The sequence below is a fragment of the Camelimonas lactis genome, from assembly GCF_004342915.1.
GTDB lineage: Bacteria > Pseudomonadota > Alphaproteobacteria > Rhizobiales > Beijerinckiaceae > Camelimonas > Camelimonas lactis.
In genome coordinates, this window is sequence record NZ_SLWL01000015.1 from 1 (window position 1) to 57671 (window position 57671).

Sequence of the window (57671 nt, forward strand, 5' to 3'; positions counted from 1 at the left end):
TCAGGAGCGTCCGCAAGGACAACGCCGTCTGCGCTTCTCTTTCCGATGCAATTGTCAAAGAGCAGGGCCGTCCAGACTACCAGACAACCGCCAGATGAACAAACCCGAAACAGGCAAAACCCCGACCACTCGATCGGTCCGTTCCGCCTGACTTTCGGGAAGTCTCCGGGAAGCTTCAGGGCCGCGCCCCGTCGCTGATGAGCGGCTTATAGGACCCTCCCAGCCCCAATGTCAACGCCACAAATCCCAAAATGCGGAAATTTGGCGCGAATGGCTCGTTTTCGATGCATTCTGCTTCGCGCTGGATCACCGCATCACATTGATATGACGTGATTTTCCACGGAGCTTTCCACAAACGCCGGCGCAGGATGGATGTGGGATGTCAGCTGTGCGGCGCGTCAAGGACGATGGGCAGGACCCGGAGCGGCATCCGCGCTATCGGATCTGGCGCCTCGCCCAGGATCAGCCACGTTCGTCCTGCTTTTGGGCGCCTGGATATCTCCTGGACACATGGATGACTCCCGGCGACATGGATGAATGGCTGCGGAGGTAGCGCGCATCCTGCCCGCGGGTTATCTAAAGGCTGTCATGCGGGCGTCGGGTCTGGCGGCGTGACGGCTGGGACCAGTAGTGAATTCATCCCGTTTCCGGGCGCTTCAGGCCTTTCGCCGTGAGCGCCTTCAGGATCGGCGGCAAGGGCAGACTGACACAGGCATGGTGCGCGACAGGTCCGACAACGCAGCAATGGACGCGCCGCAGCGCCGGCAGGCGGAGCGCCTGCACATGGCGCCTGACATTGGCAATGAGCCGCCGCTCAATCCCGGCGGCATCTCCGCGCCGCGCGTCGACCGGCGCGCCGTCAGCCCACGCTGGTTCTCCGGCGCGGTTCTGACCGGGGTCAGCGGCATCGCCCTGATCGGCTCGGCCATTTATGTCTCGCTGGAAAGCGACGCCTCCGTCCTGCGCACGCCCGAAATGGTCAACGCCAGCTATCGCGCCAGCGGAACGCCGGGCGAGCCGCCCGTCGTATCGACCCGGCGGGCCGACCGGCTGGTCCGCTTCGAGATTACTCCCGGCGCCCGACAGAACTTCAAATCTCCCATGACCCTGCGGGTCGGGCAGATGGAAGTCATCAAGGTGCGGAATTTCGTTCGCGTCGCCAGTCCGCTGGCCATGTCGACGGGCCAGTACGCCACCGATATTCCGCAGTTCAATCCGCTGCAGATGTTCACCGACAACAGCGCCGAGCCTGAGCGGGAAGCGCAGCCGGAGCCAGACGTCTCTGACGCCGAGGTGTCCCTCGTCAAAACCAGTCTGACCGGCTCTGAAACCTTCGCGTCTTCCGGTCTTTCGGAGGCCGAGGCGGCCGCCCAGGTCCGGCAGCTGCGCACAATGGCGGCGAAGCAGCCCACCGTGAACGCCCCGAGCCTGCCGTTGCCGCCCCAGTTGCTGCTGTCGCGCAGCCTGCGGCAGTTTGACAGCGGCGGCGACGCTGGCGGCGAGGGGGGCGCTTTCGGCCAGCCTTCTGACGCGCCGTTCTCGCGCATCGAAGTGCACGTCGTTCCCGAAAACCTGACCGTGCTGCCCAAGGCGACGCCGGACGCCGCCCAGGCGGCGGACGAAGAGCTGGTGACGCTCAAAAAGGACGAAACGTTGGAAACGGCGTTACGGGCCAAGGGGGCGGATGACGAGCAGATCCGCGCCATCCTGCGGGCGATCGCGGCGAAGATGCGCATTGGCGCCATTGGCGAAGGCAACCGCCTGCGGATTCTGGTGGCGCCGGCCCCGGTTACGGCCGGACACACCTCGACCCGTCGCCAGATCGTGCGGGTAATGGTGATCGGCGCCAACAAGGTGGAGGCCATCGCCGCACTGGACGACCGGGGCGTGTTTGTCGCTATCGAACCTGAAAATGAAACCCCGGGTGCGCGCGCCTCCCAGCCGGATGAGGACGACGACGACAGCAGCGACAGCGGCGCCCCGCGCCTGTACGCCAGCCTCTACGAAACCGGCCTGAAGAACGGTCTGACCCGGGAAATGGTCGCCGATCTCATCCGGATCTTCGCCTATGACTTCGATCTGGAGCGCCATATCTCGCCAGGCGACCGGCTTGAGGTGTTCTTCGCCGAGGACGAAGATGGCAGCGCGCCGGAAATGCTGTTCGCCTCCCTCACGGTCAATGGCGAAACCCGCAGCGTTTACCGGTACCAGGGGCCGGACGGGACGGTGGAATACTTCGACCGCGACGGCAAATCCCTCAAGAAGTTTCTGCTGCGCAAACCAATTTCGGAAGGCATCCTGCGCTCTGGCTTCGGCATGCGGCACCACCCGATCCTCGGCTATTCGAAGATGCACACCGGCGTCGACTGGGCCAACAAGGTGGGCACGCCCATTCTCGCGGCGGGCGATGGCCTGGTCGCCCAGGCAGGCTGGCACTCCGGTTACGGCCGTCACACGGAAATCCAGCACACCAATGGCTACGTAACGACCTATTCGCACCAGTCAGCCTTCGCCAGGGGCATCAAACCTGGCGTGCGGGTGCGCCAGGGCCAGGTCATCGGCTATCTGGGCAGCTCGGGCCTGTCGACGGGTCCGCATCTGCACTACGAGGTGCTGATCAACGGCCGCTTCGTCAACCCGATGCGCATCAAGGTGCCGCGCGGCGGCGAACTTGACGGCGTCGCCCTGGCCGAATTCCGGCGCCGGCGCCAGCAGACTGACGAATTGATGGAGAAGGCCGACGGACCGCGCGTCGCCACCGCCGCGCCCACGTCGCAACCCCAGCAGCCCTGAGGCAATGGGCTCTGGCGTCTGACGTCCGGTGGGCTTTACCCCTGCTAGGGCGCCTTTAGCCAAAAGCCACGTTTGATCACGCGCGCATCTTCGCCGGCGTCCCCTGTCCGGTGAAGATGGCCGGCGGCGCGCACATGAAAAAGATCGCCAGCGTGGCCGGTCCGCTATTCCCTCACAGGCGCTCAAAAGCCGAGCGCGGCGCGCACGGCCTGTGGCGTCACGCCTTCCGCCCGTAACTGCCGCAGGGGCGTCGAGCCCAGGCTCTTCGCCAGCTTCTCCCCGGACGCATCGCGAATGAGATCATGATGCAAGTAGGCCGGCGCCGGAAATCCCCACAGGGTTTGCAGCAAGCGGTGGATGGCTGTCGCCGCCTCCAGATCGCGGCCGCGCGCCACATGGGTGACGCCCTGCTGGGCGTCGTCCACGGTGACGGAGACATGATAGCTGGTCGGCGTTTCCTTGCGGGCGACGACGATATCGCCCCAGGCCAGCGGATCGACGGCAAGCATTTCCACGTGCAGCGCGGCGTCCAGCGCCCGCATGGTCAGCGGCGCGCCGCCGGTGAGGGCCGCGGCCTGCCGCGTCGCTTTGGCCATGTGGAGCCGCACGGCGAACGGCCGGCCGGCCGGGTCATGCGCGTCCGACCGGCAACGGCAGGTTCCGGGATACAGGAGCGCGCCATCCGGATCGCGCCGCATCTCCCCCGTGGCTTTCGCGGTTGCGGCGATGTCGGAGCGGGAGCAGAAGCAGCGATAAGTCAGACCGGCGTCCGTCAGTCGGCCGATGTATGCGCCATAAATGCCAAAACGTTCGCTCTGGCGCAGCGGAGCGCCGTCGAAGCGCACGCCGAGCCAGTGCAGGTCCTCCAGCATGGCCGTTTCGAATTCCGGCCTGCAACGGGTGACGTCGATATCCTCGATGCGCAGCAGCAGGGCGCCATCCAGCCGGCGCGCCAGCCGCTCGTTGAGTAGCGCCGAATAGGCGTGTCCCAGATGCAGAAAACCGTTGGGGCTGGGCGCGAAGCGCAGCACCGGGCCTGCGCCCCCGAGCATTGGCGTCTCCCTGTCTTCCATCCCCAACCGGTCCCCGTTTTTACGCCAGATCGCCTGAACGCCGCCGCATCGGCCGCCCTGTCAGGGGCAATATCATGGCTGTCGCGCGCCGCCAGAGAAACCCGCGCATGGCCCGGCCCTGCCTGGTCCAGCGGGCCTGCCAGTAGGTATTGGCAGGCATTTTCCCTGATCGCGGACAGATGTAAGGGAGCCTCGCGCAAACGCCAACCGGCGCCCGTCGCACGGACGCGGTGGCTTCAACGCCGGACCGGCCATTCCGGCGCGCGGGGCCTGCTCCGGGCCGCCCCACTTCACCGCTCCTTCGCTTGAAAACGCCCGCGCGATGGTCCAGCCTGACGTGGAGCCACGAAATCCGGGGCAAGACATCCAGGACGGCGCATGCTGATCGATTCCGAAGCTGCCCTTCAGGCCAATCTGCGGGGCCTGCTGGCGCTGGATCCGGTGATGGCCGACATGCACGCGGCCGGCGTCATTCCGCCCCTGCGCAAGCGCGATGGCGGCTTCGGCGGCCTCATCGCCATCATCATGGCGCAGCAACTTTCCGTTGCCAGCGCCGCGGCCATCACGGCCAGGCTGCGGGCGGCCGTTGCGCCCTTCTCGCCGGAGAACCTGCTGGCGACTCCGGTGGAAACCCTCATCGCCGCCGGCCTGTCGCAGCCCAAGATCAGGGCCACGATTTCCGTCGCAGAAGCCGCCGCCAGCGGCCGGCTCGACTTCGAGGCGCTCGCCGGCATGAGTGGCGAGGCGGCGCACGCTGCGCTGGTCGATGTGAAGGGCATCGGCCCGTGGACCGCCGATATCTATCTGCTGTTCTGCCTCGGCCATCCGGATGTGTTTCCTGCCGGCGATCTGGCCCTTCAGGAAGCGGCCCGCCTCGCCCTGCATCTGGAGACGCGCCCCGATGAGACGCTGATGGCGACGCTGGCCGGGCGCTGGAGTCCGTATCGCGGGGTTGCGGCGTTGATGCTGTGGGCGTTCTACGCCGTTACCCGCGGACGCGAGGGCGTCATCAGCGCGCCGGCTGAACTGGCGGACACCGGCCGCCCCAGCCCAGGCCGGGCCTGGCGACCCGGGCGGCGCGCGGCTCTGGCGGCCCTGCTCCAGCCAGACGACAGCGCATCGCCGCCGGACATGCCCGGGTGGGCGGATATCCTTGAAGCCCTGCACGCCAGCGACGTGGACATGCGGCGCGCCGGAGCGGCAACCCTGGGCGGCCAGCTCACCGGCGCCTTTGACAGCCGCCATGCCGGCGCGCTGGCCGGGCGGATCGCCGCCGAGCCGGAGCCGGCCCTGCGCCGGGCGCTGATGCCGGCGGCGGCGCGGCTGGCCAGCGACGCGGCCAGCGCCAGCCGGCTGTTCGCGGCCCTGTCGCGCGTCGCCGCTAGTCAGGATGGCGGCCGGCCCGCCGACCGGCTGGCGGCGCTTGGCGCCCTGGATATCCTGACCCGCCGCCACCCGGAGCTGACGGCGCGCTGGCGACGCCTGCTCGCAAGCCTCGATGCAGGCGGCTCCCGCCGGCTGCAACAATTTCTGGCGAAGCGGCTCTGACGCGCCGCACGCGGGTGAGCCACGCCTTGAGCCCCCCGGGGTCCCTCGCACAAGGGGGGCAAAACTTTGCTCCAGCCTGAACGGACCTGGCCCTGCGCGCCGGGGGCGCCAGCGTTTTGCATGCGGTCTCACCCTGCTGCATCTTGCCGCGCCCCGCTACCGCAAGCGCGCCTGCGGGCCAATCTCAGCCCCTGGCTCAGACGGCGGCGCGCGGCCTGCTCGCGCCCCGCGCTGCGGCGACGAGCGGCGCGCCATCGGGGCATAGGCGCGACGGCCAGCCGGCAACGTCATGGAGGCGCCGTGACCCGGCGCCATTTTTGCCTTGTGAATCGGGCCTAACCCGCGGGGCGCGCAACTGGCGCGCCTGCGCCAACAGGGGAGATGGTTCATGGCTACACGGTTTGATGACGTTTCGGCGAACTGCCCCCGCCTGATGCCCGAGGGCAACCCGGTGCGCCGTCTGGTGGTTCTGCTGCACGGGGTCGCGTCCGACGCCAGCCAATTGTTCCGCCTGGCCCAGGACTGGCGCCGCCTGCTGCCTGACACCGCCTTTGTCGCCCCTAACGGCCCGCAGCCATGCCCGGACGCCGATGGGTCGCGGCAATGGTTCCCCCTGCCCTCGTTTGAGCCCGCCGTCCGGCGCGCGGGCGTTGCCGCCGCCGCGCCGGCGCTGGACGCCTGGCTGAACCAGGAACGCGACCGACACCAGTTGCGCGACAGCGACATCGCCCTGGTGGGGTTCAGCCAGGGCGCGCTGATGGCGCTCGCCGTCGGTCTGCGCCGCTCCCGGCCCATCGCCGCCATTGTCAGCTTCTCCGGCATTCTGGTGGACGCCGACCAGCCGGAGGCCGGGGGGCTGCCCAGGGACATCGCCAGCCGCCCGCCCGTGCTGCTGGTGCACGGCGCCGACGACACCGTGATTCCGCCCCAGGCGCTGGAACTGACCGCCCGCGTGCTGACAGCCGCCGGCGTGCCGCATCAGGGGCAGGTGCTGAAGGGCGTCGGCCACGCCCCTGGGGCGCGCGGCGTCATTTCCGCCGGCCGTTTCCTGGCCCGGGCTTTCGGCTTGCCAGAGCGGCCGCCAAGCCGCCGGCAGGTTATATAAAAGCCGCCGGCAGGCTGTATAAAGGTCGCCGGCAGGCTGTATAAAGGCCGCCGGCAGGCTGTGTAAGTCGCCGGCTGGCCAAACAAGTCCGGGCCGTTACTGGCCGCGCGCCGTTTTCACGGCGCTGTCGGCGGCGGCGCGCAACAGCGCCCCGTCGCCGGAGACAGCAACGAAGGCAAAACCCGCCTGCGCCAGGGCGCGGGCCCGCTCCGGCGTCACCGCGTAGACGCAGGGCGTCTTGCCCGCCGCCCGGCAGCGGGCGACCACATGCGCCAGCGCCTGTTCCACCTCCGCCGATTGCGGGTCCATCAGCGCGCCGCCCGAGAGGGCGATCGACAGATCCGCCGGCCCGACGAACACGCCGTCGATGCCGTCAACCGCCAGGATGCCGTCGAGCGCCGCCAGCGCCTCTCGCGTCTCCACCATGGCGAACACCGGCAACAGGCTGTTGGCCCGGGCCAGGTAGCCGGCGTTGTCGAGACCGCTGAAGAAACGCGATTCGCCCGGCCCCCAGCTCCGCCCGCCAACCGGCGGAAACTTGCAAAACGCCGCCAGCGCCCGCGCGTCGGCGACGCTGTTGATCATCGGCGCGATGATGGCGGACAGGCCGGCGTCGAGCAGCCGCGACGCCGTGGCGAAGTCGCCGACCGGAATGCGCGCCACGGCCGGTTTGCCTGCGGCCAGCACCAGCGGCGCCGCCCGCGTCACCGCGGCGAAGTCGATGGCGCCGTGCTGCATGTCAAAGGTCACGGCGTCAAAGCTGGAGCGCGCCAGGGTCGCCGCGATCTGCGGCTCGCCCATGCCGATCCATGCCGAGAACACCGGACCGCCATGGCGCAATCCGTCGGTGAGAGCCTGGTAAACTGACATGCCGCGCTCCGGTCGTGGGTTGAAGCGGTTTAGCCCAGCGGGAAACCGACGGCGCGCTCGAGCTCGGTCAGCGCCACCGCCGGATCGATCACCTTGATGGTGGTCATGCCCAGTTCGCGCGCCGGCTTCAGATTGACGCCAAGGTCATCGAGATAGACGCAGCGGGCCGGATCGACGCCGAGCCTGTCGGTCATCATGGTGTAGATGCGCGGATCGGGCTTGCGCATGCCAAGCTTCGCGCTCTCGATGACTTCATGGAACAGCGCCATGACGTCGGCCTTGTAGACGGATTTGGGATTGTCGGTGGCGCTGACCACCAGATTGTTGGTGATGCAGCCGGTCTTCATGCGCGCCGCAATGCGGCGCAGCGCCTCGACCATCTCCGGGCGGATATCGCCGCCAAGCAACTCGAACATGTCGCGGCCGGGCACCTCGTGGCCGAGCGCCCTGCTCTCCTCCGCGAACAGCCGGTCGAACGTATCGTTGTCGATCTCGTTCCGCTCGACCTTCGCCCAGGCATTGTCGAGATGGTTGGCGGCGTTGACGCCGCGCAGGAAGTCCTTCGGCAGGCCCCGCTCCGCTTCATAACGGTTGAACGCCTCGAACGGGCTGGACGAAATAACGCCGCCAAAATCCCAGATAACTGCTTCGATCACGCCTGTTTCCTCCTGGGAACGGGCCAGTCGCCCATTCACTGCCGGTTTTCACGGCGTTGTAGAATGCAATCGCAGTTCGGGGAAGTGCGGCGGACGTGGGACGGCGCCGTGCGCCCGTCCCGACCGTCACAAAATATTTGCACAAAAACGCCCGCACAAAACGCGTGAGCGCGGCGAACGCATGGGCTACGCCAGGCCGCCCGCCACGCGTCGCTCAGCTTTCCGGCGCGGTGTTCATATAAATTTTCCGGCGCTGGTCGGCGGTGGGATTCTTGTAGGCGACGCATTCACCGAAATAGAAACTGTCCGGGCGCAGGCTGGCGGGGTCAGCGCAAATGCGCGCCAGTTGCTGGGCCCGGGTTTCCGGCACCCGGGTCTGGCAGGCGCCCAGCAGCAGGGCCGGGCCGGCAATTGCCAGCGCCCCCGCCATGCGAGCCGCCACGACCGCGCGACGTTTATCCAGTTTCATGATGTTCTCCGCCAGAACGCTTCCCGCAAGATGAACGCCGCCTTGCGCCAGGGATATGCGTGATTTCAACAGGGTGGATAGCTCTGCCACGGCGCGGCGCTCACATCCGGCGCGCGCCGTGGCAAATGGAAGGGGGACGAAACGCGTCTGTCACCGTCCCGCCACGGCGGTGGCCGCGGTCGCTGCGGCATGGTCGAGCGCGCAGTCCGGCTTCGCCGCGCCGGACGCCCGGGCCGCCGCGATTTCTTTTTTGGCTTCGGCCAGTTGCGCCATGAAATCCGGGTTGGCGTGCAGTTGCGCCACCACCGCCGCGCCCACCAGCCGGCCGGCGTTGACGTCGCTCTGCCAGTGATAGCCGCAGATCACCCGGCTCTGGCCGAAATCATAACCGCGCTGGATGATGGCGTTGGCCTGCGATGGCAATGCCTCGGTGAGGATCAGCGCCCAGGCCCAGCCGAAGGCGGCGTGGCCGGAAGGGTACGACCCGTCCTTGCGCAAACGCTCCTCATGGGCGGCGAAGCAGGTGCCATTGTCATTGGCGACCACATAGGGGCGCAGGCGATTGTAACTGTTCTTGGCCTTGTAGGTGGCGAGGCCCGCATCGGTGAGCGTGCGCCGCAGCAGCATGTTGAGATGCGGCGTGGTTGTCTCGCTGATCGCAACGCCCATGGTGCAGGAGAAGGCGTCGACGGCGCGGGGGAAACTGTAAACGGCGTCGCGCGCCGCCACCTTGCCGCGCGGCGTGTCGCGCTGCTTCAGCGCCGCGATCCGCGCCGCCTCGTCCCGCGCCTGCTGCGCCGATCCCGCTTCCGGCGGCGGCCCGAGCAGCGCAAGGCTGTCGATCGCCTGCTCCCGCGGCAGATAGCCTGGCAAAATGCCGGGTCGCAGTTCTTTCAGGTCGGCCGGATTGGTGGTCGGCGGCGCCTTGGCCGGGCCTGTGTCGTCAGCCGCCGCGCTCCCTGGACCGGCGCCCATCGCCAGCAGGCCCATGACGCCCGCCAGAAACACGGATGATCTGACCATTTCCGCCCCCAAATTGCTTTTCGCGAACGTGCGGAGCAGCGCGGCGTCTGTCAACTGACGTTTGCGACACGGGACCATCCTTGCGACCTGACAATCCAGATCCCGCCGCGCATTGCTCCAGCGACAGCATTCCGGCGCGCGCCAGGGCCCGTCCGCCAGAGCGGCCCCGGGGGGACCAGGAGCCCCCGCCTCACGCCGCTCGCGAAACCTTGTCGACAGGCATGCGATAGCCCAGCGCCTCGGCGATCTGGGCGCGGCCCACCTGACGCTCGCCGGCGATATCCGCCAGCGTGCGCGCCACCCGCAACACCCGATGCCACGCCCGGGCCGAGAGGCGCATGTTCTCGGCCGCCGCCCGTAACAGGCGCGCGCCATCGGCGTCAGGCGCGGCGATGTCCGGCAGCAACGCCGCCGGACAGGTGGCGTTCAGCATGTCTGGCGCGCCATGGGCCGCGAACCGCCGGCGCTGCACGGCGCGCGCCGCCAGCACCCGTTTGCGCGCCTCGGCGGAGGTTTCGCCCGGCTGGGCGTGCGCCAGCGCCGTCATCAGGTCGGCGGCGCTCACCGCCGGGGTTTCGATCACCAGATCGATGCGGTCGAGCAGCGGCCCGGACAGGCGGGCCTGATATTGCGCCATGCAGCGCTCGTTCGGGCCGCGCCGGCAGGCGTAGCCGGGCTCGGTTCCGCGCCCGCACCGGCACGGGTTCATCGCCGCCACCAGCTGGAACCGGGCGGGGTACGTCACCCGGTGATTGGCTCGCGCCACCATGACCTCGCCGCTCTCCAGCGGCTGGCGCAGGCTGTCCAGCGCCTGGGGGCTGAACTCGGGCAACTCGTCCAGAAACAATACGCCACGGTGCGCCAGCGAGATTTCGCCAGGGCGGACGTTGACGCCGCCGCCCACCAGCGCCGCCATCGACGCGGAATGATGCGGCGCGCGAAACGGTCGCCGGTCAGTCAACGCCCCGTTTTCCAGCAGGCCGGCCACCGAATGCACCATGGAGATGTCGAGCAGTTCGCGCGGCGACAGCGGCGGCAGGATCGATGGCAACCGTTGCGCCAGCATCGATTTTCCAGCCCCCGGCGGGCCGCTCATCAGCAGGTTGTGCCCCCCCGAGGCCGCCACCTCCAGCGCCCGCCGGCCCAGCTCCTGGCCGCGCACGTCGGCCAGATCGGGCAGCGCCGCCTCATCCTGTCGCATGGCGGCGGCGGGGCGCGACAGCACCTGGGTTCCCTGAAAATGGCTGGCAATGCGCAGCAACGATTCGGGCGCCAGAATCTCCAGGTCCTCACCGGCCCACGCCGCCTCGGCGCCGCAGGCCGCCGGGCAGATCAATCCATGCCCCTGGGCCACCGCCGCCATCGCCGCCGGCAGCACCCCGGCGACCCGGCGGATCGACCCGTCGAGCGACAGTTCGCCCAGCACCGTGAAGCCGTCGAGAGCATCGGAGGGCAGCGCCCCGATCGCCGCCATCACCGCCAGGGCGATGGGCAGATCGTAGTGCGAGCCTTCCTTCGGCAAATCGGCTGGCGCCAGATTGACGGTAATGCGCTTGGCCGGCAACGCCAGCCCCGCCGCCAACAGGGCGGCCCGCACCCGCTCGCGCGATTCGGCCACCGCCTTGTCGACCAGCCCGACGATGGCGAACGCGACGGCGCCGCTGGAAATCTGCACCTGAACGTCAACGGGCCGCGCCTCGATGCCGGCGAAGGCCACCGTTGAAACATGCGTCGCCATCCATCCCGCCCCCGCCGCCATAAGCGGCCCCTGTCAAACGGCGTGATACTGGCAGCGAATGCAGGTCCGTTCAAGAACAAATAAAGAATATCATTATTGAACTATCGACGCGCAAATAGAGCCTGATAAAAAAACTGCGCGCATCCTGTTCCGAAGCCGCTGGCGAGCCCCTACGCCGCCGGCTCCTGCTGCAGGGCGGCCGGGTCCATCCAGACGCTTTCCCAGACATGGCCATTGGGATCGGCGAAGGTGCGCTGGTACATGAAGCCATGGTCCTGCGGCGGCATGACGTCCGCTGTCCCGCCGGCGTCGCCAGCCTTGCGCACCAGGCCGTCAACCTCGTCGCGACTGTCCGCCGACAGGGCGATCAGCATGGCGGTGTGCTGGCTCGCGTCGGCGATGGGACGCGGGGCAAAATCGCGGAATTTCGCGTGCGTGAGCAGCATGACGAAAATCGTGTCGGACAGCACCATGCAGGATGCGGTTTCATCGCTGAACTGCATGTTCTGCTCCGCGCCGACCGCCTTGTAAAAAGCGGTGGCCGCAGGCAAATCCCGCACGGGCAGGTTGATAAAAATCATGCGCGGCATCTCTGGCCCTCCCGGATTTTTCTGGAGGAGGCACGGTAACATGCCGCGTCCGCGCGACGGATCACAACCATGATCCGCGGGCGAAAGCCGCCGCGTCCACGCCGCCGGCAAGAGCCGGGCAACATGTCGCATCCATGCGGATCTGGCGTTCGCCGCCCGGAATGACCGATCCCCGGCGCTGGCGGACGGGCTGCCAGCAATTCTACCTGTCAAACGCTTGACCAACACATGCGGAGGGCATTAGAGCGGGAGCCGTCCCGATTGAATTCGGAACGCCCGTTCCATGTCTCGTGGCCCCTGGTCCATGGCGTGGTCATGGCGCTGCCGGGCTCATGCCAGGGCGTCTGACGCAGGAGATCGGGCCCCGGCCTGCTCCGCCAGGTTTCTCTTGTGGCCGCCAGCCATGCGCTGCGCCACGGTTTGGGAGGTATATGCCTTGAAGCTCGATTCATCCGTCTCCGCAGTCGTCACCGGCGGCGCTTCCGGTCTCGGCGCCGCAACCGCCCGCGCGCTCGCCGCCCAAGGCGTCAAGGTCGCCATCTTCGACTTCAACGAAGAGAAGGGCGAGGCCATCGCCAAGGAGCTCGGCGGCGTCTTCTGCAAGGTCGACGTCACCAACGAGGAGATGGTCGACGCCGGTTTCGCCAAGGCCCGCGCCGCCATCGGCCAGGAGCGCATCCTGGTGAACTGCGCCGGCACCGGCAACGCCATCAAGACCGCCGGCCGCGACAAGAAGACCGGCGAAGCCACCCACTTCCCGCTCGACGCCTTCAACCGCATCATCCAGATCAATCTGGTCGGCACCTTCCGCTGCATCGCCAAGTCGGCGAAGGGCATGCTGTCGCTCGACCCGCTGGAGCACGGCGAGCGCGGCGCCATCGTCAACACCGCCTCGGTGGCGGCTGAGGACGGCCAGATGGGCCAGGTCGCCTACTCCGCCTCGAAGGCCGGCGTCGTCGGCATGACCCTGCCGATCGCCCGCGACCTGATGAGCGAAGGCATCCGCGTCAACACCATCCTGCCGGGCATCTTCAACACCCCGCTGCTGCAGGGCGCCCCCGAGAACGTCAAGGCCGCCCTGTCGGCTTCGGTGCCGTTCCCGAAGCGTCTCGGCATGCCGGAAGAGTACGCGCAGCTGGCGCTGACCATGATCACCAACGGCTACTTCAACGGCGAAGACGTCCGTCTCGACGGCGCCATCCGCATGGCTCCGCGCTGATCAGCCCTGCATGTGCAGAAACGGAGGCCGGCGGGAAACCGCCGGCTTTTTTCTTTGCCCGTGTTCTTGGTGCGTTTCAGGGCGCTCTATTGCCCGTTTTCACGCCAGAACGGGACCGTCCGCCCGCCCTTTGGGCGCCAGCGCCGCCGCAAGCGGTTGAACTCAGACCAGGCCGGGCGCAACTTGCCCGCTTATTGTCTGCAAGGAAGCAACCGGCGTGCGTCTTCATATTCTTGAATTGGACGATCTGGGGCCACAGATGGCGGCGCGCGGTGCGCGCTTCCGCGACCTGTTCATTGACTGGCTGGGGCCAGCGCTACCGGAGGCGGTGTTCAGCTCCACCCTGGTCCCCGCCGGAGAGCCTCTGCCAGAGCCAGGGGAATACGACGCCTATATGCTCACCGGCTCCCGCGCCGGGGTTTATGACGATCTGCCTTGGATGCAGCCGCTGAAGGATTTTGTGCGGACGGCCGCCCAGACCGGCGTTCCGCTCGGAGGCGTCTGCTTCGGCCACCAGATCATGGCGGTGGCCCACGGCGGGATGGTCGAGAAAGCCCGGGGCGGCTGGAACCTCGGCCGCCAGCAGCACCGGATCGCGGCTGCGGCGCGTGACCTGTTCGGCGGCGCGGAAACCCTGTCCGCCCTGTCCTTTCACCAGGACCAGGTCACCAGGCTTCCCGTGGATGCGGAGGTGATCGTTGCCTCGGAGCGTTCGCCGCACGGCGGCCTGCTTTACGATTTTCCCGCCATGTCGGTGCAGTTTCACCCGGAATTCCGCCCGCAGACAGTCACGACGATGCTGGACAACGCCCGCGCGGGCGGCCCGCCTGCCGACGTCGCGGCGGCGGCCAGCGCCAGCCTCAACGGCGCGCTGGACAATGAGCGGATTGGCCAAGCCTTCGCCAGGTTCTACCGCAGCGCCCTGACCTGAACACCGGCCCGGCCCTGGCCCCATGGTGCCAGGCCATGGGGCGAAACCCGGCGCAACCGGATTTTCGCCCTCGCCTGCTCCGGCGGAGCGCCGTTGCAACCTGTCCGCGATCAGGCGTTGTAGTTCAGCTTCAGACCCGGTCGCGGCCAGCGGCATTTGTAGAGTTTGCCGGTGGACGAGGCGGTGATCCAGGCGTCGCGCATGTCGGCGCCGCCGAAGCAGATATTGGTGGTCAGCACGTCCGGCACGGCGATGTGGTCATGGGAGCCGTCGGCCGGATTGAAAACGGTGACGCCGCCATTGGCGATGGTCGCTACGCAGACGCGGCCGTCTGCCTCCACGGCGAGACTGTCGAGCAGCTGGTAGCCGGGCAGCGGCCCCATCACCCCGTGCTGGGCGTAGCGGTCGGTCGAGGTCGCCACCTGGCCAGGGCCGGTGATGGCGAAGCTCCAGACGCGCGAGGTGCGGGTTTCGGCCACATGCACCGTCTTGCCGTCTGGCGACAGGCCAACGCCGTTCGGCGTCAGCAGGCCGCTGCGCGCCTTGATGATCTGCGAACCGTCCGCTTTGGCGTAGTACAGGTGGCCGAGGTCCATGCGCTCATCGTCATGCTTGCCAAGATCGGTGAACCAGAAGCCGCCCTCCCGGTCGAACACCAGATCGTTCGGCCCGCGCAATTTGCGGCCGCCGCCTTCGGTGTACAGGGTGGTGAACTTGCCCGTCGCCAGATCGACGCGCTGGATCGAGCCGCCCGCGTAGTCGTCGGGCTGGGTGTGCGGCGCCAGCGTGCCGTCCGGACGCTGCACCCAGTTGAAGCCGCCATTGTTGGTGACGTAGACGGCGCCGTCCGGCCCGATCGCCGCGCCGTTGGGGCCGCCGCCGAGTTCGGCGATCACCGTGGCCTTGCCGTCCGGCGTCACGCGGGTGAGCGTTTTGCGGCGGATTTCCACCAGAATGACCGACCCGTCGGCCATCGCGACCGGCCCCTCCGGAAACTCCAGCCCATCGGTGACGAGTTCAAGCTCAACCTTGCTCACTGGCGACTTCTCCCTGTTCCACTGCCGCGGATTCCTTCCGGCAGCTTGCACGCACTCTGGCGCCATTGCGCCGCCGCGTCAGCCTCCACAAAAGCTTGGCGGTTATTCCGTCCGCGGGCGCCAGCCAGCGATGGCGACGTCATATAAAGAATTCTTTATGTGTTGATTGCAGATCGCCGCCCGGGGTGTTAAAGGAAGCGCCGGTCATGGGCGTCGTCGCGCCCGTCCAGACCTCACCAGAATATTCCGGGAACCCCACATGTCGCAGACCACCCACGACTACATCGTCAAGGACATCGCGCTGGCCGACTGGGGCCGCAAGGAAATCGCCATCGCCGAGAGCGAAATGCCGGGCCTGATGGCCACCCGCGAGGAATATGGCGCGTCGCAGCCGCTGAAGGGCGCGCGTATCGCCGGCTCGCTGCACATGACCATCCAGACCGCGGTGCTGATCGAGACGCTGAAGGCCCTTGGCGCCGACGTGCGCTGGGTGTCGTGCAACATCTATTCCACCCAGGACCACGCCGCCGCCGCCATCGCCGCCGCCGGCACGCCGGTGTTCGCCATCAAGGGCGAGTCGCTGACCGATTACTGGGATTACACCCGCAAGCTGTTCGAGTGGCATGACGGCGGCGTGCCGAACATGATCCTCGACGACGGCGGCGACGCCACCCTGTTCATCCACCTTGGCGTGCGCGCCGAGGGCGGCGACGTCGCCTTCCTCGACCAGGCCGGTTCGGAAGAAGAGGAAATCCTCTTCGCCCTCATCAAGAAGACCTTGGCCGAGAAGCCCAAGGGCTGGTTCGGCGAGGTGGCGAAGGCCATCAAGGGCGTCTCCGAGGAGACCACCACCGGCGTGCACCGGCTCTACCAGATGGAGCGCGACGGCAAGCTGCTGTTCCCGGCCATCAACGTCAACGACAGCGTCACCAAGTCGAAGTTCGACAATCTCTATGGCTGCCGCGAATCGCTGGTCGACGGCATCCGTCGCGGCACCGACGTGATGATGTCGGGCAAGGTGGCGTTCGTCGCCGGCTTCGGCGACGTGGGCAAGGGCTCGGCCGCCTCGCTGCGCCAGGCCGGCGCCCGCGTCATCGTCTCGGAAGTCGATCCGATCTGCGCCCTGCAGGCGGCGATGGAGGGTTATGAGGTCACCACCATCGAGGACGCCCTGCCGCGCGCCGACATCTATGTCACCGCCACCGGCAACAAGGACATCATCACCGTCGACCACATGCGCCGCATGAAGGACCGGGCGATCGTCTGCAACATCGGCCACTTCGACAACGAGATCCAGGTCGCCGGCCTGAAGAACTTCAAGTGGCACAACATCAAGCCGCAGGTCGACGAGGTTGAGTTCGCCGACGGCAAGCGCATCATCCTGCTGTCGGAAGGCCGCCTGGTAAACCTCGGCAACGCCACCGGCCACCCCTCGTTCGTGATGTCGGCGTCGTTCACCAACCAGACCCTGGCGCAGATCGAACTGTACACCCGCGCCGGCCAGTACGACCGCAAGGTCTATACGCTGCCGAAGCGCCTCGACGAGAAGGTCGCCCGCCTGCACCTCGCCAAGATCGGCGTGAAGCTCACCCAGCTCAGCCCTGAACAGGCGTCGTACATCGGCGTGACGACGGAAGGCCCCTACAAGGCCGACCACTACCGCTACTGAGGCCGCGCCGCCCCCCCAGGCGGCCCCGGCCATGCGCGACGCCGGCGGGAAACTCCCGCCGGCGTTTTTTGCTGGCGCCTTGCCTGGTGAACGCCGGCGTCGTTATGACAGGCTTCGTTCCGGACGCCGCCGCCGCTACATTTGCGGCGGCAACCGGCCGGACGCGGCCGGATTTATGAGCTATCTCTTTGTTGTGATGCGCATGCCCGCCGCGAAGCAGTATCTGCTCCATCCGGGCGCGTCCTCGCGACTGATTCGGCCCCGCCGGCGCGCCAGCATGCTGGAGGCCGCCCGCACATGTTTCAGGAGACGCACGGCAATGACCGGCCAGCGCCATGCCCGACGTCAGCGCCGCCGCGGACCCCGGGCCATGATCCTGACGCCCCTGACCGCGCTGCCTTTCGCTGCGCCGGCCCTGGCGGCGGAGCCCGCCATGACGCCCCTGGCCGATCCCGTGCGGCTGGCGCTGGTGGTGCTGGTCGCCGGTCTTGTCCTGTGCCTCGCCATTACCGCCTGGTTCCACCGCGCCATGCGCAATCGCTGGCGCGAGCGCATGCGGGCCATGGAGCACGCATTGCGCCACGCCCGCCTCGCCAACGCCCAGGCGGATGTCTTCATGGCCAGCGAGCCCCAGGCGCTGGTGTCGTGGCCAACCCCTGACGGCGAGCCGATGGTCGAGAGCGACGGGCAGTTCACCGCCCTCAATACGCCGCCGGGGCGGATCCTCGCGTTCGGCTCATGGCTTGGCCCCGCCGACGCCCAGGCCATGGATCAGGCGCTGGCGCGGCTGCGGGACACTGGCGCGCCGCTGTCATTGACCCTGCGCGCCGGCGACCGCTTCATTTCGGCCGAAGGCCGCATCGTCGCCGGCGCGCCGTCGCTCAGGCTGCGCGAGATTACCGGCGAGCGCGACGCCCGCGCCAGGCTCGAGGACCAACTCGCCGCCACCGAAAGCGAACTTGGCGCCGTGCGCGACATGCTCGATGAAATTCCCCAGCCAGTGTGGGTGCGCGACCGGGACGAGCGTCTGGTCTGGGCGAACGCCGCCTATGTGCGCGCGGTGGAGGCGACCGACGTGGCGGCGGTGACCCGCGACGCGCTCGAACTGCTCGACCAGACCTCCCGCGCCGAAGCCCGCCGCCAGCGCGCCCAGGGCGCGCCGTGGCAGGCCCGGATTCCCGCCGTCATCGCCGGCGACCGGCGGATCATGGAAATTGTCGAAACGCCAGGGGTCTCCGGCAGCGCCGGCATCGCCACCGACGTCTCCGAACTGGCGCGCCTGCGCGATGACTTCGCCCGCCAGACCGAGGCGCACGCCCGCACCCTCGACCAGCTGCCGACCGGCGTGGCGATCTTCGACGCCAGCCGCAAACTGATCTTCCATAACGCCGCCTACCGCCTGCTGTGGACCCTCGACCAGGACTGGCTGGAAAGCGGACCCAGCGACGGCGACATCCTCGAACGGCTGCGCGTCTGGCGGCGTCTGCCGGAGGAGGCGGATTTCCGCGAGTGGAAAGCGAGGATTCTCGCCAGCTACACCGCCGTGGAGTCGCACGAGCACTGGTGGCATCTGCCGGACGGCCGCACCATCCGCGTGGTGATCAACCCCAACCCCCAGGGCGGCGTCACCTACCTTTATGACGACGTCAGCGAGCGCTTCCAGCTCGAATCCCGTTACAACGGCCTGCTCGGCGTGCAGGGGGAAACCCTCGACACCCTGCGCGAGGGCGTGGCGGTGTTCGGCCCGGACGGGCGCCTGCGCCTGTCCAACCCGGCCTTCGCGTCCTTGTGGCGCATCCCGCGGGAGGTCGTCTCCTCCGAGCCCCACATCGACGAGGTCGTCTCGCGCGCCCGCAGGACCGCCGGCGACGACGCCAGCTGGATGATGCTGCGCGACGCCGTCGTCGGCCTGGAGGACCGCGCCGGCGGAACCTGCCGCATGGAGGGGCGCGCCGACGCCGACAGCGTCCTGGTGGTGGACTGCCGCATCGCCCCCCTGCCCGATGGCTCCACCCTGATCACCTTCACCAACGTCAGCGATTCGGTGCGTATGGAGCGCGCCCTGACCGAGCGCAACGAGGCGCTGCTGAAAGCCTCGCAGCTGCGCGATGATTTCGTGCACCACGTCTCATATGAACTGCGCTCGCCGCTGACCAACATCATCGGCTTCGTCGAGATGCTGGGCAACGGCATGATCGGACCGCTCAATGACCGCCAGCGCGAGTACGCCGACCACATCCTGCGCTCGTCGACGGCGCTCAACGCCATCATCGACGACATTCTCGATCTCGCCACCATCGACAATGGCGAACTGGAGCTGACGCGCGAGCCGGTTGACGTGCGCGCCACCATCGCCGCCGCTACGCGCGGCGTCGAGGACCGGCTCGCGGAAGCGGCCATCACCCTGCACGTCGAGGCGCCGTCGGCGACGCCCGGCTTCGTCGCCGACGGCAAACGCCTGCGCCAGGTGCTGTTCAACCTGCTCTCCAACGCCATCAGCTTCTCGGACCGCAACCGCAATATCTGGCTGAAGGTGCGCGAGGACGGCGACGCCATCCGCTTTGACGTCATGGATGAAGGCCACGGCATCCCGGCGGAAGTCCTCGACAAGGTGTTCGAGCGCTTTGAAAGTCACGCCCCGGACGCCCGCCGGCGCGGCGTCGGCCTCGGCCTCTCCATGGTGCGCGCCTTTGTGGAGCTGCATGGCGGCCGCGTGGAGATCAGCTCCAGGCCAGGCGTCGGCACCCAGGTGAGCTGCTTCTTCCCCGCCCGCGCGCCAGAAAGCCAGGGGGCCGCAAGCCAGGGGCCCGCAAGCCAGGGCCCAGCGAACCAGGCGCCGGCCGGCCAGGCGCCGGCAAGCGCGCGACCGGCGCTGGAAACGCCGCACGGCGCACGTCCTTCCGCGCCGGCGCCGGCGGGCGATGCGCCGCCTGCCCCTGCCCCTGCGACGGGCGAAACACTGGCGAAGCTGTCACCCGATTGATAAGACATGACAAACCGTCGCCGCGCCTGCCAGTCCTGTCCGCCATCATCCGGCGCGCCGGGCGGGTGGGCGTTCACCGTCGGGAAGGAACTGGAAACCTTCGCGGCGCTATCCTGTCCAGGACAGACTGACTGACATGTGACAGGCCGCGGCGCTCCGGCACAGGGACGGGGCCAGCCGCCAGCCTCTCAGGAAACCGGATTGACCGTGTCGCTGACCTCCGCGCCAACCCATGCGTCCCCGGACGCCGCCGCCGCCCGGGATCTGCCCGTGACCACGGCCCCCGTAACGCCCTTGCAGACGGTAATCCATTCCGCCCGGCCCGGCGCGCGCGCCAACCGGCGCGCCCACGCCGCCGACGCGGGACGCCATGGCGCCCAGGGGCCCTACGTCATCACCTGGACGGTGGACCTGCCCGACGAGGCGGCGACCCGGCATCTGGCGCTGATCCTGTCCGAAACCCTGAAGCCGGGCGACATGATCACCCTGTCCGGCGATCTGGGCGCCGGCAAATCCACCCTGGCGCGCGCCCTGCTGCGCATTCTCGCCAACGACCCGGAGCTGGAGGCGCCCAGTCCCACCTTCACCCTGATCCAGGAATATGAGACGCCATTCGGCGAGGTGGCCCACGCCGACCTGTACCGCCTCTCCGGCGCCGATGACCTGATCGAGCTGGGCTGGGAGGAAATCACCCGCCATGCCCTGACCCTGGTCGAGTGGCCCGACCGCGCGGGCGAGATGCTGTCGCCCGACCGGCTGGACGTGCTGTTGCAGATGGACCCGGCCGGCGCCGAGGGCAGCCGCGTCGCCGTGCTCACCGGCCATGGCAAATGGGCCGGCCGTCTCGCCATGACCCGGGCCATCCGCACCGTGTTCCAGAAGGCCGGCTGGGACAAGGCGCGTCGCACCTTCCTGCAGGGCGACGCCTCCAGCCGCTCCTACGAACGCCTGATCCGTCCCAACGGGCAGACCGCCGTGCTGATGGTGTCGCCGCGCCAGCCGGACGGCCCGCCGATCCGCCGCGGCAAGCCCTACAGCGCCATCGCCCATCTGGCCGAGTCGGTGCACGCCTTCGTCGCCATCGCCAACGGCCTGCGCTCCCTGTCAATCAGCGCCCCCGCCATCCTTGGGCGTGACCTCGACGCCGGCGTGCTGCTGGTGGAGGATCTCGGCGCCCAGGGCGTGGTCAATGAAAACGGCCCGATCCCATCGCGCTATGAGGAGGCGGTGCGCCTGCTTGCCCGCATGCACGCCGTGCAGCTGCCGCACACCTTGCCGGTGAGCGACGGCGTTGACCACGTGATCCCGCCCTATGACATGGAAGCGCTGCAGATCGAGGTCGACCTGCTGCTCGACTGGTATGTGCCGGCGACGGTGCGGACCCTGCCGGCGCTGGCCCGCTCGCAGTTCACCGGCGCCTGGGTCGACGTGCTGCGGCCGGTGATCGCCGGCCCGCAGACCTGGACCTTGCGCGACTACCATTCGCCCAACCTGCTGTGGCTGCCGGAGCGCCAGGGCCTGCAACGCATCGGCGTCATCGACTTCCAGGACGCGGTGCTCGGCCATCCAGCCTATGACGTGATGTCGTTGCTGCAGGACGCGCGGGTCACCGTGCCGCCCGCGCTGGAGCTGCAATTGCTGCGCGCCTACGCCAGCGCCCGCGCCAGTGACGCCGACTTCGACATGGCGGATTTCGCCGCCGCATACGCCGTGCTGGGCGCCCAGCGCGCCACCAAGCTGCTGGGCATTTTCATGCGCCTCGACCGGCGCGACGGCAAGCCGCAGTATCTGGCGCACCTGCCGCGCATCAAGCGCTATCTGCTGCGCAATCTGGCGCATCCGGCGCTGGCGCCGGTGAAGAAATGGTACGAAACCTATCTGATCCACGTGGTCGAGGGGGATTAGTCCCCCCTGCCAACGATTGATGGCTTTCCCGCCCGTTCCGGAATGCGCGGTCGCGCGGCCGGACATCCGGTCGGGCCAACGTCGCACGGGGATCGCGCCTTCACCAAACTGACGCATCTTCCTGACAGGCAGATGACCCGCTCCAGAAAACCGGATCACGGAGCCGGCCAGCGCGTTTGAAAACGGCAGACCCGTTTGCGAAGCTTGCGCCCAGGCCCGCCGCGACGCCATCCCGCATACAAGACAGACCCCGACATGACCGAAGCGCCATCCTCCACCCCCCATCTGACCGCTGGACCTGGCGCGACCGCCCCAACGCCAACGGCCCGGATCACCCACGCCATGGTGCTGGCCGCCGGGCTCGGCAAACGCATGCGACCGATCACCACCACCACGCCCAAGCCGCTGGTCAGCGTTGGCGGCGCGGCCATGATCGACCGTCTGCTCGATCGCCTCGCCGACGCCGGCGTCACCGACGCGGTGGTCAACGTGCACTACCTGGCGGACCTGATCGAAACCCATCTGGCCCGCCGCAAGGGCGGTCCGCGCATCGCCATCTCGGATGAGCGCGGCAAGCTGCTGGAAACCGGCGGCGGCGTGGTGAAAGCCCTGCCGTTGCTCGGCGACGCCCCGTTCCTGCTTGGAAATTCCGACAGCATGTGGATCGAGGGACCGGTTTCCAATATCCGCCGCCTGACGGAATTCTGGGACCCACGGCGCATGGACGTCCTGCTGCTGCTCGCCGCCTCCGCCTCCAGCACCGGCTATGAGGGCCAGGGCGATTTCGCCATGGACGCCACGGGACGGCTGCGCCGGCGCCGGGAGCGTGAGGTGACGCCATTCGTCTATGCTGGCGTCGCCATTTTCAAGCCGGAGCTGTTCGCGGACGCGCCCGACGGCGCCTTTTCCCTGAACCGGCAATTCGACATGGCGCTCGCCAAAGACCGGCTGTATGGGCTGCGCCTTGACGGCCACTGGCTGCACGTGGGCACCCCGGAGGGCCTGCGGGAGGCCGAAGAGGTCATCGCCCGCAGCCACCGGTAGCGGACAAGGCTTGACCCGGCCCCGGTGAGTCAGGCTGAGTGGGCTGTGGTCTGATACGGAGAGCGACGTGCAAAAAGCCGCCCCTGGCGATCTGTTCACCCGGGTCGCGCAGCCGCGTGTTTGCAGCATCGCGCCTGGCGCGCCATTTTTGACCACGCTGGCCGACAGCCTGCTGGACGGGACGCTGATCCCCGGCTTCAGGCCCCGCGCCGAACCGCTCGGCCTCGCCACCGCGACCATCTTCCTGCCAACCCGCCGCGCCGCCCGCGCCCTGCAGGACATTCTGCTGCGCCGCTCCGGCCTTGGCGCGCTGCTGCTGCCGCGCATCACCCCGCTGGGCGACGTGGACGACGACTTCGATCTCGCCAGCGAGCCCGACGATGCCGATCGCCCCGGCGTGGAAAATGCGACCGGCTTCGCAACAGCGGTTTCAGACGGGGCGCTGGCCCCGCCGATCCCGGCCATCGAGCGCCGGCTGATTCTCACCCGCCTGGTGCTCGGCTGGGCCCGGCAGGTGGACCGCGCCCTGCTGCGTCTCCCGGAAAACGAACCGCTGCTGGCGCCCGCCTCGCCGGCTGACGCGCTGGCGCTGGCTGGTGATCTGGAAAAGCTGATGGACCAGCTGACCACCCAGGGGGTGGACTGGGACGCCCTCGCCGCCGTGGTCGCGGCCCGCCACAGCGCCTGGTTCGGCATCACCCTGGAGTTCCTGCGCATTGTGCGCGACGCCTGGCCGGCGATCCTGACCGAACGCGGCGCCAGCGATCCGACCCTGCGGCGCCACGCCATGCTGCTGGCGGAGGCCGACCGGCTGATCCGCCAGCCGCCTCAGGGGCCGATGATCGTCGCCGGCTCCACCGGTTCGGCCCCCGCCACCGCCCGCCTGATCGCCGCCATCAGCCGCCTGCCGCGCGGCGTCGCGGTGCTGCCGGGGCTTGATCTGGATCTCGATGACGCCAGCTTCGCCCTGGTCGCCGGCGATGGCCCGCCTGGCGGAAACAGCGACGGACGCGGCGATGAAACTGCCTTCAGCCATCCCCAGGCGATGATGGCGCGGCTGCTGAAGGTGATCGGCGTCAGCCGCCATGAGGTGACAAGCCTGGGCGCGCCGCCGCCAGGGGCCGTGGCGCGGCGGCGCCTGCTCAGCGAGGCGTTGCGGCCGGCCAGCACCACCGAACTGTGGGCGGAGCCGGGGCGCCGCCCGGATGCGGCGAGCGTCGCGGCGGCGCTCGACGGCGTGGCGCTGGTTGAAGCCGCCGACGAGCGCGAGGAGGCGCTGGCCGCCGCCATCGCCATTCGCGAGATGCTGGAGCAGCCTGAGGCGACGGTGGCGCTGGTAACCCCGGATCGCGACCTGGCCGAGCGCGTCTGCGCCGATCTGAAGCGCTGGGGCGTCGAGGCCGACGATTCCGCCGGCAGCCCGCTGGCGCGCACCGGCGCCGGACGCCTCGCCCGCCTCGCGGCGGAAGCCGCCGCCAGCAATTGCGCGCCGCGCCAGCTGGTCGCCCTGCTGGCCCATCCGCTCGTCACCCTTGGCTGGCCGCGCGCGGTGGCCCGCCGCGTCGCCGCTGCCCTGGAAATCGGCCTGCTGCGTGGTCCCGAACCGCCGGCCGGCCTCCACGGGCTGCGCGCCATCCTTGATGCGCGCCGCCAGGAAGCCGGCGGCCCGTTCGCCGCGCGCCCGCTGAAACGCCTGCGCGACGGGGACTGGGCCCGCATCGCCATGGCCATTGACCGGCTGGAGCACGCCCTGGCCCCGCTTCGGGAGGCGGCGGCCAGCGGCGACCTCGTCGCCATGCTGCGCGCCCACCGGGAAACATTGCTGCGTCTCGCGGCGCAGGGGGGCAATGGGCAGGAAACCGGCGCAGAGCCAACCGACGTGAAGCAAACCGACGCACGGGAACCTGACGCACGGGAACCCGAAGAGCAGCAAACCGGGGAGCCGCAAGCTGCCGCGGCCGCAATCCCGGCGGCCCTTCAGGAAAGCGCCGATGGCGCCGCGCTGCTGCAACTGTTCGATGACGTGGCGCTGGCGCAGGGTTGTGAACTGCCGGGACGGCTGGAGGACTACCCGGCGCTGTTCGCCGGCCTCGCCAATGGCCGCATGGTGCGTAGCGAGGGCGATGGCCGTGGTCGCGGCGCCCACCGCCGCGTACGCATCTTCGGCCTGCTGGAAGCCCGCCTGATCGAGTCCGACCGGGTGGTGCTGGGCGGCCTGGATGAAGCCGTGTGGCCGCCGGCGGCGCGCACCGACGCGTTTCTCAACCGGCCCATGGCGACGGCGCTGGGCATGCAGCCGCCGGAGCGGCGCATTGGCCAGACCGCTCACGATTTCGTTTCGGCCATGGGAACCCGCGACGTGGTCATCACCCGCGCCGCCAAGCGCGGCGGCGCCCCCACGGTGCCGTCGCGCTTTTTGCAGCGCATCAGGGCGTTGACCACCACCCCCGGCGCGCCAGCGGACAACAACGTCGGGGGCAGTAACGCCTGGATGCAGGCGGTGGCGCGCGGCCAGCGCTTTCTTGACCTGGTCGCCCGCCTTGAGGCGCCGCCGCGTGTCGCGCCGCTGCGCCGTCCGGCCCCGGTTCCGCCGGTGGAGCTGGTTCCCCGCTCGCTGTCGGTCACCGAGGTGGAAACCCTGGTGCGCGATCCTTACGCCATCTACGCCCGTCACGTGCTCGGCCTCGATCCGCTCGACGAACTGGCGACGCCGCCCGGCGCCTCCGATCGCGGTTCGATCATCCACGAGGCGGTCGGCAAATTCGCCGAGGCCTGGCCGACGCAGCTGCCGGCGGATCCCCTGGCCGAACTGATGGCCCTGGGCGAGGACGCGTTTCGCGATCTGGAAGCCTATCCTGACGTGCGGGCGCAATGGTGGCCGCGCTTCACCCGCATCGCCCAGGGCCATGTGCGCTGGGAGCGCCAGCGCCGTCCGGGGCTGGACCGCGTGCTGGCCGAGGTGAGCGGCCGGCTGGACATCCCGCTCGGCAACGGCGACAGCTTCACCCTGCGCGGCCGCGCCGACCGCATCGAGATCGGCCGCGACGGCGTCATGACCATCGTCGACTTCAAGACCGGACAGGCGCCCACCGCCAGGGAAGTGTTCGCCGGCTTCGCGCCGCAGCTCACCCTGGAGGCGCACATGCTACGCCAGGGGGCTTTCCCGGAAGCGCCCGCCGGAGCCTGGCCGGTCAATCTGACCTATGTGCAGATGAGCGGCGGCGAGCCGCCCGTGACGGAAAAGCCGGTGAAACCAGGCAAGGACGAAACCCGCAGCGTTGACGACATCATCCGCGCCCACGCGGAGGGTTTCGTGAAGCTTATCAGCCGCTACCGCGCCGGCGGCGCGGCCTGGCCGGCCCGGCCTTACGCCAAATACGCCAAGCGTTACAACGATTACGACCATTTGGCCCGCGTGCGCGAATGGGCCCGGGCCGGCGGAGAGGATGCGGAATGAGCGACCTCTCCCCCGCCGACGTCACCCCCGATCCGGTCAGCCGCGCCACGGAAGCCCAGCGTCTCGCCGCCGATCCGTTTATTTCCGCCTTCGTGTCGGCCAACGCCGGCTCCGGCAAGACCAAGGTGCTGGTCGACCGGGTGCTGCGGCTGCTGCTGGAAGGCGCCGCGCCCGGCCGCATTCTCTGCCTCACCTACACCAAGGCGGCGGCGGCCCACATGGCGGTGAAAGTGTTCGATCGCCTCGCCGGCTGGGTCGGGCTGGACGACGCCGCGCTGGCCGCTGAACTGACAGGGCTGGAAGGCCGCCGCCCGGCCCGGGCCCGGCTCGACGCCGCCCGCCGCCTGTTTGCCCGCGCCGTCGAAACCCCCGGCGGACTGAAGATCGAGACCATTCACGCCTTCTGCGAGCGGGTGCTGCATCTGGCCCCGTTCGAGGCCAATGTGCCAGCCCGGTTCGAGGTGCTGGACGAGGCGGCCAGCGAGGAAATCTTCACCCAGGCGCGCCGCGCCGTGCTCACCCTGGCGGCGCGCGGTGAAGACGCCGGGCTCGGCAATGCGCTGACCATCGTCAGCCTCGCCGCCGCTGGCGACGCCTTCGACGCCGCCCTGCGCGCCGCCATTCGCCAGGCCCGCCAGCTGCGTGAGGAGGCGATCAGCCACGCCGACGCCATGGCGGCGCTGGCGGCGACCCTGGGCCTGCGCCCGGGCGAAACCCTGGCCGCCGTCGAGCACGCCATGCTCCACGATGGTTACGCCCCCGACGAATGGCCTGATCTGGTCACGGCCCTGTCAGCTGGCTCGAAGAACGACCAGAAGCTGGCCGATACGCTGCGCGCCGCTTCGGCTTCCGGCGACGGGGCCGAGCGCCTCGGCCTCTATCTCGACGTATTCTTCAAGTCGGACGGCGAACCACGCGCCGACAAGGGTTTTCCGACCAAAAGCGTGGATCCCGCCGTCGCCGAAGCCCTGCGCGCCGAGCGCGACCGGCTGGCGGAGCTGGAGGACCGGCGCAGGGCCGCCCGGGTCCTGCAACGCACCGACGCCCTGCTGACCCTGGCCGAAGCCATCGCCGCGCGCGTCGAGGCCATCAAGCACGGGCGCGGCGCCCTCGATTTCGACGATCTGATTGGCAAGACCCGCTCGCTGCTGCTGCGCTCCGACGCGGCGAGCTGGATCCTGCACAAGCTCGACGCCGGCATTGACCACGTGCTGGTCGATGAGGCGCAGGACACCAACCCGGCGCAATGGGACATCCTGCGCGCCCTCACCGGCGAATTCAGCGCCGGCGAGGCCGTGGACGCGGCTGGCCGGCTGCGCCGCACCGTCTTTGCCGTCGGCGACCCCAAGCAGTCAATCTATGGCTTCCAGGGCGCCGAGCCCCGCGCCTTCGCCGAGAGCGAACGCCACTACCGCAAGGCGCTGGCCGATGTCGGCGCCCGCTTCGAGAGCGTGCCGCTCAACGTCTCGTTCCGCTCGGCGCCGGCCGTTCTCGCCGCCGTCGACCTGGTGTTCGGCGTGGCCGAGCACTTCGCCGGCCTCGCCTTTGACGAGGGCGACGGCGCCCGCCCCGGCACGGTGCATGAGACCAGCCGCATCGGCCAGCACGGCCGGGTGGAAATCTGGGAGCCCGTCGTCGCCGACGAGGACGCGGAGCCGGAGGCCTGGGACGCGCCGGTGGACGCGCCCGATCCCACCTCCCCCGTCGTCGCCCTCGCCGGCCGCATCGCCGCCGAGATCGCCAGGTTGACGCGCGAGGGCGACGAAACCGGCCGGCGCACGCCCCCCGGCGAGGCCCTGGTGCTGGTGCGCAAGCGCGGCGCCCTGTTCGACGCCATCATCAGCGCCCTCAAGGCGGCGGGCCTGAAGGTCGCCGGCGCCGACCGCCTGACCCTGGGCGACCACATCGCCGTGCTCGACCTGCTGGTGGCCGGGCGCGCCGCGCTGCTGCCCGAGGACGACCTGACCCTCGCCGCCTTCCTGAAAACCCCGCTCGCCGGCCTCGACGACGACGACCTGATGGCCATCGCCGCCCGGCGCGGCCCGCTTTCCCTGCACGCGGCTCTGGCTGAAAACGCCGGGAGCAATGACGCCGCCCGGCGTGGGCTGGAGCTGCTGCGCGCCCTGCGGACCCTGGCCGGCGAACGCGGCGCCTTCGGCTTTTACGCCACCCTGCTTGGCCCCATGGGCGGCCGCACGGCGCTGGTCGCCCGGCTGGGCGCCGAGGCCGGCGACGCCATCGATGAATTTCTGGCGCTGGCGCTGGGGCACGAGCGCCAGGCGACGCCCTCACTCGCCGGCTTCATCGCCCGCTTCGGCGACGCCGCCCACGACGTGAAGCGCGACATGGACGAATCGCGCGGCGAAATCCGCGTCATGACCGTGCACGGCGCCAAGGGGCTGGAGGCGGACGTGGTGGTGCTGGCCGACGCCTGCCGCTTCAACGCGCGCGCGCCCGCCGTATTGCCGCTGGAGGTGCGCATCAACGGCCGCTTCACGCCGCTGCCGGTGTGGCTGCCAGCCGCCGCCGCCCGCCCCGCCGCCCTGCGCGAAGCCGCCGGAGCGGAAGCCGCGCGCGAGCGCGAGGAGCACAACCGCCTGCTATATGTGGCGCTGACCCGGGCGAGGCGACGGCTGATCGTCGCCCCCTATTTCGCCCGCAACCAGAAGAACCTGCCGCCGGAAAGCTGGTATGGCATGGTCGATGCGGCGTTCGCCACGGCCGACATGGTGCAGAACATCGCCGATCCGGCCAGCGGCGCCGTCACCCGCGTGCTGGCCAGCGGCCGCGCCGTGGTCACGCCCCGGGAAGCGCCGGCGGCGCGCCAGCTCGCGCCAGCGCCGGACTGGCTGTTCACCCCCGCCGCCCGCGAGGAAGCGCCGCCTGCGCCCATCAGTCCCTCGCGCGCGGCGCCCCTGCAACCGGCTGGCGCCGCCCCGCGCCAGACCAGCGAAACCGTCGCGGCGCGGGAGGCGGCGCGCTTTGCCGGCGCGCTGCTGCACACGCTGCTGGAACACCTGCCCGCCGCCCCGGCCGCCGACCGGGCCGCCCTCGCCCGGCGCTATGTTGCGCGCCGCACGGCCACCCTCACCCCGGGCGATCCGGCGTTTCTGCAGCCGGAGCGCCAGGCATGGATCGTCGACAGCGCCCTCGGCCTCGTCGCCGCGCCGCAGCTGGCGCCATTGTTCGGCGCCCACGCCATCGCCGAGGCGCCCATCGCCGGCAACGTCAACCTGCCCGGCCGCGGCCCCACGCCAGTCTCCGGCCAGATCGACCGGCTGGCGGTGACCGCCGACACCGTGTGGCTGGCTGATTTCAAACTGGCCGGCCTTGCCAGCGACGCGCCGCCGCCCCAGGCCTATGTGACGCAGCTGGCGCTTTACGCCGCCCTGCTGCGCCAGGCCTGGCCCGATCGCGCCGTGCGGCCCCTGCTGGTCTATGCGGACGGCCCGCGCATTCTGGAGCTGGAGGAGGCCGCCTGCCGCGCGGCGCTCGCCCGTCTCTGAAGCTTCTGGCGGCTGGCGGCGCGCCGCATGACGTGCGGACATGTCGGATTTGCGCGGCCGCTGACCTTGACCCTCTCCCGGGGGCTACCTAGCTTCCAGCAGACAGACAGCACGAGTCGCGAGCCCGCTCGCGGAAAGGCATGACATGGCGACCGCAAAAGTCACTGACGCGACCTTCGAGGCCGACGTTCTCAAGTCCAGCGTTCCGGTTGTCGTCGATTTCTGGGCGGAATGGTGCGGCCCCTGCCGCATGATCGGTCCGGCGCTCGAGGAAATCTCCGGCGAGCTCGGCGACAAGGTCCGCATCGTCAAGCTGAATATCGACGAGAACCCAGCCGTCGCCGCCCAGCTCGGCATCCGCTCGATCCCGACGCTGATGGTGTTCAAGGACGGCAAGCTGGCGTCGCAAAAGGTCGGCGCCGCGCCCAAGGGCGACCTGTCGCGCTGGATCCAGACCTCGGTCGCCTGATCCCCGCCTCACGGCCAGATGGCGAAGCTGACTTCGGCTTCGCCGGCGGGAGCAACAGTTGCATCCCTCACCCATGCCCGCGCCTGTCGCGGGCATTCGTGTCTGGCGGCCGCCGCTGCCATGGCGGCGGCGTTTTCGCGCACGCCGGACCAGACCGGCCGTAACGACAGTGACTATTTCCGGGGAACGATCGCAACGGGCGCGGTCTTCGGCCGGAACGGCGGACAGGCCCCAATGGGTAGGCCCATGGCCGGCAGCCGGCTTTGACTGTCCCCGCCGGCACGGCGGGCTCCGCCTCAGACCGGCGGCGTGCCGTTGGCCGCCAGCACCTCGCCGGCCAGATACAGCGACCCGGCGATCAGGATGCGCGGCGGACGAGCCCAGACGCGGCGGCTGGTGGCGATCAGCGCAGTTTCGACGCTGGTCGCCGTTTCAGCCCGCATGCCCGCCGCCAGCGCGATCTGCGCCACTTCGGCGGCGGGACGCGCCGCCATCTGGCCGGGGATCGGCACGGCGATGACATCATGGGCCAGCCCGGCGAAGGGCGCCAGGAAACCCTCGCTGTCCTTGGCGCCGAGCATGCCGACGATCATCACCAGCGGCGCCGGGCTGCGTTCCTCCAGATCGGCCAGAGCAGCGGCGATGGCGCGGCCGCCTTCGGGATTGTGGCCGCCGTCGAGCCAGATTTCAGCCCCAGCCGGGGCCAGCGACAACAGCCGCCCCTCCCGCAGCCGCTGCATGCGCGCCGGCCATTCGGCCCCGAGCAAACCGCGCTCAATGGCGGTGTCCGACAGATTGCTCATGCCGGCGGCGCGGAGCGCGGCGATGGCCGCGCCAGCGTTAACGTGCTGGTGGCGACCGCCGAGGCGCGGCAACGGCAGATCGAGCAGACCGTTGATGTCCTCGTAGATCAGCCGGCCGTTTTCCTCGCGCGCCTGAAAATCCTGGCCGCCAACGAACGGGATCGCGCCAACGCGCAGCGCCGCCTCCTCCAGTTCACGGCTGACGTCGCGCGGCTGGGCGGCGATGACCGCCGGGCAATCAGCCTTGAACACGCCGGCCTTCTCACGGGCGATGGCCAGCACATCCGTGCCCAGGAACTCCGCGTGATCCTGCGACACCGGCGTGACGATCGCCGCCACCGGCGCGTCAATGACATTGGTGGCGTCGTAGCGACCGCCGAGCCCGACCTCGAGCAGCAGCACGTCAGCCGGATGCTCGCTGAACAGCTTCAGCGCCGCGGCGGTGGTGATCTCGAATACAGTGATCGGCTGGCCGGCGTTGACCTGTTCGCAGGTCCGCAGCGCCTCCACCAGCACGTCCTCGTCGACGAAGACGCCGGGGCCGCCGCGCCGGCCGAGGCGGATGCGCTCGTGAAAACGCACCAGATGCGGCGAGGTGTAGACGTGAACAGCGAGGCCCGCCGCTTCGAGGATCGCCCGCATGAAGGCGATGGTCGAGCCCTTGCCGTTGGTGCCGGCCACATGAATCACCGGCGGCAGACGCTTTTCCGGCGAACCGAGCGCGGTCAGCAGATGGCGGATCCGGTCCAGCGACAGGTCGATGGCCTTCGGGTGCAGGCCAAGAAATCGCGCGATCAGGACGTCGGAAGTGTCGCCGCCCATCTGACCCTGGCTCATGTGCGACGTCCACCCAAAGCAGTTCCGGCAAAGGCGACGCCGCTTTACCGGGGAGTTGCATCGAGGGCGTATCCGGCAGGCGGTCGCCCCGTTACGTCAGGAAAGACATGGCGCGGGCGGAGCGCCGCCCCTCCCGGGCCAACCTCAACCGGTGGTCACCGGGCAAAGGCCCGGCCGCCCTGCGCGGATCAGCCGGCGACGGCCTCGGCCGGCGCGTCGGCGCGGGCGATGGCGTCGCCGTCGTCACGCGCCGGCTGCTTCATCAGCAGGCGGCACAGGCGAGCGATGGTGGCCTTCAGCTCGTGACGGTGCACGACCATGTCCACCATGCCGTGGTCCTTGAGATATTCGGCGCGCTGGAACCCCGGCGGCAGCTTCTCGCGGATGGTCTGCTCGATGACGCGCGGCCCGGCGAAGCCAATGAGCGCCCCCGGCTCGGCGATGTGGACGTCGCCCAGCATGGCGTAGGAGGCGGTGACGCCGCCGGTGGTCGGGTTGGTCAGGACAACGATATAGGGCAGGCCCGCCTCGCGCATGTGGCGCACCGCCACGGTGGTGCGCGGCATCTGCATCAGCGAGAACATGCCCTCCTGCATGCGGGCCCCGCCCGAGGCGGCGAACAGCACGCAGGGCGTGTGGCGGGCGACGGCGGTTTCAAGCGCCGCGATCACCGCTTCGCCGGCGGCCATGCCGAGCGAGCCGCCCATGAAGTCGAAGTCCTGCACCGCGACGACCATCTGGGCGCCTTCCACCGCGCCGGCGCCAACCCGCACCGCGTCCACGGCGCCGGTCTTGGCCTTGGCGTCGCGCAGGCGATCGACGTACTTCTTCTCGTCGCGGAATTTCAGCGGATCAAGCGGGACCTCGGGGAAGGTGATTTCCTCCCAGGTCTCCTGGTCGAACATCGCCTTCAGCCGCGCCGTCGCCGACATGCGCAGATGGAAGTCCGAGCCAGGAATGACGAACTGGTTGGCTTCCACTTCCTTGTGGAACACCATCTGCCCGGTATCGGGGCACTTGATCCAGAGGTTCTCGGGCACTTCCCGCTTGAACAGCGTCTTGATCTTCGGCCGGACGACGTCGGAAATCCAGTTCATGAACCCTTGACCTTCTGCGTCGCGCCCGCCGGCTGGAGCATTCCCGGGAAAATGGAAGCCACTTTCCGGGGAGAAAATGCGTCAAATCGAAGAGACAGGGCCGTTTCCGTGAGCCGTGCATCACCGGAAAAACCCTGGCCGGAGGCGCCGGATGCCAGAGCCGCCGTGGGCGGCGGACCTGGACCATGCTCCCGGGCGGTTTCCCCCGAAGCGAAGACCGCTTCGCATCAGGAACACCCGTCATATCAACAAGCCAGAGCCATCCCCGGTTCAATCCGGCTTCTGCTCTGGATGAGCGCCCTCAATAAAGGGTGCAATCGCGCAATTTCAAGGCGGCCGCCCGGTAGCGACCGCCATTCATCCGCCGTGGCGCGCCCTTATGCACGCCCGGCGCGCACGCCCCGGGCCAGTTCGCCCGCCAGCGAAACCACCGCGTCGTGGGTTGCCGCGGTTGCCTTGCCCGCGCCATCCAGCGTGTCGCGGATGCGGTCGACCAGCGCCGAGCCCACCACCACGCCGTCAGCGCCCGTGGCCGCCACCGCCGCCGCGTGCCCGGCGTTCTTGACGCCGAAGCCCACCACCACGGGCAGGCTGGTGTGCCGCTTGATGCGGGCGATGGCCGCGCCAACCTGGCCGAAATCCGGCGTCGCGGAGCCGGTGATGCCGGTGATCGACACGTAGTACACAAAGCCCGCCGTATTGGCGAGAACCACGGGCAGGCGCGCGTCGTCCGTCGTTGGCGTCGCCAGGCGAATGAAGGCGAGCCCGGCCTGCAGCGCCGGCAGGCACAACTCGTCGTCCTCCTCCGGCGGCAGATCGACCACGATCAGCCCATCCACCCCCGCCGCTTTGGCGTCAGCGAGAAAACGCTCCACCCCATAGACGTAGATGGGATTGTAGTAGCCCATCAGGATGATCGGGGTGGCCTGGTCGCGCTCGCGAAAACGGCGCACCAGCTCCAGGGTGCGGACCTGCGTCTGCCCCGCGTGGAGGGCGCGCAGGCCGGCGGCCTGGATCGACGGGCCGTCCGCCATGGGATCGGTGAACGGCATGCCGATCTCGATCACGTCGGCGCCCGCCGCCGGCAGGGCCGCAATGATCCCCAGCGAGGTTTCGAAATCCGGATCGCCCGCCGTCAGGAAGGTCACCAGGGCCGCGCGGCCTTCCGCCTTGCAGGCGGCGAACCGCGCGTCGATGCGCGTCACGCCCGTCGCGACGCCAGAGGCCGGTTGCGCCGCGGCCGCCGTTTTTGCTTCCACCGCGCTCATGCCTGTGCTCCGCCCCTGTTACCGTCCAGATTTGGACCAAGTATGTCGGCCACCTGGGGCACGTCCTTGTCGCCGCGCCCGGAAAGGCTGACGACCATGAGGTGATCCTGTGGCTTCTGCGGCGCCAGCTCGATGACGCGGGCAAGGGCGTGCGCCGGCTCCAGCGCCGGAATGATGCCTTCCAGCCGGGTCAGCAACTGGAACGCCGCCAGCGCCTCATCGTCGGTGGCGCTGAGGTAGTTCACCCGGCCCATGTCATGCAGCCAGGCGTGTTCCGGGCCGATGCCTGGATAGTCAAGCCCGGCCGAGATGGAGTGGGCCTCGGTGATCTGGCCGTCGGCGTCCATCAGCAGATAGGTGCGGTTGCCGTGCAGCACGCCCGGGCGGCCGCCGGCGATCGACGCCGCATGCTGGCCGGACGAAATGCCGTGGCCCGCCGCCTCGACGCCATAGATGGTGACCTCGGGGTCATCGAGGAACGGATGGAACAGGCCCATGGCGTTGGAGCCGCCGCCGATGCAGGCGATCAGGCTGTCGGGCAGCCGCCCTTCCGCCGCCAGCATCTGCTCGCGGGTTTCACTGCCGATGATCGACTGGAAATCACGCACCATGGCCGGATAGGGGTGCATGCCCGCCACCGTGCCAATGCAGTAGAAGGTGCTGTCGACATTGGTGACCCAGTCGCGCATCGCCTCATTCATGGCGTCCTTGAGCGTGCGCGAGCCGGATTCCACCGGAACCACCGTGGCGCCCAGCATGCGCATGCGGAAGACGTTCGGCATCTGCCGCTCCACGTCAACCGCGCCCATGTACACGATGCATTCGAGGCCGAAACGGGCGCACAGGGTGGCGGTGGCCACGCCATGCTGGCCGGCGCCGGTTTCGGCGATGATGCGCTGCTTGCCCATGCGGCGGGCCAGCAGGATCTGGCCCAGCACGTTGTTCACCTTGTGCGAACCGGTGTGGTTCAGCTCTTCGCGCTTCAGGTAGATTTTGGCGCCGCCGTCGCCGCCGGCCTTCCGGGCTTCCCCGCGCAGGTGCTCCGTCAGGCGTTCGGCGTAATAGAGCGGGCTCGGGCGGCCGACATAGGTCGCCAGGTGTCGCTGCAACTCCGCGTGAAATTCCGGATCAGCCTTGGCCTCAGCCCACGCCGTTTCCAGTTCGTGCACCAGCGGCATCAGCGTCTCGGCGACGAACTGGCCGCCATAAAGGCCGAAACGGCCGCGCGCGTCAGGGCCGCTACGATAGGAATTGGGCCGTTGCCCCGCCTGCGGCGAAGCGGAGTGGGAAGAAGCGCTCACGCAACCGGTTCCTTCATGCTCGGGCGCTGGCAAGCCGCGCCGACTGCCGCGCGAATGAACGCGCCGACCAGCGCCGTGTCCTTGACGCCTGGGGCATTCTCTACTCCCGACGAGACGTCAACGCCAGCCAGCGAGGCCTGCCCGGCAAGGCCGGCGATGGCGTCGGCCACATTATCTGGATGCAGACCGCCCGACAGCAGGAACGGCGGCAGCCGCCCATCGCCCGCCAGCGCCCAGTCGAAAGCAACGCCATTGCCGCCAGGGCGGGTGGCGTCGCGTGGCGGCCGGGCGTCGAGCAGCAGCAGATCGGCGGCGTCGTAGGTCAGGGCCCGCGTCACGTCCTCCGGCCCGGCAACGCCAATCGCCTTGATGAGGCCGACGTCGTGGGCAGCCTGGATCGCCGCCACCCGCTCCGGCGTCTCGGCGCCGTGCAGTTGCAGCCAGTCCGGCTTCACCTCTTCCACGATGCGCGCCACCGTGGCGTCATCCGGATCGACAGCCAGCACCACGCTCTGCGCCTGACCCCGGGCCCGCGCCCTGGCGACCAGCCGGGCCGCGTCCGCCAGCTCCAGATGTCGTGGACTGCGGGCGAAGTGCACGAAACCCACCATGCCCGCCCCAGCCGCCAGGGCGGCGTCCAGCGTCGCCACGTCGCGCAGGCCGCAGATTTTCACCAGAAACGTCATGGGAGCTCCCTGAGGCGGATGGACAGCCAGGCCTGAAGAACAATTCCCGCCGCGCCAGACGTGAAGTCCCGACAATGGCTCAGGTGCAATGGGGGGCGGGAAAGCCGCGCGCAACCTTCGCGCCTGGCGCAAAATGTCGCATGTCGCGCCAGGGCTGCCTGAAACGATCATGACAGCATCATGACAGGTGACGCCCGGAACAAATGTGATAACAGATACTTGACGAGATATACGGCCGGCGCCCCGGGAGCGCGTCGCCTTCCCGGTCTCCGGCAGCAACGGTTTCCGGCCCCCTGAGGCTCACGAAAATCTCACTATCCGGCATTTTTTGTAAAAAATTTCGTTGCAAATGATACCAGCCTGGATAGTCTCACCCCCGAAAAGAAAAAAGGGCCGCGCATGAAGCGCTGCCCTTGAAGTCTAGGGAGGAAACGCCCACGGAGGGCATGCAGCAGATGCTGCGGGTCTACTGATAGGGCGCGTCGCAAAGTGACGCAACAAAATTCATGGCAGCAACGCTGCCATTTTTTGTGCTGTGTGCGCAAGGACACACCTGACGCCTCCCGCCCGGCCAGACTTCGCGACCGGAAAAACCAGAAACGGCAACAAAAAAGCGGCCCCAAAGGGCCGCGTTTCCGTCATCCGCCCCCGCTTGTGGGCGCCTAAATCTGCCTCACGCCCGATCATTTGCGGGGCGCGCGGCCGCCGCCGCCAGAGGCGTCGTATGCCTTCCGGTTTCCCGGCCTTCAGGCCTCCTCCGCCTTCGCCTGCGCGTCTTCCTGCGCCTTCAGCTCGGAGGTGCGCGGCATGGCGATGATATTGTAGCCGCTGTCCACATAATGGATCTCGCCGGTCACGCCCGACGACCAGTCCGACAGCAGGTACAGCGCCGACTTGCCGATCTCCTCGATCGACACCGAGCGCCGCAGCGGCGCATGCGCCTTCTGATAGTTGAACATCAGCCGGGCGTCATTGACGCCAGCGCCAGCCAGGGTGCGCACCGGCCCGGCGGAAATGGCGTTGACGCGCACCGCGTCCGGCCCGAAGTCGGCGGCGAGGTAACGCACGCTCTGCTCAAGCGCCGCCTTGGCCACGCCCATGACGTTATAGTTTGGCATCACCCGGTCGGCCATGAAGCTCAGGGTCAGCATGGCGCCGCCGTCCGGCATCATCGCCGCCGCCCGTTTGGCGATCTCGGTGAACGAGAAGCAGGAGATCACCATGGTGCGCGAGAAATTGGCGCGGGTGGTGTCGGCGTAGCGACCCTTCAGCTCGTTCTTGTCGGAGAAGGCGATGGCGTGGACGAGAAAATCGATCTTGCCCCACTTTTCCCGCAGGGCGGCGAACACGGCGTCAACGCTGTCGATGTCCTCGACGTCGCAGGGCAGCAGCACGTCCGCGCCGAGGGACGCCACCAGCGGGGCGACCCGTTTGCGCAGGGAATCGCCCTGATAGGTGAAGGCCAGTTCGGCCCCTTCGGCGGCCAGGGCCTGGGCGATGCCCCAGGCGATCGAATGGTTGTTGGCAACGCCCATGATGAGGCCGCGCTTGCCCGCCATCAACGCCATGTGTGGTCCTCTCCATGCGGCCGCCGCCGGCGACGCGCCAGTTTGCAACGGGTCCGGTCAGGAAGCTGCCTGAACTGCGGAGGCCGCGCCAGTTTCAAATCCATATGGCGCGCGCGCCGGGCATTTCCGGCGCGAAGGCGAGGGTCGCCGTTCAGGCCGGACATGCATCAAACCAGCCTGGACAAGCGATTCCGCCAGTTCGCGTGAACGGAACGCCCCGGCGCGGTTGCCCGCGCCGCCCCTGCGGATCAGGAATCGATGTGCTTCAGCACCAGCGTCGCGTTGGTGCCGCCGAAGCCGAACGAATTGGTCAAAACCGTTTCCAGCTGCGCGTTGTCGATGCGCTTGCGCACGATCGGCATGTCGGCGAACGCCGGGTCAAGCTCTTCGATGTGGGCGCTTTCGCAGATGAAATTGTTCTGCATCATCAACAGTGAATAGATCGTCTCCTGCACGCCGGTGGCGCCGAGGGAGTGGCCGGTCAGCGACTTGGTCGCCGAGATCGGCGGGCATTTGTCGCCGGAGCCGAAAACCTCGCGAAGCGCCTCGATTTCCTTGTCGTCGCCCACAGGCGTCGAAGTGGCGTGCGGATTGATGTAGGAGATCGGCTGCTTCACCGTCGCCAGCGCCTGGCGCATGCAGCGCACGGCGCCCTCGCCCGAGGGCGCGACCATGTCGTAACCATCCGACGTGGCGCCGTAGCCGATGACCTCGCCATAGATTTTGGCGCCCCGCGCCTTCGCGTGCTCGAGCTCTTCGAGCACCAGAACGCCAGCGCCGCCAGCGATGACGAAACCATCGCGGTTTTTGTCATAGGCGCGCGAGGCGGTGGAGGGACGGTCGTTGTACTTGCTCGACATGGCGCCCATGGCGTCGAACAGCACCGACAGGCTCCAGTCCAGCTCCTCGCAGCCGCCGGCGAAAACGACGTCCTGCTTGCCCCAGGCAATCTGCTCATAGGCGGCGCCGGCGCAGTGCACCGACGTGGCGCAGGCCGAGGAAATCGAATAGTTCACGCCGCGAATCTTGAACCATGTGGCCAGGGTGGCCGACGCGGTTGACGACATGGCCTTCGGCACGGCGAACGGACCGACGCGCTTGGGCCCCTTGCTGCGGGTGATGTCGGCTGATTCGACGATGGTGCGGGCGGATGGTCCGCCAGACCCCATGATGATGCCGGTGCGCTCGTTGGAGATGTCGCCCGGCTCCAGGCCCGCGTCGGCGATCGCCTGCTCCATGGCCACATGATTCCAGGCGGCGCCTTCGCCGAGGAAGCGCATGGCGCGGCGGTCGACCACCGTTTCGGGGGCAAGCGTCGGCTTGCCGTAAACCTGGCTGCGGAAACCGAGTTTGGCGTATTCTTCGGCGAACGAAATGCCGGAGCGGGCCTCCCGGAGCGACTCCGTCACCTCCGCGATATTGTTGCCAATGGATGAGACAATGCCCATCCCGGTAACGACGACGCGCCTCATCAGCCGCTGTTCCTTTCTCCGGACCGGCGCGGCGCCGTAGCCCTCAGGCCGCGGCTCCCCACAGATCTGCATCATTTTGCGAACGCGCGAACGCGCGCCTGATTTCATTCCGTCGCCGGCGCGAACCCACGCCAGGCGTTATCGGGAGCATATCGTGTTTTTCCGGGAAGGACGCAATGGCCCACGGCGCCCGATCCGCAAAAGGGACGCCGGACCATGCCCGGGCCATGCCGCCGCGCCCCGGTCCCTCGCGCCGCGACCTGCCGTCTGGTCAGGCGGTGGAGAGCCCGACGCGCAGGTCCTTCGCCTCGTAGATTTTCTCGCCATCCGCCTTCAGCCAGCCGTCCGCCGTGCCCAGCACCAGCCGGCCGCGCATGACGCGTTTGAAGTCGATGCCGTATTCGAGCAACTTCACGCCCGGCCGCACCATGCCCTTGAATTTCACCTCGCCCGTGGAGAGCGCCATGCCCCGGCCCGGTTCGCCGAGCCAGCCAAGGAAGAAACCGGTGATCTGCCACATGCCGTCGAGGCCGAGGCAGCCGGGCATGATCGGATTGCCCTGGAAGTGACAGGGGAAATACCAGTCGTCAGGGCTGACGTCGTATTCAGCCCGGACATAGCCCTTGTCGAAATCGCCCCCCGTTTCCGAGATGTCGGTGATGCGATGCACCATCAGCATGGGCGGCAGGGGCAACTGGGCGTTGCCCGGCCCGAACAGTTCGCCGCGCCCGCAGGCGAGGAGTTCTTCATAGGTAAAGCTGGATTGACGCGTGGCGCTGTGAGCAGTGTCGGTCATCGTCCTGACAAATCGCGGGTGGATCCTGGATCAGGATCACATCGTGGGTGCGCGGCGAATGCGCAAGAGAAGGACCGGAGCCGGACGCTGGGCCGTCGCCTGTCTTCACGGGCGCTTGTAACATGATTGCCACCCCGGCCGAAAGCCGGACATTGACAGCGCCGGCGCATTGTCGACGGACGCCGGCCAGGCGCCGCCAGCGCGATGCCCCGTGCAGCCGCCGGCGACTGGCGACGGGCGACGGGCGACGGGCGACGGGCGACGGGCGACGGCCGGGAGGTTGCCTTGTGGTCGCAGGCAAGCCATTGAAAGAGCGCACGGGTTGCAGCCATGGCGCGCGTTGCCTATGATAATAACGCAAATTACGGGATATGGCTTTGATGACTGACGGCGACGCCCTGCGCGGCGTGGATACTGTTGCTGGCGAGACGGACGGCCTGAAGGGCTGCCCGGTGCATGCCCTGCGCGCGGAATTGCGCCGCGCCGGCCTGCGCCCCACCCGCCAGCGTGTTTCGCTGGGTTGGCTTCTGTTCGCCAGGGGCGACCGCCACGTGACGGCTGAAATGCTGTATGAGGAAGCCAGCAAGGCCCGTGTTCCGGTTTCCCTGGCCACAGTCTACAACACGCTGCACCAGTTCACCGAGGTCGGCCTGTTGCGCGAAGTGGCCGTTGATGGCTCGCGCACCTATTTCGACACCAATGTCGGCGACCACCACCATTTCTTCGTCGAGGGCGAGGAGCGGCTGCTGGACATCCCCGGCTCGTCAATCAACATTTCCAATTTGCCGGAAGCGCCGGAAGGCATGGAAATCGCCCGCGTTGACGTGGTGGTGCGCCTGCGGCCCAAGCGGGCTTCCTGAGCGCCCTTTCCGTCGTGGCCTGACCGTCAGGCCCCCCGGCGCCTCTCCATATCCCGGATATAAAAAGACCGCCTTTTCCGGCGGTCTTTTTTTGACTGCGCGCGACCTGCGACCCGTTGCGGCCGCGCCGCGCAACGCGGCTGCATGGACAGGCGCGGCGCAAACCTGCACGAGCCGGCGCTTTCGCGGCCAGCCCTGAAACCGGCGAATGTCAGTCGACGACCTCGCCCGGATAGACGCCCCACAGCTTGTCCTGCCGCACGAACCCCTCGCGCCGCGCCACCTCCACGCGGCACCACGTTTTGTCGCACTTCCTGACCTGGACGATGACGTTCGGCTCCAGCTTCGCCGCCAGGGGCGCTGTTTCCGACGCCTCGCGATACATCGGCACGAACGCCTTTTCCCACGGGGCCGCCAGCGCCGTGCGCTTGCCCGACAACAGCGAATGCAGCACCCAGCCTTCCACGCCCTCCGAATCGCGCACGCGCCGCCAGGTTTCGAACTCGGCGGTGATTTCCACTGGCAGTCCGACGCGGTGATACACCCAGGTGGTGGCGTGGTCCTTGTTGGGCCCCTGGCGCAGGTTGACGCGGTCGGACTTCAGGCTGACGTAACGCGGCAGCGGCAACCCGGTGACTGACCCCTTCGGCCCATCGGCGGCGCCCGCCGGAGCGAAGGACGCCGCGAGCAGCGCCAGAACGCCCGCGACCGGCCCCATCGCCGCCCGCCTCATCCTGACCCGGCCAACCCCAACCATACCCCATCTCCCATCCCGCGCGCCGGCGGCGACGCCGGCGCCAGCGCTCCCACCCTGGCCGGCGCATGGCCGTCCGACGATTGGATGCGTTGTGTTTCTGGTCTTGTCTGCTACAGAGTCCCGAGACGCAGATCTCTCCCTGTGTCGCCCGAGCCTGCTTAACGCTGCGTGAAAAGCACCTGCCTGGGACGCGTCATGACAAAAAAGAAGCCACTCGTCGTCGTCACCCGCCGTCTGCCCGACATGGTCGAAACCCGCATGGCGGAACTGTTCGACGTACGGCTGAACCATGACGACGCGCCCATGCGTCAGGCCGATCTGATCGAGGCGGTGAAGACGGCGGACGTGCTCGTCCCCACCATCACCGACATGATCGATTCCGCCGTGCTCGCCCAGGCCGGCCCGCAATTGCGGCTCATCGCCAACTTCGGCGCCGGCGTCGACCACATCGACGTGCAGCAGGCGCTGGCCCGCGGCGTCACCGTCACCAATACCCCTGGCGTCCTGACGGAAGACACCGCCGACATGACCATGGCGCTGATCCTCTCCGTGGCCCGCCGCATCGCCGAAGGCGCGCGGGTGGTGCCGGACGACGAATGGACCGGCTGGTCGCCCACCTGGATGCTGGGGCGGCGCATCACCGGCAAGCGCCTCGGCATCGTTGGCATGGGCCGCATCGGCCAGGCCCTGGCCCGCCGCGCCCGCGCCTTCGGCCTGTCGATCCATTATCACAACCGCCGCCGCGTCCCCGCCGCCACCGAGCAGGCGCTGGAGGCGACGTATTGGGAATCCCTCGACCAGATGCTGGCCCGCATGGACATCATCTCGGTCAACTGCCCGCACACGCCCGCCACCTATCACCTGCTGTCGGCCCGGCGCCTCAAGCTGCTCAAACCCTCGGCGATCATCGTCAACACGGCGCGCGGCGAGATCATCGACGAAACCGCCATGGCGCGGATGCTGGAGGCCAACGAGCTGTCCGGCGCCGGCCTTGATGTGTTCGAGCACGCCCCGGCGGTCAATCCGCGGTTGCTGAAGCTGGCGCGCGCCAACAAGGTGGTGCTGCTGCCGCATCTGGGCTCCGCCACCATCGAAAGCCGTCACGACATGGGCGAGAAGGTGATCCTGAACATCCAGACCTTCATGGACGGGCACCGGCCGCCGGATCGCATCCTGCCGAGCATGCTGTAACAGCCCCTGGCATAGGGGACAGGGCGATCCCGGGGGCTTTTGATGCTCCCGGCGTCGGCGCCCGCCGGCCCCGGCAGCGGGCTGGCGCGCAATCGCCGCTGGCAAACATGACCTCTGGCGCGGCCGGCGAAGCCTCTCGCCAGATCGCCATCCGCCGGCTTCCCGGACAGGCGCCGGGGATCGGCCACGGACGCCAGGGCTGACAGGGGCGGCGGCTGACAGGACCGGCTTCGGCAAAACGACATGGACAGCGCGCTCACCTGGCTCGGGCGGAAGATCGCCGCCTTTCTCATGCAGGAGCTTCCCGGCTACCGGCCTTCGGCCCCGCCGGACCCGGAAGCCCTTGCCCGCGCCCTGCAGCCAGGCGACGTGTTGCTGGTCGAGGGGGCGACGCGCATCGCCTCGATCATCAAATATCTCACCCAGTCGAGCTGGTCCCACGCCGCCCTGTATGTCGGGCCGGTTCCGCCGCTGCAGGCCGGCCATGGCGAGGGCCAGCCGCACGCGGATCACGATCCTCACGTGCTGGTGGAAGCGGACGTGCAGCACGGCGTCACCACCGCGCCCCTGTCGAAATACGCCGCCGCCAGCGTCCGCATCTGCCGCCCGGTGGCGCTGACGCCGGACGACCGCGACGCCGTGGTCGCCTACGCCAGATCGCGCATTGGCCAGGCCTATGACCTGCGCAATGTCATTGATCTCGGCCGCTATCTGTTGCCGCTGCCGGCGCCGTCGCGGTTCCGGCGGCGCATGATCGCCCTCGGCTCCGGCGAGCCAACCCGCGCCATTTGCTCCACGCTGATCGCCCAGGCGTTCGAGCTGGTGCGCTATCCCGTGCTGCCGCGCCTTGAGATCGCCGCGCGCCGGAACATGACGCGCTTCACCCGCGCGGAAATCCTGCACATCCGCCATCACAGCCTGTATGCGCCGCGGGATTTCGACATCTCGCCTTATTTCGCCATCGTCAAACCGACCATCGAAACCGGCTTTGACTACAAGCAGCTGGTCTGGAGCACCGACCTGCCGCTGGAGGCCGCGCCGGAAACCGCCGACGGCGCCAGCGCCGGCCTGCTGGCCTGAGAGCGCCCCCGGCTCGCGCAATCCGCGCCGGGTCTGGAACTGACGCCTTCGCGCCGCCATATCCACGCCGCGCCCAGCCCGCATTGCGTCGTGAAAACCGTGCGCAACCGCGCCGGCCCCGCGCGGTTGTGGATGGCCATGGAGCGCGCCGGTTTGCTGGCGCATGGCCACGCCGGTTAAACAGGCGGTTACGCCTGCCCGGTACCCTTGTATGGCGTCGCCATCTCCAGATACGCGTAACGAGAGCAACCTCCTTGATCAGCAGCCTGCGACATACCGGTCCCGTGCAGATTATCAACGCCGCCATTCAGGCGTTGCGGCAAATCGTGTCGCCGCCATTCCGGCGCATGTTGCTGCGCTCCATTGGCCTCACCGTGCTGATTCTCGGACTTGTGTGGTTTGGCCTCACCCGCCTGCTGAACTACTACCTCGCCTCGCATACGCTGAGCGCCTCGTGGCCGGTTCTCGACACGCTGGCGTTTTTCGTGGCGGGCGCGGGATTGATGGTGGGGCTGGCCTTCCTGATCCCGCCGGTTTCGGCGCTGGTCTCCGGCTATTATCTGGATGACGCCGCCGAGCTGGTGGAGAAAACCGACTATCCGGAAGACCCGCCCGGCAAGCCGCTGTCCGTTGGCCTGTCGCTCCTCTATGGCTTGCGCTTCGCTGGCCTGTCGCTGGTAATCAACCTGTTCGCGCTGCTGCTGTTCTTTATCCCGGGCGTCAACATGGCGGCGTTTTTCATCGCCAACGGCTATCTGCTGGGGCGGGAGTATTTCGAGATGGCGGCGGCGCGCTTCCGCCCGATGGCCGAAGCGGAAGCCATGCGCCTGCGCAACCGCGCCACCGTGTTCGGCGCTGGCCTGGTGGCGGCGCTGGTGGTGGCCGTGCCGGTGCTGAACCTGTTGACCCCGCTGTTTGGCATCGCGCTGATGGTGCACGTGCACAAGAGCGTGCAGCGCGCGGAACTGGCGGCGCCACAGGGAACGGCGACCCTGTAGGGCGGCGTCCCTCCGCGCGCGACCCGGGCCTGGAGCGACAATGGACGGCGACGGCAACGCCCGCACGCCCTGCCCCCCGCGTCGGCCCCGTTTTTCAGAATAACTCCAACTTTATGTTCCGGCGCATTTTTTCGGCGCGGCCCGGTATCGGCGGCCCATGAAATGCGATAGACGCCGCCAGAGGCTGTCCCTCTGCCGGCGATGGCTTTCCTGCCCGCTGTTTCCACCCCGCACGCCACCGGAACCACGATGTCCACTGCCGCCAACAGCCTCTACAACCGGTTTCTCACCCGTTACGCCACGCCGCTGACCACCGGCCTGTTTCTCGTATCGGCCATTTCCGGCGTGGCGCTGTTCTTCCGCTGGACGCCGCGCACCTTCCACGCCATGCACGAATGGCTGAGCATGCTGCTGCTGGCGCCGTTCATCCTGCACATGGTCCGCAACTGGCGCCCGCTGGTGAATTACGCCCGGCGCAAGACCCTGATCCTGCCGCTCGTCCTGTCGCTGGCGGTCGCGATCCCCTTCGCCATCTCCGGCCTCAACAGCCCGGGCCGGGCCGGCAACCCGGCCTTCCGCGCCCTGCCGTTGATGACGGAAGCGCGCCTGGCCGATCTGGCGCCGCTGCTGAAAACCTCGCCCGACCAGTTGCTGGCCACCCTGCGCGAGCGCGGTTACCGGGTTGAGAGCGTGGAGCAAAACCTTGAAACCATCGCCGGGGCCGCCGGCAAGAAAGCGCCGCAGGTGCTGATGGAACTGATGCCGCGCCAGCGACGCGCCTGATCCCGCTCCGCCGGACATTCACTGCAAGAGCCCGCACTGCAAGCGTCCGCACTGTCCTTCGCCGGATTCGCCAGAAAAGCCAGCCTCAACAGCCGTCGCGCCCAGCAAAAAGCCGCCCGTCCGGGGCGGCTTTCCTGTTTGGTCATCGCGCTTGCGGCGATGGCTCAGACCTCGGCGCCATGCGCCCCGGAGCCAACCTGCGGCGGCGGCTCGAACTGGCCCTTCTGGCGGAAGCGCCAGAGGTAGGTTGGAACAATGGCGTCGAAGCCGCTGGCGGCGACGCCCAGATCCGCCAGCGTGCGCCGCTCCGCGATCGCAGCGTCGGACACCACATTGTCATGACGCAGCAGCTCCACCTGGTCGCGGGTCAGCCGCAGGCTGTCCGGCAGCAGCCCCAGCGACAGGGTGTGGGCGATTTCCAGAACCAGCCCCTGCAGGCGCGCCAGCGAAAACGGCAGGCCAACGACAGGACGGCGCCGCCTGATGGCGTCGAGGGTGAATTTCACCGCCTCGCGCACCGTCAGCGTTTCCGGTCCGCCCAGCTCATAGGTCGCGCCTGGCGTCGCCGCGCCCTCGATCGCCTTCACCACGGCGGCGGCCACGTCGCCGACGAACACCGGCTGCATGCGGGTTTCAGCGCCGACCAGCGGCAGCACCGGCATGAAGGTCGCCAGCTGGGCGAAACGGTTGAAAAACTGGTCCTCCGGACCGAACATCACCGACGGCCGCAGGATGACGGCGCCAGGGAAGGCGTCGCGCACCGCGGCTTCGGCGTTTGCCTTGGAGCGCGCATAGGCCGAGCCCGAATCGGCGCTGACGCCGAGGGCGGACATGTGGACAAGGCGCTCGACGCCAGCCGCGCTGGCGGCCTCCGCCACGGCGCGGGCCCCAAAGCCGTGCACCGCGTCGAAGCGCTGGCGGCCGCCCTGGTGCATGATGCCGACGAGGTTGACGACGATGTCGGCGCCGGCGATGGCGCGAACCACCGATGGCCGGTTGCGCAGATTGGCCTGAACGGCGTGAATCTGTCCCACATTGCCGAGCGGTTGCAGATGGAACGCCAGATCGGGCCGCCGCACGGCGACGCGAATGCGATACCCCCGCCGCGCCAGCGCGCGCACCACGTGACGGCCAACGAAGCCGGAGCCGCCGAACACCGTGACAAGCATGTCGGATGGCTGACGGATGCTGCTGGACATGAACCTCTCCCGCCGAAACTGCACCCTGCAGGGCCCAAGGCTGGAGCCATTACAGGAAACCTGTTCCTGCCCCCTTCGTCGCCGTGGCGCAAGTGCTTACTTGCTGCATGCCGGCGCGATCTGCCGCTGCGGCGGGCCATCCGGCCCCGTCACGGCGCGACCCAAGGTCGCAAAAACCCGGGCCTGGCTTCCGGTCGGCGCGCCAGCGGGCGCGCCCGGCCATTGCCCGCCGCACAACTTCTGGCGCATCTCCTTGCGCGTTTTGTGGCGCGCGTTTTCTCGCGCGCGTCCTGGCCCAGGGGCGCCCGGCGCCTGTCTGAAAGATTTTGCCGGTCGCAGCGTCAGTCCCGTTCCGGATCGGCGGGTTCCTGCTGTATAGAGCAGGCGCGGCGCGGATCCCGCCCACCGCCGGGGTTCGTCTGGCTCCGACATATCCGGGGCGCGCGGGCGGCCCTTCCTTCAGGTTCGACACATTCCCTTCAGGAAAGGCAGCAGCCGCTTTTTCGCGAAGGCATTTTAACGGCGCATAACGGCGACTGACAGCCATGACCGAGATTCCCGCCCTGGACCGCTTCCGTCGCATTGTCGTGAAGGTCGGCTCATCCCTTCTGGTCGATCGCGAGCGCGGTGGCGTCCGCCAGCAATGGCTGTCGGCCCTGGCCGATGACCTCGCGGCCCTGCACCAGGCCGGCAAGGACGTGCTGGTGGTGTCTTCGGGTTCGATTTCGCTGGGACGCGCCGTGCTGAAGCTGCCGCTCGGCCCGCTGCGGCTGGAGGAGAGCCAGGCCGCCGCCTCCGTCGGCCAGATCGCCCTCGCCCGCACCTGGTCCGAAGCGCTGGGCGCGCGCGGTCTCACCGCCGGTCAGGTGCTGGTGACCCTGTGGGACACCGAGGAGCGCCGCCGTTACCTCAACGCCCGCGCCACCGTCGGCAAATTGCTGGAGTGGCGGGCGGTTCCCGTCATCAACGAGAACGACACCGTGGCCACCAGCGAAATCCGCTATGGCGACAACGACCGGCTGGCGGCCCGCGTCGCCACCATGGCCGACGCCGACCTGCTGGTGCTGCTCTCCGACATTGACGGGCTCTACACCGCCCCGCCCGGCTCCGATCCTTCCGCGAAACACATTCCGGTGGTGCCGCGCATCACGGCGGAGATCGAGGCCATGGCCGGCGGCGCCGCCTCCCAGTTCTCACGCGGCGGCATGCGCACCAAGATCGAAGCCGGCAAGATCGCCACCCACGGCGGCGCCCACATGATCATCGCCTCCGGCCTGGTGGAGTATCCGCTGCGCCGCATCGCCGAAGGCGGACCGGCCACCTGGTTCCTGTCGCGATCCACCCCGGCGCGGGCCCGCAAGAAATGGATCAGCGGCCTGCTGGAAACCAACGGCGCGGTCACCATTGACGAGGGCGCCGTGGCGGCGCTACGCCGGGGCAAGAGCCTGCTGCCCGCCGGCGTCACCGCCGTGGACGGCGACTTCCTCCGCGGCGATCCGGTGCTGGTGAAAAACCCGGCCGGCGCCGTGGTCGCGCGCGGTCTGAGCAACTTTGACGCGGACGACGCCCGCGCCATCGCCGGGCACGGCAGCGGCGACATCGCCGCCATCGTCGGCTATTCCGGCCGGGCCGAGATGATCCACCGCGACGTGCTGGTGCTGACCGCGGCCGCCAGGGACGAAGCGAACTGAAACGACGCAGCCGGAGGCGGGGCGGCGCTGGAGCGCCGCCAGCGCGGCCGGCCCCCTGCTCCATCAGGTCGCCCCTTGTATTGGCTGACCGGCCAGCCAATAATGATAACCGTAATCAATCACGCCGGCCTGTCCGGCGCAGGCACGTTTGTTGAGCAACACGCAAAGGCGCATCCATGAGCACCGCAGCCAATCTCGCCCACACCGCCAGCGCAGCCAGCTCTGTTCGCGGTCCGGCGACGCCAGTTGCGACTGAGGGTGCGGCTTCGGCGCCTGACGTGGACGTGGCTGCGTTGATGGCGGACATGGGGCGGCGCGCCGTCGTCGCCCGCCGTGAACTGGCCCTGGCCAGCGCTGAAACCCGCACGGCGGCGCTCGTCGCCGCCGCGGACGCCATTCGCCGCGCCAGCCCCGACATTCTCGCCGCCAACGCGGACGACATCGCCGAGGCGCGCGCCAATGGCCAGACCGAGGCCTATATCGACCGCCTGGCGCTGGACGGGGCCCGCATCGACGCCATCGCCGACGGCGTCGCCGCCATCGCCGCCCTGCCCGATCCGGTCGGCAAGGTGCTGGCCACCTTTGAGCGGCCCAATGGCCTGATCATCCAGCGCGTGTCGACGCCGCTCGGCGTCATCGGCATCATTTTCGAAAGCCGTCCCAACGTCACCGCCGATGCGGCGGCGCTGAGCCTGAAGGCGGGCAACGCCGTCATCCTGCGCTCCGGTTCGGACAGTTTCCGCTCGGCCAGCGCCATCGCCCGCGCCATGTCGGAGGGGCTGGCGGTCGCCGGCGTCCCCGCCGACGCCGTGCAGCTGGTGCCCACCCGCGACCGCGCCGCCGTTGGCGAAATGCTGCGCGGCCTGAACGGCGCTGTCGACGTGATCGTGCCGCGCGGCGGCAAAAGCCTGGTGGAACGGGTGCAGAACGAGGCCCGGGTGCCGGTGTTCGCCCATCTGGAAGGGCTGGTGCACGTCTATGTCGACGCCGAAGCCGACCTGGAAACGGCCCGCGCCGTGGTTCTGAACTCCAAGATGCGCCGCACCAGCATCTGCGGCGCCGCCGAGACGCTGCTCATCGACCGCGCCGGCGCCGGCCGTCTGCTCGCCCCCCTGGTCTCCATGCTGCTCGACGCCGGCTGCGAGGTGCGCGGCGACGCCGACATCCGCGCCGTCGACGCGCGGGTCACCGATGTGTCGGACGCGGACTGGGGCGCCGAATATCTGGAGGCGATCATCTCCGCGCGTCTGGTCGATGGCCTCGACGGCGCCCTGGCGCACATCAACGCCTGGAGCTCCCAGCACACCGACTGCATTATCACGGAGAACGTCGGGAAGGCCGAGCGTTTCCTCAATGAGGTTGATTCGGCCATCGTGCTGCACAACGCCTCGACCCAGTTCGCCGATGGCGGCGAGTTCGGTTTCGGCGGCGAAATCGGCATCGCCACCGGGCGCATGCACGCGCGCGGGCCGGTGGGGGCGGAGCAGCTCACCTCGTTCAAGTACAAGGTGCGCGGCGCTGGCCAGACCCGCCCCTGAGTTGCCGCTGGGTTCCCGCCGCCAGGCTTGCAAACCACTCCACGCAGGCGCGCCCTCGCCTGGGCGCTCCAGGCAGGGTCGTTCTGATGCAGTGGGGCTTGCGACCTCTGCCGGCGCGCACCGTTTTGCGCGCCGGTCGGCGTGCACTCCGCCAAGCGCCTAATGCGCCGGGCGCGCCGTTTCCACCGGCGTCTCCGCCATTGTCCGCGCCGGCGCTTCGCCGGTCAGCAACGCCTGCATCTCTTCCGGCGTCTCCCGGGCCAGCAGCACGTCCGGGTGGTGCGCCGCGCTTGTGGACAGGTAGATGGCCGATCCGCCATGAACCGTGCCGCGCACCATCAGCACACATGACGCGTTCAGCAAAATGCGGGTATTGTCGACCGGATCTGTGACGTGGATGAACATGACAACCTCCTTGCGTCGGCTACCTCCCTTTGAATGTAACACAGGCGCCCGCGATTTTGTTCGGGCGCGCGCCGCATGATCGCCCGCTGGCGTCTGCCGCCGCTCGCCCCCGGCGCGCGCATCGGCCTCTATGGCGGTTCGTTCAACCCGCCGCACGCCGCCCATCGCCTCGTCGCCGATCAGGCGATGAAACGGCTGGGGCTTGACCGGATCTGGTGGCTGGTGACGCCGGGCAACCCGCTCAAGAACGTCAATGGCCTGCCACCCATCGCCGCGCGCATCGCCCAGGTCCGCGCGGTCGCCGGTCGCGCCCGCCACCATGTCACCGGTTTCGAGCAGGATATCGGCGCCAGGTTCAGCCACGATACGATCGTCTGGCTGCAACGGCGCTTTCCTGGCGTGCATTTCGTCTGGATCATGGGCGGCGACAGCATGGCGACGCTGCACCGCTGGCATCACTGGCGCGACATCATGCGCCGCATCCCGGTGGCGGTGATCGACCGGCCGGGCCAGACCCTGGCCGCCACCGCCTCCGTCGCCGCCCGCACATTCGCCACGGCCCGCCTGCCGGAAACCGCGGCCAGGCGGCTGGCCACCGCGCCAACGCCGGCCTGGGTGCTGTTGCACGGCCCCCGCTCGCCATTGTCGTCCACGGCCCTGCGCGCCAGCGCCGGGCAGCCGCCTGCTGGCGAAACCGGCGCGCCCCGGGCCTGCGGAAAGCCCCTGCCGCTCCGTTGAACCTGGATGACGTAACGGCTATGGTGGAGAAAGTTTTCAGACACCGTTTTTCACGCAAGGGACCAGGCGCGCTACCATATGCCCAATCGCATTCCGGACACCGAACCGCAGGCCGCAGACGTCAACGCGGACGTCGCCCTCGCCAATGTCCTCTCGGTCGCCTTGCACAGCCTTGACGAGATGAAGGCGGAAGACATCGTTCAGCTCGACCTGACGGGCAAGACGTCGCTGGCCGACGCCATGATCATCGCCTCCGGCCGCTCCAACCGTCACGTGGGCTCGATCGCCGAGAAGCTGATCGAGGACCTGAAGGCGGCGGGCGTCAAGGGCATCAAGGACGAGGGCTTCCCCTCCTGCGACTGGGTGCTGGTCGACGCCGGCGATCTCATCATCCACATTTTCCGCCCCGAGGTCCGCGTGTTCTACAACCTGGAAAAGATGTGGGGCGCCGCGCCGGCCGCCGGAACCGCCTCCTGACACAGCCGTCTCGCGCCGCGGGCAAAATTTCCATCCAGCGGAGCGGGTTTCGCCCTGCTCCACCGGAATGGACGCGCGCGGCGCTGGCCAACCTCCGGCAAGGCCGCCGTGCTGGCGCCTGACAGGAGCCCCGCCGTTGAAAATCTCGCTGATCTGCATCGGCCGCATGAAGGCCGGCCCGGAGCGGGAGCTGGCGGACCGCTACCATCAGCGCGCCGTGGCCCAGGGACGACCGCTCGGCGTCAGCGCGGTCCATGTGACGGAATTGCCCGAAAGCCGCGCCGCCGACGCCGGCCGGCGCAAGGCAGAGGAAGCGCAGGCGATTCTCGGCAAGGCCCAGGGCGGCGTCCTCATCGTCTTTGACGAGCGCGGCCCGGCCCTCGACAGCGAGACGGTCGCCGGACGCTTCGCCACCCTGCGCGACGGCGGCGCCGAACACGTGTGCTTCGTCATCGGCGGCGCCGATGGCCTTGATCCGTCGGTGCGCGATCAGGCCCGGCTGGTGCTGTCCTTCGGCGCCATGACCCTGCCGCACCAGCTGGTGCGGGTGCTGGCGCTGGAGCAGGTTTACCGGATGATGACCATTATTGACGGCCACCCCTATCATCGCAGCTGAACGCGGCGCATTTCGCCGTCCGGCGCCACCTCGTCGCCTTGTTTGCCATTGATTGTCGCCAGCAACGGCGGCGGCCGGCTGTCGCCGGGCCTCCCGACCTGCGCCGGGCTGGCGCCTCCGGCGGAACAAAATGGTTGATGATGCAAAGGCTGCGTTTACCTCGCCGTCATATCAGTCAATGTGAGACGTTGCGTCGCGCACCTGTCAGCCAGGCGGCCAGCATCTGAGCACACCATCCGAGCACACGATCCGAGCATACCTGGACATGGTTCATCCCGCGTTCCCGCCCCATTCGCGCCGCGCGCCCCTCGCCTTGCGCTTCGCAAGGAAGAGCGCGATCGCCTGCGCCATGGTTGCGACGCTGGCCGCCATTCACCCCGCCGGCGTCGCCATGGCCCAGCAGCAGCGGCCTGGCGCCAACGCCCGCCAGACGGAGAAGGACGCGCGGGAGGCCGAGTTGAAAGCCATCGAAACCCGCCTCCATTCCAGCGAGGAGGCGCGGATTCGTCTGGAAGCGGAGATCGCCGCCATCAAGCTGGACCGCGCCCGCCTCAACGGCGCCCTGCTGAACACCACCAGCAAGGTGCAGGCGACGGAAGAGCGCATCGCCGAGCTCGAATCACGCCTCGCGACCCTCAACGACAGCGCCGAGGCCATCCGCAAGTCATTCCAGAGCCGGCAGGACGTCATCGTCGAGGTTCTGGCCGCGTTGCAACGCATCGGCCGGCGTCCGCCGCCGGCGGTGCTCGCCAGCCCTGATGACCTGCTGACGGCGGTGCGCACCTCGATTCTGCTGGGCGCCGTGCTGCCGGAGCTGCGCTCGGAAACCCGCGCCCTCGCCAGCGATCTGGCGGAACTGGTGCGGCTCGGCGACGCCATCAAGGCGGACAAACAGACCCTGTTCAGGGAAATGGAGGCGATCGTCGAGGAGCGCCGGCGCCTCACGGCGCTGATCGAGGCCCGCCAGGCCCGCCTCGCCGGGGCCGAACAGGAAACCACCGACCAGACCAACCAGGCCGCGGCCCTGGCCAAACAGGCGACCGACCTAAAAAGTCTCATCGCCCGGCTGGAAGCGGAGCTGGGCGCCGCCCAACGGAACACGGAAGCGGCGCGCAAGGCGGAGGAAGACCTACGGAACGCCAGGGACCAGCTGGCGTCGCTGGCCTTCAAGGACCCGGCCCGCCTTGAGCCCAAGATCGCCTTCGTCGACGCGCGCGGCCAGTTGCCGCTGCCGGTTGGCGGAAAAGAGGTGGTTTCCTTTGGAACGCCGGACCCGGCGGGCGGCAAGACCCAGGGAATCACCATCGCGGCGCAACCCGGCGCCGTTGTTTCGGCGCCATCTGATGGTTGGGTGTCGTTTGCTGGCCCGTTCCGCTCGTTCGGCCAACTCTTGATCATAAATGCGGGCGGTGGATACTATGTGTTGCTGGCCGGCATGGAGCGGATCAACGTCAGTCTCGGCCAGTTCGTTCTGGCCGGCGAACCTGTCGCCATCATGGGGCAGTCTGGCGCCGGCGACGCGGGCAAGGTCAACACGGGGACGCCTGACAACGCAGAAGCAACCGGGGGCGGACGGGCGGATGCACATCCAGGACCCGCCCTCTACATCGAATTCCGTAAGGATGGCGGGGCGATCGACCCCACGCCCTGGTGGTCCAGGTCCCAGGGCGCGTCTCAAGGCGAAAAGGCTCGCGGATAATGCGAAAGATTTCCATTCTGGTTTGCGGCGTGGCGATGGGCGTCGGCATGTCGCTTGTGGCGACGCAGACCCGGCTGATGTCCACAACCAGCGCCACTGCAGCCTCGCCAGACATCTACCGCCAGCTCAACCTGTTCGGCGACGTCTTTGAGAAGGTCCGCAGCGACTACGTCGAGAAGCCCAGCGAGAGCAAGATGATCGAGTCGGCCATCAATGGCATGCTCTCATCGCTCGATCCGCACTCCAGTTACATGGACGCCAAGGCGTTCAAGGACATGCAGGTGGAGACGCGCGGCCAGTTCGGCGGCCTCGGCATCGAGGTGACGCAGGAGGACGGCCAGATCAAGGTCGTGACGCCGATCGACGACACCCCCGCCGCCCGCGCCGGCATCCTCACCAACGATCTCATCACGAAGATCGACGGCGAAGCGGTGCAGGGCATGGCGCTGAACCAGGCCGTCGACAAGATGCGCGGACCGGTCAACACCAAGGTCACGCTCACCATCCAGCGCCCGGGCCGCAAGGACCCGCTGCAGGTGACGCTGACCCGCGAGATGATCTCGATCCGCTCGGTGCGTTCGCGCGTCGAGGGCGACATCGCCTACATCCGCCTGACCCAGTTCATCGAGCACAGCTTCGACGACGTGAAGGCGGCCATCGAGAAGACCACCAAGGAAATCGGCGCCGACAAGATCAAGGGCTACGTCCTTGACCTGCGCAACAACCGCGGCGGCCTGCTCGATCAGGCGGTTTACGTCTCCGACGCCTTCCTGAACCGGGGCGAGATCGTCTCGACCCGTGGCCGCAACGCCGACGAAACCCAGCGCTTCAGCGCCCGCAACGGCGACCTGACCAACGGCAAGCCGGTGGTTGTGCTGATCAATGGCGGCTCGGCCTCGGCGGCGGAAATCGTCGCCGGCGCCCTGCAGGACCACAAGCGCGCCACGTTGATCGGCACCCGGTCGTTCGGCAAGGGTTCTGTGCAGACCATTATTCCGCTCGGCTCCAACGGCGCGCTGCGACTCACCACCGCCCGCTACTACACGCCATCCGGCCGCTCCATTCAGGCCAAGGGCATCGACCCCGACATGGTGGTGCTGCAGGACATTCCCGACGAGTGGAAGGGCAAGGACGAGACCAAGGGCGAGGCCGGCCTGAAGGGGCACCTTTCCGGCGAGCGTCGCGACAGGGAAAAGGCTGCGGACCAGCAGGACGCCGCCCAGAAGAAACCGGACGACAAGGCTGCTCCCGACGCCGCAAAGGCAGCTCCCGACAAGGCCGCAAAAGACAAGGCCAGCAAGGACAAGGAGCCGGAGGAGCAGTCTGGTTCATCCGCCTACATTCCGCCGGACCCGGCCAAGGACAAGCAATTGCAGGCCGCCCTGGAGTTGCTTCGCACCGGACGGGTCGCTGCGGCGGTCGCAAGGCCAGCCGACGCCCAGAAGGCAAAGGCCAACTGAAGCGGCGTTCGCAAGAACAGAAACAGGAACAGATGAAGGGCCCCGGCGCATCCGCCGGGGTCTTTTTCATGTCGCCCCGGCTCTCCCCGCCAGTTCCGGGACAGACGCAAACATTGCTTTTCTGGCGAGCGTGAAGGACGGCCCGCCAGAAAGCGGCGCGCTGCTCCGCCCCGGGCAGGCATGGCCCCGTCATCTGCTCCGCGCCGCAGTCACCGCATGGCCACGACGCGGCCCGCTTGCCGCCGGCCCATTGCCAGAGCGGGGTTGCATCCGGCATAACAACCTCCCCCGGGAACGCTTCCGGGTCTGCAGCATAAGGCGCAGGATGGACCCGGCCCGGTTGGGCCGGATAACCACGATCGCCTGATTGCCAGTACTTTACCCCCGGGCGAGGCCTGCAATGAACGACGACAAGCGCTTTTTGAAACTCCCCTATCGCCTGTGCGTCGGCGTCATGCTGCTCAATCGCGACAACAACGTGTTTGTTGGCAGAAGGCGCAACGAGGCGGGGCCGGAGCATGTCAACGCCGCCTATTCCTGGCAAATGCCCCAGGGCGGCATAGACGAGGGGGAGGAGCCGTACCCGGCGGCGCTGCGCGAACTTTATGAGGAAACCAGCGTTCGCTCCGTCGAGCTGGTTGCGGAAGCGCCGGACTGGTACAGCTACGACCTGCCGCAGGAGATCCTGCGCCGCTCATGGCGGGGGCGATATCGCGGCCAGAAACAGAAGTGGTTTGCCCTGCGTTTCACCGGCAACGAGACGGAGATCAACGTGCGCCATCCCGCAGGCGGCCACAGGGCAGAGTTCAGCGAATGGCGCTGGGCCCCAATGGACAGCCTGCCAGGCCTGATCATCCCGTTCAAGCGTCCGGTTTATGAACAGGTGGTCGCCGCGTTTTCACAGCTGGCGGAAAACTGATCCGGCCTCCGCCTCAGCCCCGTCCCGTCAGGCGGCGCCAGATCGCCGGAAACAGCCGGCCGTCGATCACCGCCAAACCCAGGCCAACCATCGCCATGCCAAGGAAAGCCGTGGGCGGCAGCCGTTCGCCGAGCACCATGGCCCCGAGCGCCACCGCCCACCCAGGGATCAGCAGGTTCACCAGCATCAGGTTGGTGGCCCCGGCCTCCGCCAGCACCCGGTAGAAAATGATATAGGGCAGCGCCGTGGCGATCACGCCCAGCGCCAGCACCGCGGCGACAGCCCCTGCTCCCGGCGCCGGCCGCGCCCACGGCTGGTCGACGATGAGCGCCAATGGAACAATGACAACGGCCACCATCAGCTGCTGGCCAAAGGCGGCGACCACCGGGGTCACGTCCATGCTGCGGAACACCCGGCCATAGACGGCGGAGGCCGCATAGCTGACGGTCGCTGACAGGCAGGTGACCTGGGCCAGCACGGCGCTGTCCATGCCGGAAAGCACCCCCGGCCCCACCACCAGGGCAACGCCCAGCATGCCGGCGAGAACGCCGGTGAACCTCTGCGGCGTCAGCTTTTCGTCATCGGTCAGCAGATGCGCCATCACCGCGGTCAGCAGCGGCGTCGGCGCGTTGAGAATGGCGGCCATGCTGGAGGGAATTTGTGTCTGCGCCCACGCCACCATCATCCACGGGATCAGGTTATTGAGCGCCCCCATGATGAAGAACGCCCGCCAGACCTTCGCCTGACGCGGCAGGCGCTGCCGTCCCACCGCCACGATGAGACCAAGCGCAAGCGCGGCCACCCCCACCCGTCCGGCCACCACGCTGAACGGCGCGAAACCCGTGAGAGCGAACTTGATAAACATGAAGCCGCCGCCCCACAGGGCGGACATCAGCAATATCAGCAGCCAGAGGCGGCCGGTCATGCCGGCGTTGGCGGAGGTTGGGCCGGTCATGAAATCATGGCCAGAAGTGCGCGCAATGGCGCTGCTGACAAAACATCCCCACGATTGCGCGTCCTCACAGCATTAGCCTGGCCTGAAGCCGTACAGCACAAGCCCAGCTTTTTCTTTATTGCTTGCGCCGATAAACGTCCGGAAACCGAAGCAGAACCCGCTCACCGGACATATACATCAACCGGCGAGTTCAAAATGCGACCCGATCGGGTTGAGGTTCGGGTTGTAAAACGGATCCCGGCGGCGGAAGTCCGGATGCGCCTCGTAGAGTTTTTCCCGATCCGCGTCGAGGCGCCTGCGCTTGGCCGGATCCATCAGATCATCGCCCCGGCTAATCGACTCATGGTGAAACAGTCGGGCTGCCGTTGCGACAACATTGAAATATCCCGCTT

The 57671-nt window shown here is 68.4% G+C and carries 46 protein-coding genes (1 of these 46 running past the window's edge); 25 read left to right on the top strand and 21 right to left on the bottom strand.

Going from position 1 to position 57671, the window contains the following annotated elements:
* Positions 1-714: 714 nt before the first annotated feature.
* Positions 715-2793, top strand: a complete 2079-nt coding sequence (locus EV666_RS14735) for a M23 family metallopeptidase (protein WP_245514453.1) — start codon at positions 715-717, stop codon at positions 2791-2793.
* Positions 2794-2975: 182 nt separating this feature from the next.
* Here the strand turns inward: EV666_RS14735 and gluQRS are convergent, their stop codons facing one another.
* The gene (gluQRS, locus tag EV666_RS14740) at positions 2976-3845 is read right to left on the bottom strand and encodes a tRNA glutamyl-Q(34) synthetase GluQRS (RefSeq protein ID WP_132009758.1); all 870 of its coding nucleotides are present in this window, start codon (positions 3843-3845) and stop codon (positions 2976-2978) included.
* A 399-nt stretch (positions 3846-4244) separates the two neighbouring features.
* Between gluQRS and EV666_RS14745 the strand changes: the two genes are divergently transcribed.
* Both EV666_RS14745 and EV666_RS14750 read left to right on the top strand, forming a co-directional pair.
* Positions 4245-5414: a DNA-3-methyladenine glycosylase family protein gene (locus EV666_RS14745; RefSeq protein ID WP_132009761.1), complete on the top strand. Its 1170-nt coding sequence runs from the start codon at positions 4245-4247 to the stop codon at positions 5412-5414.
* Between the two features lie 388 nt (positions 5415-5802).
* Positions 5803-6519 (top strand): alpha/beta hydrolase, encoded by a 717-nt coding sequence (locus EV666_RS14750; protein WP_132009764.1) that lies wholly within the window; start codon positions 5803-5805, stop codon positions 6517-6519.
* Between the two features lie 96 nt (positions 6520-6615).
* On the opposite strand, the gene EV666_RS14755 is transcribed toward EV666_RS14750, so the two are convergent.
* The 6 genes from EV666_RS14755 to EV666_RS14780 all read right to left on the bottom strand — a co-directional run bounded on the left by EV666_RS14755 (position 6616) and on the right by EV666_RS14780 (position 11865).
* Positions 6616-7389: an HpcH/HpaI aldolase family protein gene (locus EV666_RS14755; protein ID WP_132009767.1), complete on the bottom strand. Its 774-nt coding sequence runs from the start codon at positions 7387-7389 to the stop codon at positions 6616-6618.
* A 29-nt stretch (positions 7390-7418) separates the two neighbouring features.
* Positions 7419-8045, bottom strand: coding sequence for an HAD-IA family hydrolase (locus tag EV666_RS14760; protein WP_132009770.1), 627 nt, complete (start codon positions 8043-8045; stop codon positions 7419-7421).
* Between the two features lie 214 nt (positions 8046-8259).
* Positions 8260-8514, bottom strand: coding sequence for a hypothetical protein (locus tag EV666_RS18295; protein ID WP_165910033.1), 255 nt, complete (start codon positions 8512-8514; stop codon positions 8260-8262).
* Between the two features lie 150 nt (positions 8515-8664).
* Positions 8665-9537, bottom strand: a complete 873-nt coding sequence (locus tag EV666_RS14770; protein WP_207906422.1) for an acid phosphatase — start codon at positions 9535-9537, stop codon at positions 8665-8667.
* Between the two features lie 190 nt (positions 9538-9727).
* Positions 9728-11275 carry a YifB family Mg chelatase-like AAA ATPase gene (locus EV666_RS14775; RefSeq protein WP_132009773.1) on the bottom strand — a complete coding sequence of 516 codons (1548 nt, stop codon included), beginning with the start codon at positions 11273-11275 and terminating at the stop codon, positions 9728-9730.
* Between the two features lie 170 nt (positions 11276-11445).
* Positions 11446-11865, bottom strand: a complete 420-nt coding sequence (locus EV666_RS14780) for a VOC family protein (RefSeq protein ID WP_132009775.1) — start codon at positions 11863-11865, stop codon at positions 11446-11448.
* A gap of 436 nt (positions 11866-12301) precedes the next feature.
* Between EV666_RS14780 and EV666_RS14785 the strand changes: the two genes are divergently transcribed.
* Positions 12302-13084 carry an SDR family NAD(P)-dependent oxidoreductase gene (locus EV666_RS14785; protein ID WP_132009778.1) on the top strand — a complete coding sequence of 261 codons (783 nt, stop codon included), beginning with the start codon at positions 12302-12304 and terminating at the stop codon, positions 13082-13084.
* Positions 13085-13301: 217 nt separating this feature from the next.
* A complete protein-coding gene (locus EV666_RS14790) occupies positions 13302-14015 on the top strand; it encodes a type 1 glutamine amidotransferase (protein ID WP_132009781.1) in 714 nt (237 codons plus the stop codon).
* 110 nt (positions 14016-14125) lie between these two features.
* On the opposite strand, the gene EV666_RS14795 is transcribed toward EV666_RS14790, so the two are convergent.
* A complete protein-coding gene (locus EV666_RS14795; RefSeq protein ID WP_207906423.1) occupies positions 14126-15052 on the bottom strand; it encodes an SMP-30/gluconolactonase/LRE family protein in 927 nt (308 codons plus the stop codon).
* A 259-nt stretch (positions 15053-15311) separates the two neighbouring features.
* On the opposite strand from EV666_RS14795, the gene ahcY reads away from it, so the two are divergent.
* The 7 genes from ahcY to trxA all read left to right on the top strand — a co-directional run bounded on the left by ahcY (position 15312) and on the right by trxA (position 30085).
* Positions 15312-16721: an adenosylhomocysteinase gene (gene ahcY, locus EV666_RS14800; RefSeq protein ID WP_132009787.1), complete on the top strand. Its 1410-nt coding sequence runs from the start codon at positions 15312-15314 to the stop codon at positions 16719-16721.
* Between the two features lie 370 nt (positions 16722-17091).
* Complete coding sequence (locus EV666_RS18800) at positions 17092-19704, top strand: PAS-domain containing protein (protein WP_207906424.1); 2613 nt, start codon at positions 17092-17094, stop codon at positions 19702-19704.
* 207 nt (positions 19705-19911) lie between these two features.
* Complete coding sequence (gene tsaE, locus EV666_RS14810) at positions 19912-21609, top strand: tRNA (adenosine(37)-N6)-threonylcarbamoyltransferase complex ATPase subunit type 1 TsaE (RefSeq protein ID WP_376886210.1); 1698 nt, start codon at positions 19912-19914, stop codon at positions 21607-21609.
* 342 nt (positions 21610-21951) lie between these two features.
* Complete coding sequence (locus tag EV666_RS14815; RefSeq protein ID WP_245514463.1) at positions 21952-22653, top strand: nucleotidyltransferase family protein; 702 nt, start codon at positions 21952-21954, stop codon at positions 22651-22653.
* Between the two features lie 67 nt (positions 22654-22720).
* Positions 22721-26110, top strand: coding sequence for a double-strand break repair protein AddB (gene addB / locus EV666_RS14820; protein WP_245514454.1), 3390 nt, complete (start codon positions 22721-22723; stop codon positions 26108-26110).
* Complete coding sequence (gene addA, locus EV666_RS14825; RefSeq protein ID WP_132009793.1) at positions 26107-29616, top strand: double-strand break repair helicase AddA; 3510 nt, start codon at positions 26107-26109, stop codon at positions 29614-29616. The genes addB and addA overlap by 4 nt, the downstream gene beginning before the upstream one ends.
* A gap of 145 nt (positions 29617-29761) precedes the next feature.
* A complete protein-coding gene (gene trxA, locus EV666_RS14830) occupies positions 29762-30085 on the top strand; it encodes a thioredoxin (protein ID WP_132009796.1) in 324 nt (107 codons plus the stop codon).
* A gap of 296 nt (positions 30086-30381) precedes the next feature.
* Here the strand turns inward: trxA and EV666_RS14835 are convergent, their stop codons facing one another.
* From EV666_RS14835 to fabA, 8 genes are all read right to left on the bottom strand, one after another.
* A complete protein-coding gene (locus EV666_RS14835; RefSeq protein ID WP_245514455.1) occupies positions 30382-31725 on the bottom strand; it encodes a bifunctional folylpolyglutamate synthase/dihydrofolate synthase in 1344 nt (447 codons plus the stop codon).
* A gap of 188 nt (positions 31726-31913) precedes the next feature.
* Positions 31914-32822 (bottom strand): acetyl-CoA carboxylase, carboxyltransferase subunit beta, encoded by a 909-nt coding sequence (gene accD, locus EV666_RS14840; protein ID WP_132009800.1) that lies wholly within the window; start codon positions 32820-32822, stop codon positions 31914-31916.
* A gap of 377 nt (positions 32823-33199) precedes the next feature.
* On the bottom strand, positions 33200-34090 hold the full coding sequence (trpA, locus tag EV666_RS14845; protein ID WP_132009803.1) for a tryptophan synthase subunit alpha: 891 nt from the start codon (positions 34088-34090) through the stop codon (positions 33200-33202).
* Entirely contained in the window at positions 34087-35391 is a 1305-nt protein-coding gene (gene trpB, locus EV666_RS14850; RefSeq protein WP_132009806.1) for a tryptophan synthase subunit beta, read from the bottom strand. The genes trpA and trpB overlap by 4 nt, the downstream gene beginning before the upstream one ends.
* On the bottom strand, positions 35388-36077 hold the full coding sequence (locus EV666_RS14855) for a phosphoribosylanthranilate isomerase (RefSeq protein WP_132009809.1): 690 nt from the start codon (positions 36075-36077) through the stop codon (positions 35388-35390). Before EV666_RS14855 ends, trpB begins: the two co-directional genes overlap by 4 nt.
* A 746-nt stretch (positions 36078-36823) precedes the next feature.
* The gene (gene fabI, locus EV666_RS14860; protein ID WP_132009812.1) at positions 36824-37645 is read right to left on the bottom strand and encodes an enoyl-ACP reductase FabI; all 822 of its coding nucleotides are present in this window, start codon (positions 37643-37645) and stop codon (positions 36824-36826) included.
* 248 nt (positions 37646-37893) lie between these two features.
* Positions 37894-39117: a beta-ketoacyl-ACP synthase I gene (gene fabB, locus EV666_RS14865; RefSeq protein WP_132009815.1), complete on the bottom strand. Its 1224-nt coding sequence runs from the start codon at positions 39115-39117 to the stop codon at positions 37894-37896.
* 271 nt (positions 39118-39388) lie between these two features.
* The gene (gene fabA, locus EV666_RS14870; protein ID WP_132009818.1) at positions 39389-39913 is read right to left on the bottom strand and encodes a 3-hydroxyacyl-[acyl-carrier-protein] dehydratase FabA; all 525 of its coding nucleotides are present in this window, start codon (positions 39911-39913) and stop codon (positions 39389-39391) included.
* A 380-nt stretch (positions 39914-40293) separates the two neighbouring features.
* Between fabA and irrA the strand changes: the two genes are divergently transcribed.
* A complete protein-coding gene (irrA, locus tag EV666_RS14875; protein WP_207906425.1) occupies positions 40294-40773 on the top strand; it encodes an iron response transcriptional regulator IrrA in 480 nt (159 codons plus the stop codon).
* Positions 40774-40984: 211 nt separating this feature from the next.
* On the opposite strand, the gene EV666_RS14880 is transcribed toward irrA, so the two are convergent.
* On the bottom strand, positions 40985-41530 hold the full coding sequence (locus EV666_RS14880) for an SH3 domain-containing protein (protein ID WP_245514456.1): 546 nt from the start codon (positions 41528-41530) through the stop codon (positions 40985-40987).
* A 195-nt stretch (positions 41531-41725) separates the two neighbouring features.
* On the opposite strand from EV666_RS14880, the gene EV666_RS14885 reads away from it, so the two are divergent.
* From EV666_RS14885 to EV666_RS14900, 4 genes are all read left to right on the top strand, one after another.
* Positions 41726-42721, top strand: a complete 996-nt coding sequence (locus EV666_RS14885; RefSeq protein WP_132009824.1) for a 2-hydroxyacid dehydrogenase — start codon at positions 41726-41728, stop codon at positions 42719-42721.
* A 243-nt stretch (positions 42722-42964) separates the two neighbouring features.
* Positions 42965-43801, top strand: a complete 837-nt coding sequence (locus EV666_RS14890; protein ID WP_132009827.1) for a YiiX/YebB-like N1pC/P60 family cysteine hydrolase — start codon at positions 42965-42967, stop codon at positions 43799-43801.
* Positions 43802-44055: 254 nt separating this feature from the next.
* On the top strand, positions 44056-44799 hold the full coding sequence (locus EV666_RS14895) for a sulfate transporter family protein (RefSeq protein ID WP_280990847.1): 744 nt from the start codon (positions 44056-44058) through the stop codon (positions 44797-44799).
* A 249-nt stretch (positions 44800-45048) separates the two neighbouring features.
* A complete protein-coding gene (locus EV666_RS14900) occupies positions 45049-45582 on the top strand; it encodes a DUF4405 domain-containing protein (protein ID WP_132009830.1) in 534 nt (177 codons plus the stop codon).
* Between the two features lie 164 nt (positions 45583-45746).
* On the opposite strand, the gene EV666_RS14905 is transcribed toward EV666_RS14900, so the two are convergent.
* A complete protein-coding gene (locus tag EV666_RS14905; RefSeq protein ID WP_132009833.1) occupies positions 45747-46781 on the bottom strand; it encodes a complex I NDUFA9 subunit family protein in 1035 nt (344 codons plus the stop codon).
* A gap of 545 nt (positions 46782-47326) precedes the next feature.
* Between EV666_RS14905 and proB the strand changes: the two genes are divergently transcribed.
* Together proB and EV666_RS14915 are read left to right on the top strand one after the other, a co-directional pair.
* Positions 47327-48472 carry a glutamate 5-kinase gene (gene proB / locus EV666_RS14910; RefSeq protein WP_132009836.1) on the top strand — a complete coding sequence of 382 codons (1146 nt, stop codon included), beginning with the start codon at positions 47327-47329 and terminating at the stop codon, positions 48470-48472.
* Positions 48473-48768: 296 nt separating this feature from the next.
* Positions 48769-50010 (top strand): glutamate-5-semialdehyde dehydrogenase, encoded by a 1242-nt coding sequence (locus EV666_RS14915; protein WP_132009939.1) that lies wholly within the window; start codon positions 48769-48771, stop codon positions 50008-50010.
* Positions 50011-50169: 159 nt separating this feature from the next.
* Here the strand turns inward: EV666_RS14915 and EV666_RS14920 are convergent, their stop codons facing one another.
* Positions 50170-50415 (bottom strand): hypothetical protein, encoded by a 246-nt coding sequence (locus EV666_RS14920; RefSeq protein WP_132009839.1) that lies wholly within the window; start codon positions 50413-50415, stop codon positions 50170-50172.
* A gap of 75 nt (positions 50416-50490) precedes the next feature.
* Here EV666_RS14920 and EV666_RS14925 point away from each other — a divergent pair, with 75 nt between their 5' ends.
* The 6 genes from EV666_RS14925 to EV666_RS14950 all read left to right on the top strand — a co-directional run bounded on the left by EV666_RS14925 (position 50491) and on the right by EV666_RS14950 (position 56324).
* On the top strand, positions 50491-51153 hold the full coding sequence (locus EV666_RS14925) for a nicotinate-nucleotide adenylyltransferase (protein WP_132009842.1): 663 nt from the start codon (positions 50491-50493) through the stop codon (positions 51151-51153).
* Positions 51154-51231: 78 nt separating this feature from the next.
* On the top strand, positions 51232-51630 hold the full coding sequence (gene rsfS / locus EV666_RS14930) for a ribosome silencing factor (protein ID WP_132009845.1): 399 nt from the start codon (positions 51232-51234) through the stop codon (positions 51628-51630).
* A 136-nt stretch (positions 51631-51766) separates the two neighbouring features.
* On the top strand, positions 51767-52246 hold the full coding sequence (gene rlmH / locus EV666_RS14935) for a 23S rRNA (pseudouridine(1915)-N(3))-methyltransferase RlmH (RefSeq protein WP_132009848.1): 480 nt from the start codon (positions 51767-51769) through the stop codon (positions 52244-52246).
* A gap of 265 nt (positions 52247-52511) precedes the next feature.
* Complete coding sequence (locus tag EV666_RS14940; protein WP_132009851.1) at positions 52512-53945, top strand: murein hydrolase activator EnvC family protein; 1434 nt, start codon at positions 52512-52514, stop codon at positions 53943-53945.
* Positions 53945-55405 (top strand): S41 family peptidase, encoded by a 1461-nt coding sequence (locus EV666_RS14945; RefSeq protein ID WP_132009854.1) that lies wholly within the window; start codon positions 53945-53947, stop codon positions 55403-55405. The genes EV666_RS14940 and EV666_RS14945 overlap by 1 nt, the downstream gene beginning before the upstream one ends.
* Positions 55406-55805: 400 nt before the next feature.
* Positions 55806-56324 (top strand): RNA pyrophosphohydrolase, encoded by a 519-nt coding sequence (locus EV666_RS14950; RefSeq protein WP_132009857.1) that lies wholly within the window; start codon positions 55806-55808, stop codon positions 56322-56324.
* Positions 56325-56337: 13 nt separating this feature from the next.
* Here EV666_RS14950 and EV666_RS14955 read toward each other — a convergent pair whose 3' ends face one another.
* Positions 56338-57279: a DMT family transporter gene (locus tag EV666_RS14955; RefSeq protein WP_245514457.1), complete on the bottom strand. Its 942-nt coding sequence runs from the start codon at positions 57277-57279 to the stop codon at positions 56338-56340.
* Between the two features lie 177 nt (positions 57280-57456).
* Positions 57457-57671: the final stretch of a glycosyltransferase family 2 protein gene (locus EV666_RS14960; protein ID WP_132009860.1), read on the bottom strand. 1642 nt of this gene lie beyond the right edge of the window; only the last 215 of its 1857 coding nucleotides appear in the window; its start codon lies beyond the right edge, outside the window — the gene reads right to left on this strand; its stop codon occupies positions 57457-57459.

Excerpts from the sequence above, each read along its gene's own strand:
- EV666_RS14735 (WP_245514453.1), top strand. The coding sequence starts at position 715 with ATGGTGCGCGACAGGTCCGACAACGCAGCAATGGACGCGCCGCAGCGC.
- gluQRS (WP_132009758.1), bottom strand. The coding sequence starts at position 3,845 with ATGCTCGGGGGCGCAGGCCCGGTGCTGCGCTTCGCGCCCAGCCCCAAC.
- EV666_RS14745 (WP_132009761.1), top strand. The coding sequence starts at position 4,245 with ATGCTGATCGATTCCGAAGCTGCCCTTCAGGCCAATCTGCGGGGCCTG.
- EV666_RS14750 (WP_132009764.1), top strand. The coding sequence starts at position 5,803 with ATGGCTACACGGTTTGATGACGTTTCGGCGAACTGCCCCCGCCTGATG.
- EV666_RS14755 (WP_132009767.1), bottom strand. The coding sequence starts at position 7,389 with ATGTCAGTTTACCAGGCTCTCACCGACGGATTGCGCCATGGCGGTCCG.
- EV666_RS18295 (WP_165910033.1), bottom strand. The coding sequence starts at position 8,514 with ATGAAACTGGATAAACGTCGCGCGGTCGTGGCGGCTCGCATGGCGGGG.
- EV666_RS14770 (WP_207906422.1), bottom strand. The coding sequence starts at position 9,537 with ATGGTCAGATCATCCGTGTTTCTGGCGGGCGTCATGGGCCTGCTGGCG.
- EV666_RS14775 (WP_132009773.1), bottom strand. The coding sequence starts at position 11,275 with ATGGCGACGCATGTTTCAACGGTGGCCTTCGCCGGCATCGAGGCGCGG.
- EV666_RS14780 (WP_132009775.1), bottom strand. The coding sequence starts at position 11,865 with ATGCCGCGCATGATTTTTATCAACCTGCCCGTGCGGGATTTGCCTGCG.
- ahcY (WP_132009787.1), top strand. The coding sequence starts at position 15,312 with ATGTCGCAGACCACCCACGACTACATCGTCAAGGACATCGCGCTGGCC.
- EV666_RS18800 (WP_207906424.1), top strand. The coding sequence starts at position 17,092 with ATGATCCTGACGCCCCTGACCGCGCTGCCTTTCGCTGCGCCGGCCCTG.
- EV666_RS14815 (WP_245514463.1), top strand. The coding sequence starts at position 21,952 with ATGGTGCTGGCCGCCGGGCTCGGCAAACGCATGCGACCGATCACCACC.
- addA (WP_132009793.1), top strand. The coding sequence starts at position 26,107 with ATGAGCGACCTCTCCCCCGCCGACGTCACCCCCGATCCGGTCAGCCGC.
- trxA (WP_132009796.1), top strand. The coding sequence starts at position 29,762 with ATGGCGACCGCAAAAGTCACTGACGCGACCTTCGAGGCCGACGTTCTC.
- EV666_RS14835 (WP_245514455.1), bottom strand. The coding sequence starts at position 31,725 with ATGAGCCAGGGTCAGATGGGCGGCGACACTTCCGACGTCCTGATCGCG.
- accD (WP_132009800.1), bottom strand. The coding sequence starts at position 32,822 with ATGAACTGGATTTCCGACGTCGTCCGGCCGAAGATCAAGACGCTGTTC.
- trpA (WP_132009803.1), bottom strand. The coding sequence starts at position 34,090 with ATGAGCGCGGTGGAAGCAAAAACGGCGGCCGCGGCGCAACCGGCCTCT.
- EV666_RS14855 (WP_132009809.1), bottom strand. The coding sequence starts at position 36,077 with ATGACGTTTCTGGTGAAAATCTGCGGCCTGCGCGACGTGGCGACGCTG.
- fabI (WP_132009812.1), bottom strand. The coding sequence starts at position 37,645 with ATGGCGTTGATGGCGGGCAAGCGCGGCCTCATCATGGGCGTTGCCAAC.
- fabB (WP_132009815.1), bottom strand. The coding sequence starts at position 39,117 with ATGAGGCGCGTCGTCGTTACCGGGATGGGCATTGTCTCATCCATTGGC.
- fabA (WP_132009818.1), bottom strand. The coding sequence starts at position 39,913 with ATGACCGACACTGCTCACAGCGCCACGCGTCAATCCAGCTTTACCTAT.
- irrA (WP_207906425.1), top strand. The coding sequence starts at position 40,294 with ATGACTGACGGCGACGCCCTGCGCGGCGTGGATACTGTTGCTGGCGAG.
- EV666_RS14880 (WP_245514456.1), bottom strand. The coding sequence starts at position 41,530 with ATGGTTGGGGTTGGCCGGGTCAGGATGAGGCGGGCGGCGATGGGGCCG.
- EV666_RS14885 (WP_132009824.1), top strand. The coding sequence starts at position 41,726 with ATGACAAAAAAGAAGCCACTCGTCGTCGTCACCCGCCGTCTGCCCGAC.
- EV666_RS14890 (WP_132009827.1), top strand. The coding sequence starts at position 42,965 with ATGGACAGCGCGCTCACCTGGCTCGGGCGGAAGATCGCCGCCTTTCTC.
- EV666_RS14900 (WP_132009830.1), top strand. The coding sequence starts at position 45,049 with ATGTCCACTGCCGCCAACAGCCTCTACAACCGGTTTCTCACCCGTTAC.
- EV666_RS14905 (WP_132009833.1), bottom strand. The coding sequence starts at position 46,781 with ATGTCCAGCAGCATCCGTCAGCCATCCGACATGCTTGTCACGGTGTTC.
- proB (WP_132009836.1), top strand. The coding sequence starts at position 47,327 with ATGACCGAGATTCCCGCCCTGGACCGCTTCCGTCGCATTGTCGTGAAG.
- EV666_RS14915 (WP_132009939.1), top strand. The coding sequence starts at position 48,769 with ATGGCGGACATGGGGCGGCGCGCCGTCGTCGCCCGCCGTGAACTGGCC.
- EV666_RS14920 (WP_132009839.1), bottom strand. The coding sequence starts at position 50,415 with ATGTTCATCCACGTCACAGATCCGGTCGACAATACCCGCATTTTGCTG.
- EV666_RS14925 (WP_132009842.1), top strand. The coding sequence starts at position 50,491 with ATGATCGCCCGCTGGCGTCTGCCGCCGCTCGCCCCCGGCGCGCGCATC.
- rsfS (WP_132009845.1), top strand. The coding sequence starts at position 51,232 with ATGCCCAATCGCATTCCGGACACCGAACCGCAGGCCGCAGACGTCAAC.
- EV666_RS14940 (WP_132009851.1), top strand. The coding sequence starts at position 52,512 with ATGGTTCATCCCGCGTTCCCGCCCCATTCGCGCCGCGCGCCCCTCGCC.
- EV666_RS14945 (WP_132009854.1), top strand. The coding sequence starts at position 53,945 with ATGCGAAAGATTTCCATTCTGGTTTGCGGCGTGGCGATGGGCGTCGGC.
- EV666_RS14950 (WP_132009857.1), top strand. The coding sequence starts at position 55,806 with ATGAACGACGACAAGCGCTTTTTGAAACTCCCCTATCGCCTGTGCGTC.
- EV666_RS14955 (WP_245514457.1), bottom strand. The coding sequence starts at position 57,279 with ATGACCGGCCCAACCTCCGCCAACGCCGGCATGACCGGCCGCCTCTGG.